Genomic DNA, 51,526 nt, shown 5'->3' with positions numbered 1-51,526 from the left:
GCTACCGCCCCATATACCGCAACCAAAAACCGCTGGAGCGAACTCAAAACTGGATAAAACTTGGGGGCAAGGTCAGGCGTTCCCGTGCCCAAGCGGTCAGCGCCCGAACCGAACACAACTCGCCGTCGAACAAAGGCAAGCACGCCGGCAACCTCGGTGCACCTGTTGGTCCGAAGTTCACGGCCAATGTTGCCAAGGTCGCCCCGACGGCGATGATTTTCGTTCCCTGCCGCGACGGCGTCAGCCACAATGTGAAGGAATATGCTTCGCCGGAAGATTTGGCCGCGGGGACAAACGTGCTGTTGCATGCACTTCTGAAGTTGGCGCAGTAGATGGTGGTTGACCCAGGCGCGCCTGTTTCAGGTGCGCTGGCGCAGTCATTGTTTGCCGATGATGGAATTTCCGGGAACGCTCCTCGCAGACACATCGGTTGCGAACTGCGGGTCGCTCGCATTGCTGTGAGTTGCCTGGAAGATCTCAGACTTTCTCCAGGCGAGTCGCCCGGCTTCCCCACTCAGCCCAGACCTCTGCCACCAATTATGCGTAGAACTAGGCCCCCAGGGGCGGCAGGTGCCCGTTAGGCTGTGACCCCTGGCAGCCGGGCGAGCAGCGCACTCAACGCCGGATTAGTGTTCAATTTGTTCCAGGCGCAAACGGTGCTCATTTTGTTCTGCTCCATTACAAAGGGCCGAACCACCATGTGGCTGGTGAGATATTGGCTGGGGGCCTGCGGGAAGATGGTCAGCCCCATTCCGGCGTTCACCAGTGCAAAGAGCGCCGAGGGGGTTGGAGCCTCCTGCGATATGCGGGGAGAGACGCCGAGCCTGTCGAATTCCGAGAACAGGATGCGGCGATAGACGCTCCACATGCTTTCCGATCCGATGACCATCTGTTCCCCCCGCAGGTCCGATGCAGAAATCGCTTCCTTCTGCGCCAGTCGGTGGTCGTCCGGCATGACTACCACCAATTGCTCTTCTCGGATCTGGTAGGTCGCGATGCCAGGCACCGAGAACGGGCCAAGCATGAAGCCCATGTCGATCGTGCGTTCGACGAGGGCGGCGCGCTGCTGCTCGGTGCCCATGTTCACGAGTTCGATGCGGATGTTGGGCCTGTCCATCCTGAACCGCTTCAATAGGGGCGCCAGGAAATCCTGGGCGATATAAGTCACATAGCCGATCTTGATCTGCCCCATTTGCCCCCGGGCCATCTCGCGCCCGACCTGCTCTGCGCGGGCGATCTGGTCGAGAGCCTTCCGCGCCTCCTTCAGGAAGGCATGGCCGATCTCGGTCAGCCGCACATTACGCGTATCGCGGTCGAGGAGCCGGGCATTGAGGTGCTCTTCAAGCTGCTTGATCGAGCGTGTCAGGGCGGGCTGCGCCATATTGAGGCGTAGCGCTGCAGCGGTGAAGCTCAACTCGTCGGCAACAGCAACGAAACAGCGTATCAACCTCACGCTCAGCATTTATGCCTCTGATGGCAATAATCCCGTCGGCGGTAGTATTGGCACGAGAATCGCGACGCGACTAGGCTTGGATTCGCTGCAATCAAGCAGAGGCGCCAGGAGGAGTGGCGATTGTTGCCCAAAGGGCCAGAGGCACTGTTGAGGGCAGATCGCCTCGCGCAATAATCACTGCCTAGGTGAATCGGGAGGAGAGTTGGATGAAAAGGTTCTCTTGCGCCCTCGCGGCGCTAAACGCTGCGGCTCTGATCGGCGCTTCCACGCTGGCGGCTATGGCCGAGGAACCGAAGCCGGAAAAGATCGTCGTCACCGCCTATGGCGGCATATGGGCCGAGTCCGTGGCGAAGAACTACGCCCCCTGTTTCGAAAAGAAGACGGGCGTCCGGGTCGAGATCCTCACCGGTGAATCCTCGGACTGGCTCAACAAGGTGAAGGCGAATCCGGGCAACTCGCCGATCGACGTGATCACGCTCAGCGAGCTCGATAGCCTGCGCGCCGCCAAGGAAGGCCTGCTCGAGCAACTGAGCGTAGAAAAGGTGCCGAACCTCGCCAGTATTCCGGACGCGTTCCACAAGCCGTGGGACGATTACGGCGTCTCCGGCAACTACGGCGCCATGGGCGTCATGTACAACAGCCAGAGCGTGGCGGAGCCGCAATCCTGGAAGCAACTCATCGACGATATCGCTGCCGGCAAATACGGCGAGAAGGTCGCTTGGCCGTCCGGAACATACACCTGGGGTCCGTCTCAGCTATGGTGGGTAGCACAGCAGTACGGCGGCGACATCGACGTGGCCTTCGAGAAGATGAAGGCGATAAAGCCGTATGTGGTGAAGTTCTGGACGACGCCCGTCGAGGCTCTGAACCTCTTCGCCACGGGCGAGGTCGACGTCCTCGTCTACTGGGATGGCCGCGCCTTCGCCTTCATCAACAAGGGCAACGACTGGGCGAAGTTCAGTGTGCCGGAGCCGGGCGGCGTGGTCAGCCTGGTCATGCAGTCGGTCGTGAAGGGCGCGAATCCGATCGCGTACGAATACATCGACTGCGTGCTGTCCGAGGAAGGGCAGGTCGGCAATTCGCAGACCATGCGCTATCCCGGCACCAACAGCACCGTCACCTATCCAGATGATCTGCGCGCCGAATTCACGCCGATGGAGAAGGTCAAAGTGCCTCCCTACAGCGAGATCATCGATCGCATCCCTGAGTGGATCGAGCGGTGGAACAAGGAAATGCAGTAGGCCGCATATCGGAGGGGGACGTGACAAGCTGGAAACCGGCCTGTCGAGGGTGTTCAAGGACGCAGGCACGTCCCCTTCTTACCGCAGCAACAGTGATTAGCTTGCGAGGCGAGGTTTCGATGCTCGGCGATTCGACGGACCGGCATCTGACGCTGGCGATGTGACCGACAATGACCACACAAGACATCCAAGCGCTTTCTCCGGCGGTGCCAACCTCGAAGGGCGTCCTGTCGCGCCTCTCGCCCCTTTACGGCCTGCTGCCGTTGGTCGCCTTCCTGCTCTTCTTCTTCGTCGGACCTCTGCTGCTTAACCTGGCGGAAAGCCTCGGAATGACCCAGGCCGGGATCGACTTCGCCCAATACAGAAGAATATTCGCTGACATCTATTATCTCAGGGTCATCGCCGAAACGATCATTCTCGGCGTGGCGGTCACGGTGATCTGCGCCATCATCGGCTACCCGCTGGCTTATGCGATTGCGCGCTCCAGCGGCCTGCAGAAAAGCCTTCTGATCTTTGCGATCGTCATCCCGCTCCTGGTCAATGTGGTTGTCCGCTCCTTCGGATGGATGGTACTGTTGAGCGGCAAGGGCGCGCTCAACTGGGTGCTGTCATCGTTTGGTCTTCCCACGCTCAGCCTCATGTATCACTGGGGCGGCGTGACCATCGCACTCGTTCACGTGATGCTGCCCTTTATGGTGTTGTCGCTGGCGAGCACGTTGGAGACGCTCGACCCGCGGCTCGAAGAAGCGGCCGCCGTCCTGGGCGCAAGCCGCTTCGCAACTTTCCGCCGCATAGTCCTGCCCCTCAGCCTGGAGGGGCTGATGACCGGTTCGATCCTCGTCTTCACGCTGTGCGTGGGAAGCTTCGTCACGGTCATGCTGCTCGGCAGTACCTCGACCATGGTCCTGCCGCTTCTGATCTACCAGCAACTCAACATCGCCTCCGACTGGCCGTTCGCTGCCGCGATGGGCATGGTGTTGCTGACCATAGTGATGAGCGTGCTTTGGCTGCAGGCGCGTTTGCGGCGCACGAAATGGAGGGCGTCATGAACAGTTTGCCGCTCTGGCACCGGCTCTTCGTCGCCGCGGTCGTCATCTTCCTAGCCGCACCCGTCCTGATCATCGTGGGGGTCGCCTTCACCTCAGCCGAATTCGTCACCTTTCCGCCGCGTGGGTTCTCGCTGCGCTGGTTCGAAAAGGTGCTGACGGATGCGCAGTTCATGGTCCCCCTCTGGAACAGCTTCCTGCTCGGGGTTGCGTCCACGGCTACCAGCATCGTCCTGGCAGTTCCTGCCGCCATCACCCTCGTCCGCAACCAGGTTCCGATGAAGGATGCGGTGCTTGCCTTCATGCTCTCGCCCCTCAGCCTGCCGACGATCATCCTGGCGACCTCGCTTCTGTTCTTCCTGGCACGTTTCGGACTGGGCACCTCTCCGGTGGGACTACTGATCGGCCACGTCATCATCACCGTTCCCTATGTGCTGCGTACGTTACTGGGCGTGTATGCCGGGATCGGGCCTGAGACGGAGGAAGCCGCGCGCACCCTCGGCGCTGGGCGCTGGCGAACCTTCTGGCACGTGACGCTGCCAATGATCCGGCCCGGCCTGCTCGCGGGAGGGATCCTCGCGTTCCTGCTGTCCTTCGACGAGGTCGCGGTGGCTCTTCTGCTTTCGACCACGGACACGACGACGCTGCCGGTCTCGCTGCTTAGCTACCTTGTCTACAACTACGACCCTGCGGTGGCTGCGATCTCGACCGTGCAGATCGTCATCGTCGTGGTCCTGCTCCTCATACTCGAGCGCTGCTTCGGCGTGAACCATCTGGTTCTGCCTTCAAAATGACGGAAGAACGCATGACTCAGACGGCCGATTTGCGCACGAGCCAGCCCTATCTGTCGCTGCGCAATCTCATCAAGACCTATGGCTCGTACACCGCCTTGCGGGACGTCAGCATCGACATCAAGCAGGGAGAGTTCGTCGCGCTGCTTGGACCCTCCGGCTGCGGCAAGACCACCATGCTGCGTGCGATCGCAGGCCTGGTCACGCCGAACTCGGGCGACGTCCTGCTGGCGGGCCGGTCGCTGGTCGGGGTTCCGGTCGAAAGGCGCGACCTGGGAATGGTCTTCCAGAGCTATGCTCTCTTCCTGCACATGACCGTTGCCGAGAATGTCGGCTTCGGTCTGCAGATGCGCAAGGCGCCGAAAACCGCCATCGCGGCGGAGGTCGACCAAGCTCTTTGCCTGGTGCGGATGGAAGGGCTGAAGGATCGATATCCTTCCCAACTGTCGGGTGGCCAGCAGCAGCGGATCGCGCTGGCGCGGGCTCTGGTGACCAAGCCCAAGGTCCTGCTCCTGGACGAGCCGCTCGCCGCGCTCGACGCGAAGCTGCGCGAAGCCATGCAGTTTGAACTGCGGCAACTGCAGCAGCAACTCGGCATCACGACGATCTTCGTCACCCACGATCAGCACGAAGCACTCGCCATGGCCGATCGCGTGGCGGTGATGAATTCGGGCCGGGTCGAGCAGTTCGACACGCCCCGCGTCATGTATGACGAGCCCGCCACGCCCTTCGTCGCCGAGTTCATCGGGCAGATGAATCGCTGGCCGGCAACGCTTGTCGACCGGCGCGGCGCGGACGCGCTCGTACGCTCCGACTCCGGCGACATCGTGGTGCGGAGCATCGACGGAAAGGTGGCGGTTGGCGGCGAAGTCGCCGTCATGGTGCGCCCGGAGAAGATGCAGATCAGCGCCGGCTCCGGCGCGAACGGATCGGCCAATGCGGTGCCCGGCCGCCTGAAGGGCGTGATGTTCAGCGGTGAGAAGACCTTCTGCTACGTCGAGACACCCCTGGGGCTGATGACCACGGTCATGCAGAACCGGACCACCGGCGCTGATGTCGGGCTGGCTTCGGGAGACGAGGTCGTCGTCACCTGGCGGGCCGAAGACACGATCGCCTTTCCGTCTGCGTGAGGTAGGCCATCATGAGAACCTAGCCCCCCGAAGACGGCTTCCGGCAAGGCACTTCCTCTCCGTTCCGAGTTTGGCGGCGGGCCCGCGTGGCCGCGCCCTGGGATCGCTTTGTCCGTAGTCCAGTCGACCGCCGCTGTGCCCCCCTTCGATGGCGAAGTCGCGGCTTTCACTTTGCTTTTATTCTATGGAGGAATTCTCGATGAACGGTATCGACCAGTCGAGGCAGGATTGTGTGATCGAGGCCGGTTGGGCGCTCGTTGAACGAAACGGCGAACAGACGTTGGAGCGCGATGTATCTATCGTGATCCGAGGCAATGAGATCGTCGACATCAGGCCGGGGCCCGTGCGCGGATGGGAAGTGCGCGTCGACGCGGGTGACTGCCTCGTCCTGCCCGGCTTCATTTCCGGACACACGCACACGGCCGTCAGCAGTCCGGCGCGCGGCCTCATCGAAGGTGGGCGCTTCATGGATCGTCCCGTTGAGATGGCCATGAACCTGGACGACGAACAGCTCGACGCGCTGAGCGCCTATAACATTGCCGAGATCCTCAAGTCCGGCTGCACCACGTTCGTCGAAATGAGTGCCTCGCTGCGTCATGCCGAGTCATTCGTTCGGGTTGCCAACGCTTGGGGCATTCGGGGCTATATCAGCATTATCGCCCCGAACATGGAGCGGCTCTACAAGCTCTGGTACCGCGACAACGACCAGATGCTCTTCGATTCAGTCCCCGAGACGCTGCAGGAGATCGAAGCGGCGCGGCAGTTCGGCTTGGCGCTGAACAAGGCTGACGGCGATCTGCTGCAGGGCCAGATGGCCATCCATGCGGCCGACACGCAGACTCCGGAGACCTTGAAGGCGGCGCAGCTTGCAGCCGAGGAACTCGGCAACGGCATCCATATTCATCTTGCGCAGCGTCTTCGCGAGGTGGAGGTTTGCGAACGTCTCTGGGGGATGCGGCCGGTCGCCTGGCTGGAAAGCCTGGGTTTTTTCGACCAGCCCGTCATTGCAGCCCATCTCTACAAGATGGACACGGTCCAGGATCCGCCGATTCTCAAGCGGCACGGAGTGAACTACGTCCATTGCGCCTGCATGGCGAGCCTGCTTCACCAGGGCGCGCAGCCCTATCCGGAGGCGTTGGCTGGCGGGTTGAACATATCGCTCGGCATTGACCAGATTTCGAACGACTATGTCGAGAACATCAAGCTGGCCACGCTCAACGGCCAGTTGAGGACGACCCTGCTCGAGCAGTACAGCGAGGCGAGGATGCAGCGTCCCCAGATCGCTGATGCCGTTCGCGCGGCTACGATTGGCGGCGCCAAAATGCTGCGCCGTGACGACCTCGGGCGGTTGGCGCCCGGCGCGAAGGCCGATCTCTGCGCCATCGACGTAACCAAGCCACTGAGCGGGCTTGGAGCCCTTCCTCCGGAACCCTTGCATCACCTGCTGTACAGCAGCGGGCGTAACGTTCGACACGTGATGACGAACGGGCGCTTCCAGGTGCTTGCCGGAAAACTGGTGGTGGCGGACGAGGATCGCGTCGTTGCCGAGGGCGGAGAGGTGAGCAAGGAGATCTGGAAGAGACTGGAGAGCGAGAACTGGTTTGAGTCCGCGCCGCCGCCCAACTCGCGAGGGTAGGGGACCAGGAACCAGCGGATCGCCTTGCGTTGGCGATCCAACGCAGCGAAGGTAAATACGGGCCGGGCAAAGTTAGACCAAGCCCGGCTCGCTCCTGGCGTCACCTGCACCGCATGGTTCCACAGTCCCGCCTCGAAGTACCGCATTGTACCACTATCTTTCGAGCAACCTTTGGCGGACCTAGTCTCTTCAGATTTTGCTGCCCGCTGGCGCGACCACGACCTCCAGCGTGGTCTCTGGCCGCGTCTGCTTTGAGGAAGCGGAAGAACTGATCTCAACGGCCGACATCAGGCGCAAAGCGGCGGGTTCGCTGCTTAGAAAATTACGTTCGGGGTAGTGGCTCAGGCGTGTCTTAACGGCCATGCGGATAGGCATCCCATGAGGTTAGGTGAGGTGCTTTCGAGTTGTGGCGGCCCCAGAAAGCACTGGGGACGGTCTCTAGCCATGGGAACGCTTGTTCGTCGTGCACTTATAGCGGGAACTGTTGACGGTTCGGGGGCGCTGCTAACCAGCCTGCTGCCGTGACGCCACAGTGAGGTGCAGGCAGTGATCGCACTCCTGCTATCCCGTGATTTCTACACTTTCGCCTCTTGCGGGCATTTGAGTGCAAAATTGTATCAGTCATCTGGTGGGTTTGACGTAGTAGGCACGAGCTCCCGGCGTGTAACTACAAGCTGCAATCAAGAAATCCGATTGCATGAAAAATCACCAACGGGAGGGAGTACATGGCTGGAGAATTTCGTATCAATCGTCGCTCGCTGCTCGCCGGTTCTGCCGCAGCAGCTGCGATGCTTTCCTTCGCCCCGGGTGCGTTGGCCCAGGGTAAGAAGTTGAAGATCGGTTTCGCTTTGTCGGGCGTCACGACCAACGCCATCTTTATCGACATGGCGCGTGATCTTGAGCGTCGCACCCAGGCAGCTGGCTACAGCTTACTGACCACCGACATTGCTGAAGGTCCACAGAAGATAGTTTCAGCGCTGGAAAATTTCATCAACGCTGGCGCAGACGTCATCATTTTCCAGAACTACGCTGAAGAAGCCACCGCTGACCTGATGCAGCAGGCTATCGATAGGGGCGTGATTATCGGTTCCTATGACACGGATTCCAAGATCGCGCAGTACTCGACCATGGCTTCCAACTATGAGTTGGGCAAGGTTATCGGCCAGGAGACTGGTAAGTGGGTTAGCGCGCACAAAGGCAGCAAGAACGTCGCAATGTGCACCTACTCCAAGCTGGACTTCCTCGTCGAACGTGCTCGCGGCATGGTCGATGGTTTGCGTGAAACCGCTCCGGATGCAGTTGTAGCAACTCAACTCGACGCTGGCTTCCCTCATGAAGGTGTGCCGGCAGGCGAAAACTTCCTGCAGGCTGTCCCGGATCTGCAGGCCGTAATGGGCATCAATGACGGTGGCACACTGGGCGTTTACCAGGCCTTCAAGGCTGCTGGCCTGAACAAGGATAAGGGTGGTCCGGTCATTTTCGGTTGTGACGCTAGCCTTGATGGCCTCAAGGCGGTGAAGGAAAACGATCTCTTCGTTGCCACCGTCGATCTCGACCTCGTCAATCAGGTCGGTCAGCTCTATGAGCGCTGCGTTGAAGCAGCGCTTAGCGGTACGCTCGATGAATCCAAGAAGCTCGTGATCTACCCGATCAAGCCCGTTTATGCCGATACGGTCGATACTTACCTCTAGTAAGTCCACCTAGTCGTAAACTTGGCCGAGTGTGCAGGAGGGGCATCCCTCCTGCAATTTATATAAGGGTGGACGGACTGGGGATGGATAAAGATTCAGTCCTGGAGCTGAAGAATATCACCAAGAGCTTCCCCGGTGTTCCGCGGGCTCTTGATGGGGTGTCTGTCAGCTTTGCGCGCGGCAAAGTGCACGCGCTCATGGGCGAAAATGGCGCTGGCAAGTCGACGCTGATTAAAACGCTGTCGGCAGCCCATATGCCAAACAGCGGTGAAATCTATCTCAATGGCAAGTTGATAGAGAATATGACGCCTCACATGGCCCTCAAGCTGGGCATTGGCGTCATCTACCAAGAATTCAATCTCGTTCCGGCGCTGAGCGTGGCCGAGAATGTGTTTCTGGGCGATATGCCCGGAAATATGGTCACCATCGATCGCGCCGAAGTCGAGCGGAAGACCGCTGAGATTTTCAAGGAGATCGAGGTCGATATCGACCCGCGCGCTTTGGTGCAGGATCTTACGATCGCTTACAAACAGCTCGTTGAGATCGCCAAGGCGCTTTCGCGTAAAGTGCAGATCCTTATTCTGGACGAACCGACCGCCGCACTGACCGCTAGCGAGGCAGAGAGCCTCTTCCGCATTATCGATCGCCTCAAGGTGCGTGGCGTGACCATCATTTATGTCTCGCACCGCTTTAGCGAAATTTTCCGCATCGCAGACAGCATTACTGTCATGCGCGATGGTCGTGTGGTGCAGGTGACGGACGCCAAGGACATTGACCGCAACGGCCTTATCCGGGCGATGGTAGGGCGTGACGTGAGTGATGCCTATCCGCGCCGCGATTTTCCCGTTGGCGATGTCGTGCTTGAGCTAAAGGGCGTTGGCGGCGGTATCGTCGAAAACGTCAACTTCGCCGTTCGAAAAGGCGAAATCGTCGGTCTCGGTGGCCTTGTTGGCGCGGGCCGTACGGAAGTCATGCGTATGGTCTTTGCGGCCGACAAGCGCGACACCGGCCATATTCTGCTCGATGGCGATGAGATCGCGCCGACCTCACCCAAGCACGCTGTAGCGCTTGGGATTGGTATGTTGCCCGAAGACCGTAAGCATCAAGGCCTGTTTCTTGAGCTGCCGATCAAGTGGAACATCACCATGGCGATCCTTAGAAAGCTGTCGGTCGCCACCGTTCTGAATAAGGCCAAGGAAAACACCTTGGTTTCAGATCTGATCAAGCGGATGGGGGTCAAAACCCCGACGCCGATGCAACTGCCGCGCAACCTTTCCGGCGGCAACCAGCAAAAGGTTGGCGTCTGCAAATGGCTCGCGGCCGGAAGCCGCGTGATGATCTTTGACGAGCCGACACGCGGCGTCGACGTGGGCGCCCGACGCGAAATTTACACCCAGATGAATGACCTGTGCCGCCAAGGCATAGCGATCGTCATGATCTCCTCAGACATGGAGGAATTGCTCGGAATGTCTGACCGGATCGTCGTGATGAGCGAAGGCGAGCAAACCCGCATCCTTGAGAAGGACGAGTTCTCTCAGGAAGCCGTGCTGTTCCACGCCTCGACCGCAAAATAAAAAGAGATTTGGCTCGCATGACAAAGCAACTGAACATCAGGGATCAAGCAGTCTGGATAATGCTCGTCGTTATCACGCTGATTTTCTCTTTTGCGGTCGAGAACTTCGCGACCTTCGGCAACTTCATTACCATTCTGCGTCAGGTCGCAATCATTGGCATTCTGGCCATGGGTATGAGCTTTGTGCTGATCGCCGGCGGCATCGACCTTTCGGTCGGCAGCACGCTAGCTCTAGTGGGGATGGTCACGGCTCTCGCAATGACCACATATCAACTGCCCATTGAGGTGGCATTCATCCTCGGTTTGATGATTGGTATCGCCATTGGCGCGGTCAACGGCATCATGGTGACAATAACCAATATGTCGCCGCTGATCATGACGCTTGGCATGAGCTACGTCGCGCGCGGCCTCGCCTATATGACCAATAACGGCTACCCGGTTTATGAACTACCACCTTCCATTAAGGTGATCGGCCAGGGGTACATTTTCGACACCATACCTGTGCCAGTTGTTATCACCGCGGTGATCATCATTCTGGGGACTTTTGTCTTTAACAAAACCCACCTCGGGCGCCAGATCTATGCTCTAGGTGGCAACAGCGAAGCAGCACGCCTCTCAGGCATTGCGATCAACCAGGTCCGAATCCTTGCCTATATGATCTCCGGTGGTCTGGCTGCAGTTGCAGGCATTGTGATGATGTCGCGTGTCAATTCCGGTCAGCCGCTCGCAGGCAATGGTCTGGAAATGGACGCTCTTATTGCCTGCGTCGTCGGTGGCATCAGTGTGCAAGGCGGGCAGGGCAAGGCCGTCGGCGTTATCGGTGGCATGTTCGTCATGGGCGTGCTTGCCAACGGGATGGCGATTGCCGGTCTCAGCGATTACCAGCAGATGGTGGTGAAAGGCGGGGTTCTTATCCTCGTCGTGGCCGTCGACTCTTACTCCCGCACGGGATCTCTGATGGGCTGGCTTCGTCAAGGGAAATAAATGCAGTCGCATGCAACTGAGACCCACTGGCTGTCTTCCTGGACGTGTTCGCCGATGAATGTCTGGCCCCCTGATGCTCCCATCCGGAGCATCATCGGGCAAACAGTTCGCGAGATTGTTCGCGTTACCGCTGCTGGTCAGCAAGTGATCTTGCGGTTCACCAATGAGTTTGGCTCTCATCCCATCCAACTGGACGCTGTGAACGTCGCTCGTGCTCTGGCGGCTGGGTGGATTGATACGCAGACGGCACAGAAGGCGACCTTTGGCGGCAAGGCGTTCGGCACGATTTCACCCGGCGCAGCGCTGTTCAGTGACCCCATCGATCTTCATGTCGATGCGTTGAGCCATTTGGCGGTGAGCTATTTCACTGAGCAGTATTTCGCGCTCGCGACACACCACTATGAGGCGCAGCAGACCTGCTACATCTCTGAGCCAGGCAATTTTGCCGACGCTGAGGTTATGCCCGTTCAGCAGACCACGACGAGCCACTATCTGCTTTCATCCGTCTATGTGCAGGCGCCGAAAACAACGGGCGCTGTCGTATGCTTTGGGGACTCGATCACTGACGGCCTGTGCTCGACGATCGACGCGGACAACCGATGGCCCGACATATTTGCCGAACGTCTGCGTGGCGCTGGGATCAAGCTCGCTGTGCTCAACCAAGGCATCGGCGGCAACCGCCTCTTGCATGATTGCCGTGGGGTGAAGGCGCTCGAGCGCTTCAATCGTGATGCGTTAACCCAGCATGGGGCCACCCATCTCGTTCTACTCGAAGGCATCAACGACATTCTCTGGCCCAATACGATTTTAGCGAGCGGGCGCGAGTTTGTTACGGCAGATGAGATTGTCGCCGCCTTGGGCCAGTTGGTGCTGCGCGCCAAAATGGCTGGGTTAAAGGTGATGATCGGGACGCTGCTGCCATTCGAAAACGCACTGCCAGACCTTCCCGGAATTGGCTTCTACACGCCTGCGAAGGAAGCGATCCGTCAGGCGGTGAATGACTTCATCCGTAACCTTAGCGGCGCTGATGCGGTGATGGATTTCGATGTGTTGATGCGTGATCCGGCTCAGCCGACGCGTCTGCTGCCTGAGTATGATAGCGGCGACCACATCCATCCAAATGACGCAGGTTATCGGGCGATGGCAAACGCCATCGACCTTGAATTTTTCGCGTAACAGTCTCACCGTCCCGGTGCCCCGCTGGGATGGTCTTTTTCTTTCGTACCGGTGCTTCGTGTGTTGTTGCAAGCTTACCGGACCCGGCACCGACACCGCCATCATTGGAAAATTCCACCGCCCATCGAGGTCAATGGCGGGGCGTTTGCCGCCGAGGTCACGATCACCGGCACAAGGGATGGCTGTTCCGGATCGCCGATGCAGTATTCGTGCAAGATGGGTGAGCTTGATGAGCCCATGCTGTTGTTCGAAGGGGAGGCTGGATCTCCGGTAAAAAACTTGGGCTCGCCCTGAATCACCTCACTGTCTAAAGCCTGCCCTCGCTCGAAGTCCCGGCCGTCGCCTCACTTTCGACTGACACGGATGGAGCGGACTCGTTCGTGGTCAACCGCCTACATGCGTGCCGGAGAAATTGGGTCGAAGTCGAGAGGACGTTCCTTGGCAAACGGTACCGGGGCTGGACGGTGTGCACTTGCTCAAACCAGGTAACGACCTGCCGTGAACTCAGGTGCCTGTCCCTTGAGGCTCCACGCCTCAGCGCTGCCGGGATGTCGGGACAGGTTTCGTTCAGGCTGGGATATGAAGGCGTCGCGGTCGCTCATGGGAGGCTCGTCCTTCCTCAGTCGTCTTAACCGCGGGGGGCTGCAAGCGGACCGGCAGCTTCGAACCCAGGATTGTCAGGAGCGGACCTTCAGAGAATGGCTGCGTCTAGTTCCAGGTGATCTCGGCGCCGCCTGGCACACCCCTCGCGGCCTGCTAGGCACTCTCCTTGTAGCCGTGCGAGGTGCCGATTAGAACGGCGCTGCGGATCGCCTCGCCTGGCTGCTGGATCGCCTGCCGCAAGCCCGTCAGCGACGCTGCGGCCGAAAGCTCGAGGTAGAGGCCATGGCGCGCGAGCCTCTGCTGGTCGGCCAGCGCCTGGTCCTGCGGGGCGGAAACCGCCATGCCCAGGCTCTCCGTGACTGCCACGTACGATTGGTAGGTGACCGTCGCGCCGCCGATGGAGACGAGCAGCGATTTTCCGGGAAAGTGCGAGCGAAGGTCCTGTCCCGCGAGGACCTCCTTCAGCCGAGGAAACGGTTCTACCGCGATCAGGCGTGGCAGGCTGGATCGCTTGCCTTCGGCGACTGCCTCGGCCAGGCCGCGATAGATGCCCCAGAGGAGATCGCCGCGTGCCGTCGGCACGAATATCGCGTCAACTTCGGCTGTCGCTTCATCCTCGGCCAGTTCGTAGCCAAGTGTCTTGTAGCCGTCGACGCCATAGGGGTCGCTCCCCACCGGCGGATCGAGGTAGTTGGTGGCCGACGCATAACCCTGCTCACGCACCTTGCGCCGCACGATCGCCCAGCGTTCCAGGCTGTTTTCCGTATAGATGATCTCTGCGCCGGCCATTTCGATAGCGCGCCGCCACGGCGGGCTGACGGCTGGCGTGGTAACGATGATGCAAGGCAGGCCCGCAGCGGCTGCGTACGCCGACAGCGAGGCACCGGCATTGCCGCTCGACGCGGCAATGACGCCGGGTCCGCCGCGATCCTTCGCCCGCGCCACGAACTGCGCGCTCATCCGGTCCTTGTGCGAGCCGGTGGGATTGGCGCTCTCGAGCTTGATCGAGAGCCGCTGGAGCCCAAGCTCATCGGCAAGGCCGGGCAGTTCGACGAGCGGCGTGTCGCCTTCACCCAGGCTTGGGAACGAGACGTAGGGCAGCTTGTGGGCAAAGCGCTGCATGCCGCGGCCGGTTCCGCCGCCAAACGCCGGCGGAACCGCGTCGTCATACACCGGCACGACGCTGGCGGGGTGCTTGTCAGCCGAACAATCCGGACATCCCTCCGGGTAGTCGGCCACGGGATGGAGCGCCCCGCACCGGATGCATCGGAAACCGGCCAGATGGTTGTTGATCGCTTGCATGGCTCATTCGGTGTTCTTGGAAAGGGAGATCGGGGTTCCGCGCAGGCGCATCACCGCCGGCATAAGCACGATCAGCAGGGCGGCGGCCACGAAGACGGCGCTGAGCGGGCTGAGCAGGAACGCAGCCAGTTGGCCATGTCCGATGATCAGGCCCTGCATCAGGCTCTCCTCGAACAGCCGGCCAAGCACGAAGGCGAGGAGCAGCGGCGCTACGTCGAAGCCGGTCTTGCGAAGACCGTAGCCGATCACGCCGAAGGCCAGCATGGCCGCCACATCGAACATGCTGTTGTTGAGGCTGTAGGCGCCGATCACGCAGAAGAAGAGGATCAGGATGGACATCACCGCGCGCGGCACGCGCAGGAGGGAGACGAACAGGCCGACAAGAGGTACGTTGAGCACGACGAGGATCGCATTGCCCACGAACATGCTCGCGATCACGCCCCAGAACATCTCGGGGTGGTCGACGATCAGCCGTGGACCGGGCGTCACGCCTGCCATGAGCAGCGCACCCATTATGACGCCGATCGTCGCGTTGGCTGGAATGCCCAGGCAGAGCAAGGGGACGAAGCTTGCCTGCGCCCCCGCGTTGTTCGCCGCCTCCGGACCGGCGACGCCCGCAACAGCGCCCTTGCCGAAGGCCTCGGGCGTTTTCGAGATCCGGCGCTCCAGCATATAGCTGGCGAAGCTCGCGATCATTCCGCCGCCGCCCGGCAGCAGCCCGAGGAAGAAGCCCAGTACGCTGCCGCGCACCACCGGAGCGGCGGATTCGCCGATCTCAGTCCGGTTCGGGAGCAACTCCTTGAGCCGTGTGGGGGACTGGACGGCCTTCGTGCCTTGGTCCCGGTCCTCGGCCATCAGCAGCACCTCGCTGATGCCGAACAGACCCATCGCCAGGATGGCGATGTTGAAGCCGTCGCGCAGCGGCGCGATGTCGAACACGAAGCGTTCGTCGCCCGAGACGAGATCGACACCGACGGTGGCGAGAAGCAGGCCGAGCCCGATCATGGCGACGGACTTGATGCGCGACCCCTCCCCCACGCCGAGCACGAGCGTGAAGCCGAGGATCAGCAAGGACGTCTTCTCGATCGGGCCGAAGGCGAGCGCGAACTCGGCCACGCCGGGCCCGATGATGGCGATGCCGACGGTGGCGACGATACCGGCGAAGAAACTGCCGAACGCGGCGATGGCGAGTGCCGCCCCGGCGCGTCCCCGCCGTGCCATCTGGTAGCCGTCGATGCAAGTGATGACGCTTGCCGCCTCACCCGGGATCTTCACCAGAATCGACGTGATCGAGCCGCCATACATCGCGCCGTAATAGATGCCGGAAAGCAGGATGATGGCGCTGGTCTTGTCGAGATAGACCGAGATCGGCAGCAGCAAGCTGATCGTGGCGGTCGGACCCAAGCCAGGCAGGACACCGACGGCGGTGCCGACGATGCAGCCCGCAAGCGCGACCAGCAGGTTCCAGGGCGTGGCCGCCTGTGCGAAACCCTGAGCGAGATCACCGAGAATGTCCATCAGCTACCCCAGATCGCTCCGCCCGGAAGCGGCACCATCAGCGTCCGCTCGAACAGGAGCCAGCTTCCCAACGCTACCGCCACGGCGATGAGGATCGAGCGCGGCAACGACATCCCTTCGAAGCGAAGGATCGCGGCGGCCACGATCGCCAGAGCCGGCAGCAGGCCGATGACGGAGGTCAGTGCAAGGATCGCGACGAAGCCGACACAATAGGCGAGTGGTGGCGACGCGAACCTCGCTCTCTCGCCGGTGTCCCGTGCAAGAATGGTCCACAGACAGGCGACCACAATCATGGCACATGCGATCACCGGCATGAGCCCGGACCCCGGCATGCCGAAGGACCAGATGCTGTAGTGAAGCAAGGAATAGATCATCGCGGCGGTGGCCGCGACGATCAGTGAGACGGCGCCTGCCACGCCGTTAGAGTCCCAGTTCCTTGATGGCCTGGCCGAGGTTTGTATAGGCCTCCTTGGCGCGTTCGGTGAACTCCTCGCTGTTCCAGTAGAGTTGCCCACCCTTCACCACCTTGAGGTAATCGGCGAACTCGGGCGCGGCCTGCAGTTCCTTCACCGCGTCGTTCCAGTAGGTGACGACTTCGGCGGGAAGGCCGGCCGGCCCGACTAGCCCGTAGGTCGCTTCCACGGCGATCGGCTGCCCCATTTCGCCAAACGTCGGTAGGTCAGGGAAGGCCGCGATCTTCTCGGTTCCGGTGGAGGCGAGAAGTCGCACCTGGCCGGCGTCGAGCTGCGGCCCGTAGTCCGACGACACGGAAGCCTCGATGTGGCCGCCGAGCAGTGCGGTCATGGCCTCGGAACCGCCCTTGAAGGGCACGAAGGTGGCCTGTGCCTTGGCCCGACGGAAGGCTGCTTCAGTCGCAAGGTGGGCGGCGCCGCGGACCGCGGCAGTGCCCCACCTGAACTTGCCGGGATTGTCGACCGCGAACTTCACGGCATCGTCCCAGGTCGCGAACGGACTGTCCGCCTTCACGTAGAAGGCGATCGGCACGAAGACGTGCGCCGCCACGTAGGTGAAGCTGGTCAGCGGGTCGTACGACACCTTCTGAAGATGCGGCGTCGTGCCAAACGGGCTGACCGAATAGAGGCCGAGCGTGGTCCCATCGGCTGTCGATTCCGCGACCTGGGCCGTGCCGATCGTGGCGCCGGCGCCGGGGCGGAAATCGACGGCAGTAGGGTCTCCTTTCTGGTTGCTGGCGAAGTCGGCGATCACCCGCCCGCTGAGGTCGCCGGCGCCGCCAGCAGCGAACGGAACGATAATAGTTGTCGGACGCGCGGGATAGGCTTGCGCATAGGAGAACCGCGGCAGGCCGAGGATGCCCGTGCCGGCGACACCGAAGCTCGAGAGCAGGAAACCGCGTCGATTCATGTCGTTCCCTCTGTTCCTATTATCGCAACAGTGTTTCGATTTTCTATTGTATTGACGACCCAAATCTGTTGTCAATGCCGCGTCGCCTTACGGCGCGAGCCAGAAACATTCGATGTGGGAACCGCACGCATGCTACAAACCGGCGCCGCTTTGGCCGCTCAGATCGCAACGCTCGCTGGAGAGAGGCTCGACCGAACCCGCCGCCAGATGGCGGCCGACGATCTCGACCTGCTCGTCGTCGCGAGCCCGGAGAACGTGCTCTATGCCACCGGCTACGAGAGCATGGGCGCGACGATCAACCGGCGCTACAGCTATGCCGCGCTCGTCACGCTGGACGACGTGATGCTGGTCGCTCCGGCGGCGGACTTTGCACCGGCCATCGATGCGGGCCTCGCGCCGGACAGGATTCACACGTTCGGAAAATTCTTCTTCAGCGGCGACACGCCGTCGTCGCACACCGAGACGCGGCACGGGTCCTTCGACGATGCGATCAAGGAGGCGCTGGGCCGAGTGAAGGCGAAAAGCGTGCTGGCGGAGCAGGCATATCTCACGAAGGGAGCGTTGGACGCCCTCGCGGCAAACTTCGGGCCGGTGGCTGACGTCACGCCCTGGATGCTCGCCTTGCGTTCTCGCAAGCTGCCGCTGGAGGTCGAACTCCTCCGCTACACGACCCTCATCACCGAGCGCGCCATCGAGGCCGGCATCGCCGCCGCGGCCGTGGGCGTCACCGACAAGGCGATAGCTTCCGTGGTCGCTTCGCACATGTCGCTCGGCGGCGGCCTGCCGCGCAACGTCACGGTCGTCGGCGGCCTACGCAGCGCGCTGGCAGACGCGATGAGCACGGAACGGCCCCTGGCGGCGGGCGACCTGCTGCGCTTCGATGTCGGATGCAGCTATTACGGCTACAAATCCGACATGGCCCGCACGGCCGTCATCGGCGAGCCCACCAAGCTTCAGGCGGAGCGCTACGCCGCGCTGCTCGAGGGGCTCGACGTCACGATCGACGCGATGAAGCCGGGCGTGCGCGCCCGCGACGTTTTCGACATCGGGGTCACGGCAGTTGAGGCAAAGGGATTCCGGCCATATCGCCGCCAGCACATCGGGCACGCCATCGGCATGGCAGTGTATGAGGCGCCCGTGATCATGCCGGAAAGCTCGGACATTCTTCAGGCGGGCAGCACATTCTGCCTGGAGACCCCGTATTACGAGCCGGGCTGGGGCGGCATGATGGTCGAGGACACGGGGCTCCTCGCCGACAACGGCTTCGAACTCTTTTCAACGATCGATCGGTCTCTGCGCGTCGTTCCCGCCTGAGACTCCTCGACAACCGGATCTGGTCTCATGGAACCACGCGCAAAGTCCACGGGAAGCAGCCAGTCCCTTCAAAGGGGGCTGGACATCCTGATGATCCTCGACAAGGCCGCTGCGCCGATGGGCGTCAGGGAGATCGCCCGGCAGCTCGACGCAAACGCCACGATCGTCCAGCGGCTCATCAACACGCTGGCGCAGAACCACTTCGTCGCGCAGGATCCGGACACGCGCCGCTATTCGATCGGGTACCGGGCTTTCGGTCTCGGCTGGAGCCTGACGAAGAAGGATCGCTTGATTTCGGTGGCCAAGCCCGAACTCGACATGCTGGCGTCGAAATACCTGCTCAACGGCTATCTCGGAGTGCAGCGCGGCTCGCGTGCGATCTACATCCTCTCGACCCAAAGCGAGGGACCGATCGTCATCCGCAGCGTGCCTGGAAGCGAGACCTATCTGCACAGCACCGCGCTCGGAAAGGTCCTGCTCGCCGGGCTTCCCGACGATGACGTCGAGAAACTGCTCACGGGAGAGCCGCTCGAGCAGGTGACACCCAGGACCTGCACCGACCCCGCCGTGTTGATCGAGCAGATCAGGGAGGTCCGGCGGCAGGGCCATGCGATGATTGCCGGCGAGAACATACCGGGCGTCGTGTCGGTCGGCGCTCCGATCCGTGACGCCTCGGGGCGGACGGTCGCCGCCCTGAGTACGGCATTTGCCGAATGGGCATCGCCAGAGTTCGACATTGCCAAGGTCGTCACCCTCGTCAAAGAGAGCGCGAAACGGATTTCGCAGATGCTTGGAAGCCAGAATGATTGATCTACCGAGGAAGCGTTCACGCGGCCGGGGTGCTGCGGCGGACTGAACTCGGGAATGTCGAGTTGGGATGGGCTCTCCTCTACACTCTACCGACAACATGACGCGAATTTCGGCAACACGCTTACCGGTGCCGAGGCCGACGTGAGGCCCAGGGCCTCCGCTCGTCCGCAATCGGAAGCCGACAGAGCTACCGCCACGAGTCGACTTCTTCAACGCCATCGGCCCCCTTTGGACATTCGGCGCTACGCTGAAGAATGGCGCGATCACAAACTCCAGCGTGGCGGCCGGGAATGTCTGCTTCCATGGAAAGGCAAAGCTACCTTCTACGGCCGACATCAGGCGCGGAGCGGCCATTCGAGACATGTGGAAATGGGTCGGCTTCAGGTCAGCTACCGTTACCGTGACTCTAACCCCCAGGATGCGTGTGAAGTCAGTCGAGGTGAAAAGAACTGACGGCTCGAGGGTTACCAACAACTGGTGGCCAGCACATTGAGCCATGAGTTCATGCTCGTGCGTCGTCTGCTGTGCGATTGCTGCACAGCACGCTTGTTGATCTGCCCGTCGAGTGCGAGGCGCTCCGCAAAGCTATACAATCTAGAGTTGTTATCTCACTGCATTGATGCTATCATAAAGCGTCCACAAATGTGTGGCGAGCGCTCACCAGCGCCGCTTGGGACAACTTCGTAGGTGAAGGCTCCCCAACTGAAGCGAGCCGACACTGCGCGGACAACCGGCCAAGATCTTGCTTCCAGCCGAGTTGCGGCTGCTACTGGCGTTTGTCGCCCGCGGCCGCCGGCCAATGCGAAACCGCGCGATCGTGCTGTTGAGCAGCCGCGCCGGCTTACGCGCTAGCGAGATCGCGGCGCTGGACTGGAGCATGGTTGTGACGGCGCGGCGCGCCATCGCCGACCTGCTCGAACTGCCGGGCTGGGCGGCAAAGCGGGGAAGCGGTCGACGCCTACCGATCCATCCGGAGCTGCGTGCCGCGCTCGCGCAACTCGCGGCCGCCAAGCGTATGGGTCCGGTGATCGTGTCCGAGCGCGGCAACCGGATGAGCGCCAAAGTCATCGTCAACCTGTTCGCCCGCTGGTACCGCGGCTGTGGGCTCGACGGGTGCTCGTCGCACTCGGGACGGCGGACCTTCATCACGCGCGCGGCGCGCCTGGTGCACAAGGCCGGCGGCTCGTTGCGCGACGTTCAGCAACTGGCGGGCCATCGCTCACTGCGAACCACCCAAGGGTACATCGAGGGAGATGCGGAGGCGCAGCGGCGGCTTGTTCGTTTGTTGTAGAACAAAACATGAACAATAGAATGGAGAAGCCCACATGGCGCGCAAGCAACCATCACAACCTCCCGATCAGGCGGACGCGAGCCCGGGCATGGCCGGCGACGAACTTCGCTGCAAGATTCGCGACCTCAACGACCAGCTTCGCATTCATCATCGCGGCGGCGTTGTCGTCATCACCCCTGGCATCGCCGCGCTTGGGCCGTCGACGCTCAGCAGGATTGCCACGGCCGTCGCCACGTTCACTGCCTTCAACGCGGACAACGACCCCTATGGCGAGCACGACTGCGCCGTCATGACGGTCGAGAACGTGCGCATCATCTGGAAGATCGACTACTACGATCTTCAACGGCAGTTTCACTCACCCGATCCGTCCAACCCAGAAGTCACCCGTCGCGTGCTGATTATCATGCGCGCCGACGAGTAATGAAAGGTTCGCTGATGGTCACGACGGTCGACGAGGCTGCTGGCTTTGCTGCTCGGCTGCTGTCGCTCGTCGAGGCGGCGAGCGGTCATGGCTTGGTCCTGGACGAGCCATCGTCCGACGCGGAGGCTGACGAAGACCTCAGGCGCGCCATCGATGCGCACGACACCGCTGCCCTCTATGCGGTGCTGGTGGCCGGCTTCAGCTATCAGGGCATCACCGATGCTACTGCTCAGCGCTTTATGGAGGAGCATGGCACCGCCGACTGGCCCGCCATCGCCAGATCTTTGGAGCAGGGCAGGGATCTTTGCCCGAAGCTTCAGGGTTTCGAGACCTTCGTCGGCTGCCGCTATCAGAAGGCGCGCAAAACCTGCGGCAACCCCGCGGCACTTCCCGCCTGTCCCGTCGCCGCCCTGCCGCTTCGCAAAGGGATATTGAATGAGCAGGCTTTTTCGCTGTACCTGCTCATTCGCGATCGCTGCGGCGGCGACCTTGTCGCCTTCATCGATCAGGTGCTGGCGGTGAGCGAATGCGAGCCAGACCCGACCACCATAAGCCGCGAAGCGCTGATTGCGCTGCTTGTTGCCGTTCGCGGTGTTTCGCGAAAGCTCGCCAGCATGATGCTCGCCTGGATCATGGCTGCCACCAGTGACGACCGTCGTCACTGGCGGGCCGTCGCGGCGTCGATGGTGGCGGTCGACAGCCTCGTGCACAATCACCTGCATCGGACAGGAATCCTGTCGGCCTATGGGGCAGCGCATGCATACGGAACGCGGTGCTTCGGGCTGAGCGGCTGCGAGTTGGTGATCCGCGACCTCGCCGCGCGCGTCAGCGCGATCGAAGGATCCATCGTCTCGCCGCGCCGGCTCGAGCATGCCGTTTGGCGCTTCTGCGCATCGCGTGAACTCGCCCGATGCAACGGGCGGCGCATCAACGATGATGGGGCGTGCCAGTTGACTGACTGCCCACTGTGGGACGGCTGTGGACATGTACCGCTGCATCCGCCTCGACCACAGGAGGCCTCCCACGATGACACCGGAAATCCAGCCATTTAAGCAGGGCCAGCTCGATGGGCTCTGCGGCCTCTACGCCATCATCAACGCCATTCGGGTCGCTCTGGGCGAGGAGGAAAGGCGCTACCGCCGCTCCGACTGGGAGGAGTTGTTCTACGAACTGCTGTGCACGGTCGATGACGAGATCGGCGCGGTGCGGGGCGTCGGCTGCGGGCTTACAACGAAGTCGTTCCACAAGGCAGCGCACGCTGCTGTCGAATACATGCGCGACACGCATGGGGTGGCGATTTCGATTGGCAGGCTGATCCCGCCGCATACCAAACCGACCCTGCGACAGGTGATGCGGGCGATCGAAGCGGCAACGGCCGGCCAAGCCGTTGTCGCGTGCCTGTCCGGCAAGCTCAATCATTGGACCGTCTGCCGCCGCGCCACCGCAAAGTCGCTGATCCTGTTTGACAGCAGCTCGTACTTGCGGCTTGCGCGGTCGCACTGTCGGATGGCCGACGAGCCGAAACTTGCCAATGGCCCGCAGTACATCATCCACAGTTCGCGGTTGTGGTTGGTTGCACGGCTGGCAGGCTCGATGACTTCACAGGGCTAGCGACTTTGGTTCGCCGAAGTTTTCGTAAAGACCGCTGGTAGAGGGGAGGACACCGGGTTCCAACCTTCTCCGTGCGCCGGCGAAACCGGCAGGTGTCAGCAGATGCAAGTTCTGCACTTCGAAGACCAAGCCAGTCACGATGGCCCCGAGTCATGCGTCGGCATCCGCAAGGGTGTCGGCGAAGCGTTGACAGGGGAAAGGGCGGGCAGAGCATTGAGCCGCGTAAAGTTGAACATCCGGGGTGCCGACGCCGTGGAGAAAGGCGGAAGGCAACACAGCATGGCGCGTCATGGCGAGCACCATGTTGGCCCCGCGCGGTCTGAGACCTCTTGCACGTCCGGAAGGCACCTGCGCGGGAACCGGGAGGTCCCTTGGACGACCACCGCCTTGGTTGGGGCGGCGGTCCGCATCGGAAAGGGCGCACCCGCAACCCGATGATGAACGTTCAGGGGAAGTCGGACCAGCCCATAGTACCTGCGAAGTTGCTGAACAACGCAGCATCTGCTGCCGCGGAGGCAATGGAGGGAAGGGGCGGGGCCAAGGGGAATGCGCACCAGAGCGGCACGCGCCAGACACAGAGCTGGGAAAGCGTGTCACCCGCACTGGAGCGCATACGTGACGCCGCAAGGCGGGATAAACGAGTCCGGTTCACGGCCCTCCTGCACCATGTCAGTGTCGATCTTCTGCGTTTTTCGGCCCTTCAGTTGAAGAAGGCTGCGGCGCCGGGCGTCGATGGCGTGACATGGGCCGTCTACGAGGCAGACTTGGAGAACAATCTCCATGACCTGCATCAGCGCGTGCAAAGGGGTGGCTACCGAGCGAAGCCGTCGCGGCGGCAGTTCATCCCCAAGCCCGACGGCCGCAAGCGGCCGCTGGGCATCACCGCGTTGGAAGACAAGATCGTCCAGCGTGCGGTGGGGGAGGTGCTGAGCGCCATATACGAGACGGACTTCCTCGGCTTCTCTTACGGGTTCAGGCCTGGACGCAGCCAGCACGATGCGCTGGACGCGCTCGCGGCCGGGATCACGGAGAAGAAGGTGCGCTGGATCGTGGATGCCGACATCCGGTCGTTCTTCGACAGTATGAGCCACGAGTGGCTGATGCGGTTCTTGGAGCACCGGGTGGCGGACAGGCGTCTCCTGCGCCTGATTGGCAAGTGGCTCAAGGCCGGCGTGCTCGAAGACGGTCGCCTGCTCGCGACTGAGCAAGGCACGCCTCAGGGGGCGGTGATCTCGCCGCTCCTGGCCAACATCTACCTGCACTATGTCTATGACCTCTGGGTCCATCAGTGGCGGAGGCGGAACGCCCACGGCGACATGATCGTGGTGCGCTATGCCGACGACACGGTGGTGGGCTTCATGTTCGAGCGCGATGCGCGCCAGTTCCTGGCCGACCTCGCGCTCAGGCTGGAGCAGTTCGGGCTGCAACTGCATCCCGACAAGACCCGGACGATCGCGTTCGGGCGCTTTGTCCTCAAGTGGTGCCGCGACCAGGGTCGCCGGCCAGAGACCTTTAACTTCTTGGGCTTCACGCACATCTGCGGGGTGAACAGGAGGGGGAAGTTTATCCTGCGTCGGCACACCATGCGGGAGCGGCTTGGGGCCAAGCTGCGAGAGGTCAGGGACGCGCTCAGGCGGATGATGCACATGGCGATCCATGAGCAAGGAGCCTATTTGAAGCGGGTCGTGAACGGCTGGCTCAACTACTTTGCCGTTCCCACCAACAACCGGGCCGTCAACTCATTCTACAGGCACGTCGCCTGGTACTGGTTCCGCACGCTGAGGCGAAGAAGCCAAACGCGCACGCTGAACTGGGCCGGGATGAAGCGGCTGACAGATCGTTGGCTCCCACCCGCTCGCCTCCGGCATCCGCTCCCAGACGTGCGGTTCCGCGTCAATACCCAAGGCAGGAGCCCGGTGCGGTAGTGCCGCACGCCGGGATCTGTGCGGGGGGCGACGGGCAACCGTCGTCCCTACCGCGACAGGCCAAGTGCGCTTTGCGCCGGGTGGTTGTCAATCACCAGTTTTAGCCACACGACATTCCGCGAGAGCCGGTCGAGGCGACGCCTGTCGCGCGCAGGGCTGGGCTGAATCCCTTCAAGGGGTCCGCCAACGGCGCTGAAGGCGCGCCATGACCCATTCCAGTCGTTCTTGCCACACCCGGCGAACGACAGCTCCGCCCATGTCAGCCATGGAGGCCATCGTCGTCTCGCCGGACCCTGGTTTGCTTCTCGGCTCCGGTAGTGAATCGGCCGGCGCGCCCGTTGCCCTACGCCGGCCAGGCGCTGTTCTCTGCATCACCTCCGCAATCTGAACTGAAAGCTCGACCCGAGTCGGCATGCTCAATTATGCGCTTTTGGGCATTTCCGTGGGGGGCGAGCGGAGTTCGATGGACAAATCCCAAGCTCAGGAATTCGTCAGCGGGATATCCCTCTTGTCACTGATATGGATCAAGGCCGAATGTAGATTTGATGCGATAGTGTCGCGCTGGCGGGGGCGTCCAGGACTGGCAGGTTTCACCTGCTACTGGAGATTCATCATGACAACGCAATCATCGAATTTCACACGCATCGGCGTCTTCGCGCTAGGCGTGCTCGCGGCATTTGCAGGCAGCGGCATTGCTGCACCATGGAGCGGGTACTCGGACCCGCAAGACGGACAGGCGGTCGTCATCCAGGTACAAAATCAAGGGCAGGGAGGTCCTTACAGGGTCTATCGCGGCGGTGGCATCAACGGCACATATGGACTGAGACCACCACATTCAGCCCAGGCCCGACGCGATGCAGCCAGCAGGGCCATGCCGCGCCGCCTGTGCTGGATGGGTGGACATGACGATGGTACCGGACGCGGCATGTACATGCCTTGCTGACCAAACGGCCTACTTGCTGACCATACGCCCCGGCCTCTTTTCTGCCGTAGCGAGCGGTGTCTCGCACCAAACCCGCGCGGCAGGCCGCTTCCCTGGGGCGGCCCGGCGCTGGTTCGAATATTCCTGGCTGCTGCATTCGAGAACGGCCGCAGACACCCTGCGGCAGGGTCAGGAATGCTGTCGGCGATACCGTTTGACCGGGCTTCGAAGTGCAAGGAACCATCCGAAACGTGAGCCGATAAGCGCCTGAACCGGTGCTCCGTACGGGGCTCAATCGCCTTGGGACCATGCTTGCGTGAGAGGGAGATGCGCCAGGAAAGGAGCACGTCATGATCTCCATCTCCCTTACACCCACGCGGCGCGAGGTGCTCGCCGCGGCCGCCGGTGCCGGAGCCGCCAGTCTGATGGCCGGGGCGGGATGTTCCGCAACTGCAGAGAATTCGATCCAACCGTTCACCGTCAGCTTCCCAGAAGAGGCCCTCATCGATCTTCGCCGCCGCGTTGCCGCCACCCGCTGGCCTGAGCGGGAAACCGTGAAGGACACGTCGCAAGGCGTCCAGCTTGCCACGATGCAGCAGCTGGCGCGCTATTGGGGCACCGATTACGACTGGCGCAAGGCCGAGGCGAAACTGAACGCGCTGCCGCAGTTCATCACCGAGATCGACGGGCTACCCATTCATTTCATCCACGTTCGCTCGAACCATCACAATGCGCTGCCGCTCATCGTCACGCATGGGTGGCCTGGCTCGGTGATCGAGCAGTTGAAGATCGTCGATCCACTTACCAATCCGACCGCACATGGCGCAGCCGCGTCGGACGCGTTCGATCTGGTCATTCCGTCGATGCCTGGCTACGGGTTTTCAGGAAAGCCGACCACCACTGGCTGGGGGCCCGAGCGCATCGGTCGAGCTTGGGCGGAATTGATGAAGCGCCTCGGCTACACCCGCTACGTCGCCCAGGGTGGCGACTGGGGGGCTTTTGTCGTCGACCAGATGGGCTTGCAGGCGCCCGCGGGGTTGCTCGCCATCCATACTAACATGCCGGCCACGGTCCCAGCTGACGTCGACAAGGCTCTCCAAACCGGCGGCCCGATGCCATCGGGTCTGTCGGCTGACGAACAGCGCGCCTATGAACAACTGGTCAGAACTTTCAAGCAAGTTGACTATGCCAGGTACATGGCAGCGCGTCCGCAAACCTTATACGGCATTGCGGACTCACCCGTGGGCCTCGCCGCCTGGCTTCTCGACCACAACGATGCTGACGGCCAGCCGGCGGCCGCGGTCGCCGCGGCTCTGAACCGGACCACGAGCGCCACGGGCGAACTGACGCGCGATGAGATCCTCGATAACATCACGCTTTACTGGCTGACAAATACGGGTGTCTCTGCCTCCCGTCTCTATTGGGAATACAAGGGCGGCTTCTTTAACGCTAAAGGTATCACCATCCCGGTGGCCGTGAGCGTCTTTCCTGGCGAGCAATATGAGGCGCCGCGAAGCTGGACGGAGCGGGCATATCCCGGACTCCTCTACTACAACCAGGTCGACAAAGGCGGACACTTCGCGGCCTGGGAGCAGCCGCAGCTGTTCACGGAGGAGATCCGGACGGCCTTCCGCCCGCTGCACTGAGCGATCCGCTCAACCGCCGGGCTTCCGCACGGGCGCAGCACCTCGTTAGCAGAAGGGGTTTCTCGATGGACCTAAACAACCTCCTTCTCGCCGTGACGCTCGCTGCCGCGATCAGCGCTCCGATTGCGAGCCACGCGGCCGAGACCGAGGCTCCGCAGCCGCCGCCGCCCACCTGGCTTCGAGTGCCGTTCCTGCACGGACTGTTCGGCAACCCCGGTGACAGCCAGTCGGAACTGACTTCCCTCGATCGGGCCAACGCGTGGATCAACTCGCCGCCCCTGACCGCATCTGATCTGCGCGGCAAGGTCGTGCTGGTCGATTTCTGGACCCTGACCTGCGTCAACTGGCGCCGGACGCTCCCATACGTCCGGGCCTGGGCCGACAAGTATAGGGACAAGGGGCTGGTGGTCATCGGCGTGCATTCGCCGGAATTCGAGTTCGAGAAGAAACCCGACAATGTGCGGACGGCCGTTAAGGAGATGCGCATCGACTATCCGGTCGCCGTCGACAGCGACCAGCTTGTATGGAACGGGTTCGACAACGAGGCCTGGCCGGCGCTCTACTTCATCGATGCCGAAGGCCGTCTGCGGCACAGCTACCTCGGTGAGGGCGCGTACGAGCAATCCGAAATGGTCATGCAGGCGTTGCTGAAGGAGGCCGGGGCCGATGGCTTCGACCGGGCTCCGGTGATGGTGGACCCCAAAGGCCCGGAAGTAGCCGCCGACTGGCGCGACCTGATGTCCCCGGAGAACTACGTCGGATACGAGAAGGCCGAGAATTTTGCCTCAGCCGGCGGAACGATGATGGACAAGGCGGCCATCTACGACCTGCCTTCACACCTGCGGCTGAACGAATGGGGCCTGTCCGGCGACTGGACGGTGAGGAAGGACGCCGGTCGCCTGAACAAGCCTGACGGGAAGATCGCCTACCGCTTCCACGCACGCGATCTCAATCTCGTCATGGGCCCGGCAGCACCGGGAGCCGCCGTTCGATTTCGCGTGCTGATCGACGGGAAGCCACCGGGGCCGGCGCACGGAACAGACGTCGACGAACAGGGCATCGGCACTGCAGGCGAGCAGCGCCTTTACCAGCTGATCCGTCAGCCGTCGCCCATCGCCGACCGCGACTTCGAAATCGAGTTTCTCGACCCAGGCGTAGAAGTGTTCGCCTTCACGTTGGCTGATCCCACGCGTCCGCAGAGGCTGAAAGGACCGCAATGGACACGACGCAGACTACCGAAGCGATCGATCGCCCCCGGCGCCGCTTCTTCGGTCATGCTGCAGCGACTATCGCGGCCGTACAGCTCGGGAGAATGACATCCGCCGATGCCCAAGTAGCCCCTGTGCAGCCCGCTCCGCCGGCCATGCCCGGTTCCGGCGCATCCTTCGGGCCGCTGAAGCAGGTCGACGCCGGCGTGCTCAATGTCGGTTATGCCGAGTCCGGTCCAGCCGATGGTCCGCCCGTCATCCTCCTGCACGGCTGGCCTTACGACATCCACAGTTTCGTCGACGTCGCCCCGCTGCTGGCGTCAGCCGGCTTTCGCGTGATCGTCCCCTATCTGCGCGGCTACGGCACGACGCGCTTCCTGTCGGACGACGTGATGCGCAATGGCCAGCAAGCGGCGCTCGCCGTCGACCTCCTTGCGCTGATGGGAGCAATTAATATCGAAAAGGCAACGCTCGCCGGCTTCGATTGGGGCGCGCGAGCGGCCAACATTTTCGCGGCGTTGTGGCCGGAGCGCTGCAAAGCGATGGTCTCGGTGAGCGGCTATCTCATCGGCAGCCAGGAGGCCGGCAAGATGCCACTGCCTCCGAAGGTCGAGTATCAGTGGTGGTACCAGTATTACTTCGCCACCGACCGCGGCCGTGCGGGCTATGCAAACTATACGCGGGATTTCGCGCGCCTCATCTGGCAACTGGCCTCGCCGAAGTGGAATTTTGACGATGCCACGTTCGATCGCAGCGCGGCGGCGTTCGACAATCCCGACCATGTCGACATCGTGATCCATAACTATCGCTGGCGGCTGGGCTTGGCCGAGGGCTCGCCGCGATATGACGAATTGGAAAGGCGGCTCGCTGCTTTCCCGGACATCTCGGTGCCCACCATCACGCTGGAAGGCGACGCCAACGGCGCGCCCCATCCAGATCCAGGCACCTACGCCAAGAAGTTCACCGGAAAATACGAGCATCGGCAGCTCACGGGCGGCATCGGCCACAACCTGCCGCAGGAAGCGCCTCAGGCCTTCGCCGAGGCCGTCATCAATGCTGCCAGGATGGGTTGACCGACATTCCAGCCACTTAGGCCGGATCAAGGAGAGCGCCATGGCTTTCACCGTGAAAATCAATGGACAGACCAAAAGCGTCGATGTCGACGGTGACACGCCGCTGCTGTGGGTCCTGCGCGACGTGCTGGGGCTTACCGGCACGAAATTCGGCTGTGGCATGGCGCTCTGCGGCGCCTGCACGGTTCACATCGACGGCGTCGCCACGCGCTCCTGCGTGACCCCGATCGAGGCGGTCGGCAGTTCGGACGTGACGACGATCGAGGGGATAGGCGGCACGCCCGTCGGCGCCCGCATCCAGCAGGCGTGGCTTGATGCCCAGGTGCCGCAATGCGGCTACTGCCAGTCCGGCCAGATTATGTCGGCGGCCGCACTTCTGGCGGGCAACCCGCATCCCACCGACGCGGACGTCGACGAGGCGATGTCCGGAAACATCTGCCGCTGCGGGACCTACGGCCGCATCCGCAAGGCGATCAGGCAAATCTCGTAGCTGAAGGCACCAGGAGGCTGACCATGTTCTTCCGTCGAAAGGCGTCGTTCAAAGCGGCCGATACGGACCAGTCACGTTCGACAGGCGCCGGCATCTCCCGGCGCGACAGTCTCACGCTTGCCGCTCTGGGATTTGCCGCTCCACTGCTGCCGACCGCCGCGCGCGCAGCAAACAACAGGGAAAGTAGGCCCATGCGCACCATCGAAGTCGGGCAGGAAAACTCGAAGCCGATCGAGATCTATTATCAGGACCACGGCTCGGGTGCGCCGGTCGTGCTCATCCATGGCTGGCCCTTGAATGGCGACGCATGGGAGAAAGAGACCCCGGCTCTTCTTTCCGCCGGCCATCGCGTGATCGCCTATGACCGCCGCGGTTTCGGCCGGTCGAGCAAGACGGGCGTCGGCTACAACTACGACACCTTCGCGGCCGATCTGGACACCTTGCTGCGCACCTTGAATCTTACCGACGTCTCGCTGGTCGGCCACTCGATGGGCACTGGCGAGATCACGCGATACATCGGCAAATATGGCACTGAGCGGCTCCGCAAGGTCGTGCTGATCGGCACGCTCGGCCCCTACCTGCTCAAGACAGCCGACAATCCGGACGGCGTCGACGGGAGCGTCTTCGACGGGATCCGCGCCGGCATCAGGGCGGATCGCCCCGCCGCGATGACGGATTTCCTGAAGAACTTCTACAGTGTCGGCGGAGAAGACGGAAAACGGGTAAGCGATCGCGTGATCGCGGCCAACTGGAACGTTGCGGTCGGCGCGTCGCCGATCGGCACCTTGGCCTGCGTCGATGCCTGGCTCGAGGACTTCCGCAACGACATCGCCCGCAACAATATCCCGACCATGATCATACACGGCGACGACGACCGCATCCTGCCGGTGGCGGCGACCGCCAGGCGTCAAGCCGAGATGATCAAGGACGTAAGGTACATCGAGATTGCAGGGGGGTCGCACGGCATGCCGTGGACCCGCGCGGAGGAGATCAACACGGAACTGGTGCGCTTCCTTGCTTAGGACCAAGCGGCCGCGTTCGGCGATCAATCATGGAGGATGGCAATGGCCCTCGCTCACTTCAATTCGCGCTCCGTCAATCCGGAAGCAGCCGGATTGATGTCCGGGATATCACGGCGCCGATTTCTTCAGGTCGGAGCGGCCGCCGGCGGGGGCCTGTTGCTCGGTCTCAGTTTGGCATTGGTCCAAGATGAAGCAGAAGCGGCTGGCGTGGAGGCGTTCGCACCCAACGCCTTCATTCGCATTGGCACTGACGGATCAATCGTCCTCACCATGCCCTATGTCGAGATGGGGCAGGGCACCTACACGGCCATCCCCATGCTAATTGCGGAGGAACTCGAGGTCGCGCTCGATCAAATCCGGCTGGAGCACGCGCCTCCCAACGCCAAGCTCTATGGCAATCCCTTGCTCGGCGGGGAGCAGGCGACCGGCAATTCGAACGCGGTGCGTGCGTCGTGGCAGCCGCTGCGAGAGGCGGGCGCGACCGCCAGGACCATGTTGATTGCCGCGGCCGCAAAGCGCTGGAGCGTCGATCCTGCTTCGTGCCGCGCGCAGAACGCCGAGGTGCTTCACGTGCCAAGCGGAAGGTGGGCCACCTATGGCGAATTGGCCGCCGACGCCGCGGGCGTGCCTGTACCCGACCATGTCGAGCTCAAGCGGCCCGAGGCGTTCACGCTGATCGGCACGCCGGCCAGGCGCCTGGACCTTTCTGGAAAGGTGAACGGCACCGCGGTGTACGGGATCGATGCCCGGCCGCCGGGCGTAAAAATCGCGACGCTGGCGCAATCACCGGTGTTCGGCGGCAGAGTGAAGAGCGTGGACGATGCGGCCGCCAGGGCCGTCAACGGCGTGCGCCAGATCGTGCGGCTGGACGATGCCGTCGCCGTGGTTGGGGATCACATGGGGGCGGCGAAGAAGGGGCTCGAGGCCCTGAAGATCGAATGGGACGACGGCCCGCATGCCTCGCTCGGCATGGACGGGATCGTCGCTCCGCTCGAACAGGCGACGCTTCATCCAGGTCCGGTGGCGCAGAATATCGGCGACGTGGACGCAGCTTTGGCCGGCGCGTCCACGAAGGTCGAGGCGACCTATCAGCTTCCTTTCCTGGCGCACGCCGCGATGGAGCCGATGAACTGCACGGTGCATGTGCGCCGGGACGGCTGCGAAATCTGGGTCGGCAGCCAGGCCCTGGCGCGGGTCCAGGCGGCCGCGGCGAACACCGCCGGCCTGCCGCTCGACAGCGTCGTGGTCCACAATCATCTCATCGGCGGTGGCTTCGGAAGGCGCCTCGAGGTCGACGGCGTCATTCGCGCCGTCCAGATGGCAAGCCAGGTGGACGGTCCGGTCAAGGTTGTCTGGACGCGCGAGGAAGACATCCAGCACGACATGTACCGGCCCTATTGGTACGACCGGCTCTCGGCGGGCCTCGATGCGAATGGCCGGCCGGTCGCCTGGAACCATCGCTTCGCCGGATCCTCGGTCATCGCCAGATATCTTCCTCCGGGCTTCAAGGACGGTCTCGATCCGGACACCACCGAGGGCGCGATCGATCTGGTCTATGCCCTCCCCAATCTCCGGGTGGAATATGTGCAGGTGGAGCCTCCCGGCATCCCCACGGCCTTCTGGCGCAGCGTCGGGCCGTCGCACAACGTCTTCGTCACCGAAAGCTTCATGGATGAACTGGCGGCCGCCGCCAAGCAGGATCCGGTCGCCTACCGCCTGGCCCTTCTCGAAGAAAATCCGCGCGCCAAGGCGGTGCTCGCTCTCGCCGCCGAGAAGGCCGGCTGGGGACAGGAACTGCCGCCACGGATCGGCCGAGGCGTTTCCCTGCAGCACGTCTTCGCGACTTATGCGGCCCAGGTTGCCGAGGTGGAGGTAGCGAAGGACGGCGCCGTGCGCGTCCGGCGCGTCGTCTGCGCCGTCGATTGCGGGACCGTCGTCAATCCCGATATCGTCCGCGCCCAGATGGAGAGCGCCGTCATCTTCGGCATCACCGCTGCGCTCCACGGCGAGATCACGCTGAAAGACGGCCGTGTCCAGCAGAGCAACTTGGACAGCTACCCCATCCTGAGGATGAACGAGGCGCCAGAAATCGAGGTGCACATCGTGCAGGATTCCGAGCCGCCGGGCGGCATGGGTGAGGTCGGCACCTCGGCCATTACGCCAGCAGTAGCGAACGCGATCTTCGCCGCGACAGGCCAGCGTCTACGGAAAATGCCGGTCGACACGGCCGCGCTGAAACAGCCGGGCTGACAACGCAATACTCATGTCGCTTGAAGTCTAGTTCGACCCTCACCTGACCAGCGGGTCAGTACTCCCAGGGGCCCGGCACCCAACGAAAGACATCGCCGTCGACCGCCACATGGCAGACGGACGGAAACGACAGGTGAGTGGCCACCAGCGACTCGCGGTTCGCCGCCAGCTCCCGCAAAAGACGGACTCGGACGCGGGCCGCCTCCTCGGGGTCGTGTTCGAAGCCGTTGTACCAGTCGGGGTGCTCGAACCCGACCTGGAACACGGCGTCGCCGGCGAACGTCAGCCGGTCGCCGCCGGACGCCAGGCGGACCACGCTGTGCCCGGGGGTGTGGCCGCCGGTGCGATGGACGAGCACTCCCGGGGTCACCTCGTAGTCCGTCTCGAAAGGCCGCATCTGGCTGTCGTACTCGTTCAAGAACCGCTTGGCCGCCCGCCGAAGCGCATCCGGGAATCCCGGCGGCATGGAGACGCGAGAGAAATCAGGGTTCTCCCAGAACTTGGCCTCGGCGGCCGCCAGGTGGATCCGCAGATCCGGACGCAGCCGGTCCCTCACCCCGTTGATGAGCAGCCCGCCAATATGGTCCATGTGCAGATGGGTCAGCACCACGTCGGTCACGGATGCGAGATCGATGCCCGCCGCCTCCAGTCGCTGGACCGTGCGCCCCGCCCGCGGCAAGTTCAAGTCCGGGTCCGCGCCGAGCCCAGCGTCAATGAGTATGGTCCGGCTGCCGCTGCGCACCACGACGACGTTCAGCGCCCACTCGAGCACGTCCGGCGGCAGGAACATGTCCTCCAGCCAGGCCGCCCGCGCGGCCGGGTCGGCGTTGTGGCCCAACATCGCTCCTGGCAGCGATAGCACCCCATCGCTGACCACCAGCACGTCAATCTCGCCGACCCGCAGCGCGTAGCGCGACGGGACCAACTCGTCGGATCCTGGTCTACCGGGGTATGAAGTGTCCAAGCTCATGTTTGCCTCCTGCTGACCGCCGTACCCACGGAGGTATCGGCCCCTCTGCCGCCGGCCACCGTGGGCTGGCACGCCTGGTCGGCGTTGCGAGTAGGGAAAGCGGGGGAAGGTGACTGGCCTGCTGCGCGATCGGCGAGCGGCTAAGCGGCTGCCGCATCGCCAAGAACGCTGGATGAAGTGACAAATCCCGCCGCCTCATGGAGCTTCCATCCTGACGAGAGACTTCCGGGCGAGGAAGGCTATCACATTAGAGGTCGAGACCTGTTGTGCATCACAGCAAATTGACGGGCAGCTCAGGGTCATTTTCGAACGAGACGCACCCCGGCCTTTCGCCGGGAAGCAGAAAGTTCGCTGCCGGCCCATTTCGATTGCTCAGTTATCGGCGTCGTATCGGCCGCTTCGCGCGCCTATCTGTTCCTGACCCAGGGTCACAAGAGGCGATCGGCCCGACCGCCACCCCGAGGGTGGAGATGCACGATGTTGAAGATCTTGATCGGCATCGTCGGGGTGCTGGCAGCGGCCTCGGCGGCGGCTCAGGTGCAACCATTCCCAGCGACGTTCCAAACACACGAAATCGAGACCAACGGTGCGACAATCCACGTACGCGTCGGCGGCGCAGGTCCAGCGGTCGTGCTTTTGCACGGCTATGGCGAAACTGGCGACATGTGGGCGCCGATGGCCGAAGATCTGGCGCGTGATCATACGGTGATTGTGCCCGATCTTCGCGGACTTGGGCTGTCGTCCAAACCAGCCACCGGATACGACAAGAAGACCCAGGCCGGCGACGTGGAGGGAGTGCTGGATGCCCTCAAGATCGATCGCGCCGACCTTGTCACGCACGATATTGGCAACATGGTCGGCTACGCCTTTGCCGTTCAGCATCCCAAGCGAGTAAACCGCTTTGTCCTGATCGATGCGCCGCTGCCTGGCATCGGCCCTTGGGACGAGGTGCTGAAGAACCCACTGCTCTGGCATTTCCGCTTCGGCGGCCCGGACATGGAGCGTCTGGTCGCCGGTCGCGAGCGCATTTATCTCGATCGCTTCTGGAATGAGTTCTCCGCGACGCCCAGCCGCTTCACCGAGGCCTCGCGCGAGCACTATGCCAAACTCTATGCCCTGCCAGGCGCCATGCATGCCGGCTTCGCACAGTTCGCGGCATTCGATCAGGACGCCCGGGACAACAAGGCCTTCATCGCCGCCAACGGGAATCTCGACATGCCGGTGCTCGCGATAGGGGGAGAGAAGTCATTCGGCCCGATGATGGCGACGGTGATGCGGTTTGCCGCCAGCAATGTCACTGAGGGTGTGATCCCGGACTCCGGCCACTGGATCATGGAGGAGAATCCGCAGGCCACGCTTGCCCTAGTGCGTTCTTTTCTCGACGCGAAGTGACCTCGCGAACAGGCCATTGGCTTTGAAGCAGTCTTGTCTAGGCAGCCCGCCTCAGAGGCGGACTGCCAGCACGGGCGCGAGATAATTGCGACAATCATCCTGACGTTCAGGATGCCTTCTTTCTGTCTGCCTCGGCGCGAGCAACAATGGCGTCGTAAACAGCCAGTTCGGCTTGATCGATCGATGCGACGGCATAGTCGACCGCCAGCGAAGCCTCCATTTCCAAGGCCTTGGCGTGGTTTTCGGCGTGCTTGACGTCCCTCTCGTGCTTTCGTTCGGCAATCCCAGCCTTGAGTGCCGCCTTGTCCGCGTTGATCTTCGCCTGCACCGCCTTCCATTTTTCGGCGAGGGTGCTGCCGACAGCATGCATGTCCTGATTCACTTTCGCTATCGACGCCTCCACAGTGGCGCGAGATTCCTCCCTTCGAGCGATAATTTTGTCGTGGGCTTCCTTTTGCGCAGCGGCAATGTGGTCTTCGGCTTGTTTCGCATGGGCAGACATCTCGGCCAGACTTTCGGATAGCATTTTGGCCATGGTCGTTCTCCTTGGTAGGAAATCGCCCTGCCTGTCTGAAGGCAGACGGGACTGCCCGTTGAGCAAGCGCGAAATCATCTCCACTGGAAATGACATGAATCAACCACCGGGATGATTTTCTGTGCGAGAGTTTCGACGGCGGGCGCATTGCCGCGCCGACTGTCCTGGATGGGCGGACATGACGATGGCACTGGACGCGGCATGTACATGCCTTGCTGACCAAACGGCCTGACCATACACCGCGATCTCTTTCTGTCGTAGGGAGCGGTGTCTCGCACCAAACCCGCGCCGAAAGCCGCTTCCCTGGATCGGCGCGGTGCTAAGTCGAATATGCGTGGCTGCTGCATTTGAAAACAGCCGCATAGTGCGGGCAGGTGTCACGAGACAGCAGCGCCGGTCCTGCCGGCCGGCTCCGTGGCAAGGGATCACATGCCATGGCATACATTACCACCAAAGACGGCACCCGGATCTTCTACAAGGATTGGGGTCCTAGAGACGCTCAGCCGATCATGTTCCACCATGGCTGGCCCTTGAGTGCTGATGACTGGGATAACCAGTTGATGTTTTTCCTGGCGGAAGGATTTCGCGTGATCGCCCACGACCGCCGGGGCCATGGGCGGTCGGACCAAACCGACGGCGGCAACGAGATGGACACCTATGCAGCCGATGTCGCCGAGCTGGTCACGGCGCTCGACCTGAAGAGCGCGATCCATATCGGTCACTCGACCGGTGGCGGCGAGGTCGCCCGTTATGTGGCGCGCGCCGAACCCGGACGCGTGGCCAAGGCCGTGTTGATCGACGCGGTACCTCCGGTGATGGTCAAGAAGGATTCCAATCCGGGCGGAACGCCGATCGAGGTATTCGACGGGTTCCGCACCGCGCTTGCCGCCAACCGCGCCCAATTTTATCTCGATGTTCCGAGCGGCCCGTTCTACGGCTTCAACCGGCCAGGCGCGAAGGTGTCGGAGGGTCTGATCCGCAACTGGTGGCGGCAGGCCATGATGGGGAGCGTCAAGGCCGGGTATGAGTGCATCAAGGCCTTCTCCGAGACCGACTTCACCGAGGATCTGAAGGCGATCGACGTGCCGGTGCTGGTGATCCACAGCGAGGACGACCAGATCGTGCCCTATGCCGACGCAGGCCCACTGACGGTCAAGCTCCTGAAGAACGGCTCGCTCAAGACCTACAAGGACCTACCGCACGGCTTGTGCCAGACCCATCCGGAGATCGTGAATCCGGAGATACTTGTCTTCATTAGTGGGAGCAAGTGAACGCGGCCAGCAGGCCGCCATCGCCTGCGCCTGCTTGACTTGTGCATTGTGCGGGCCCGGGGAAGCTGCCGGACCCGCACAAGTGAAGGCGCGCATTGGCTGGCCCCTGCCTCCGGACAAAAGGCACGAGCTGATGCGAGCACACTGAATTTGTGCGGCGGATCGGCCGGGAAGTTTCCATGGTCAGGCAACGACTGCTTCTCTCAAAAGGCCGAACCTCTCTTCTCCGGCGGGCGTTGATTGCCTCCGCTCTTTTCGCTGCCGCTGAAGCACTCGCCGCATGCTCCGAACAACCACGCTTGCTCGCTGACTATCTAGCGGCAATCTGCTCGTCTTCCTCACGCTCGCCGTCAGCCGAAGAGGACCCGTTTCTTCAACAAAACGCCGGCGCCATGGAGAAGATGATGACCGGCATGAGTGTCCAGCCGTCCGGCGATATCGATCGCGACTTCGTGGAAATGATGGTGCCTCACCATCAGGGCGCGATCGAGATGGCACAGGCTGAATTGCGCTACGGCCACAATGAGCGGCTCAAGCGCATGGCACAGGAAATCATCGTTACGCAGCAGCAAGAGATCGCTGCGATGCGGCTGGCGTTGGACGAAACGTTGCCCCCAGCCACGCCATCGCCGGACGATCTTTCTGGCACTGGGCCAGCCAATTAGGAGACGCCAGCCTCGAACTTTCCCCGTCACTGGACAGGAGCTGAAACATGAAGCGCTTTTCGATGACGGCTCTGGTGCTGAGCTCAGCAACGCTTCTGACAGCGGGCTGGGCTATGGCCGGTCAGGCGCCGGGTGCGGCCGCCGACCCCGACATCCCGATCAGCCATCACGACCGCGTCTATGCCGCTGAGCAGTTCTCCAACACGGTTTCAGTGACGGATCCTGCCGACAACAAGCTGCTTGGCGTCATCAGGCTGGGAGAACCTGCGCCGGCGAATTTCAGCCCCTTATACAAGGGCCAGCTCCTGGTGCATGGCATGGGCTTCTCGCCCGATCATCGTACCATTGCCGTCGTTGCGATCGGGTCGAACGCCGTTACCTTCGTCGACACCGCGACCAACGCCGTCAAGCACGTCACCTATGTCGGCCGGGCGCCGCACGAGGCCTTTTTCACCCCCGACGGCAAAGAGGTTTGGGTGACCGTTCGCGGGGAGAACTATGTCAGCGTTTTGGATGGAACAACTTTTGAAGAAAAGACGCGGATAACCGTTCCCAACGGACCTGGGATGACGATCTTCTCGCCCGACGGAAAATACGGCTACGTTTGCTCCTCGTTCAATCCCGAAACCGTGGCCATCACCGTTGCCGACCACAAGATCGTCGGCCACATCAAACAGGAGAGTCCGTTCTGTCCGAACATCGCGGCCACTCCTGATGGCAAGCAGGTTTGGTTTACGCTGAAGGATACGGGAAAGACCCAGGTCTTCGACGCATTGCCCCCGTTCTCGTTGCTCAAGACGCTCGACACCGGTCCGATCTCCAACCACGTCAACTTCGGGCGCAATGCGCATGGCCTGTTCGCCTATGTCACGGTTGGCGGGCTCAACGAGGTGCAGGTATTCCGTACCGATAATTTCAGCAAAGTGGCCACGATTCCTGTCGGCAAGCTTCCGCATGGCATCTGGCCGTCCGGCGACGGAACGCGGGTCTATGTCGGTCTGGAGAACGAGGACAAGCTGGCGGCGATCGATACGACCAGCAACACGGTGATCGCGAACGTTCCGATCGGTCAGGCGGCACAGGCTGTCGTCTACGTTCCGAACGCAGTACCGGAGGGTGGGGGAACCGAAGGTTTGCAGCCGCTCGGGGTCGCCGGTCAGTCCGCCCATTTCACCATGAGGTCTGCCTCCGATTATTCCGCGCGTGCCGCTAAAGCCCCGACCAGCGTGGCACTGTTCGATCAGGGACTGGTCCAAGTGCTGGAGGCCGCAGTTACCGGCCTCGAAGCCAAGCATCCCTATGTTCTGGCATTGGCGGAGCACGTCGATGGCAAAGGCAAGCTCGAGCCGCTGAGCAGCTTCATGACCAATCCCGCCGGCTCAGCGATCGTGAATGCGATTGGTCCGATCCGCCAGTTGGTTCTCAGCGAAGCAGAGGCGCCACACCGCTACCTCGTCATTGTATCCGGCTCGGCGACGGAGTCTGGCCAGCCCGTACAAATTCAAGCGGAGTGAACATTGTTCATTCGGTCGTCGGATAGGCACGGCGCATTTCTTCTGCAGGGCAAAGCGCTGTTCCTTGGCGCCGTGACCTCGTTATTGGGAGCGCAGGCAAGGGCAACGGACGGATTGATCTCGGTATGCAGCCGACAGAAACTATGAAGCGGCTTGAAGCCGAGGTCAGGGCGAAGGGCCTGACGGTCTTTGCGCATATCGATCACACGGCAGGCGCCGCCGAGGCAGGGCTTCAGTTGCGGCCGACCGATCTCATCATCTTTGGAAATGCCAAAGGCGGCACGCCCTTGATGCAGTCGGTTCAGACGATCGGAATAGACCTACCGCTGAAGGCGCTGGTCTGGCAGGACGCCTCCGAAAACACCTGGCTTTCGTACAACGATCCGGCCTGGTTCGCCAAACGGCATGGGGCGGATCACGAAGTCCAAGCCACGATCGAGGCCCTGAGCGCCGCCCCGATTGCACTGGCAAAGAAGGCGACCACCTCGCCATAAAACGGCGGTGGCGGGCTGTGTCGGCAGCCCTCGCTCATCATTGGAACGTCCGCTTCTTGCGACTTCCCTCCGAAACCCGAAGGGCTGCTTCCGGCCCGTTTTAGCCGTCCGACAGCTCTGCGCCGCATATGGGCCGTAGATGTCAGTATTGCCGGTGCCCGGAAGCAAACATCTTCGCAGTACATGAGGGGCAACTGCGCCGACCCCTGTCAATCGGCCCTTTAATTGCGAGTAGCTGTCAATCCGTTTTGTTCTGTCTGCCATCGCCGGGGTCATGGTCCTTTCCGAGGTCTATGCCTCATGATGATGTTCGGGTCGGGTGCCTCAACGTGCGCAACGACATTCGATGTCGACGTCAGCCGATTGAACGAGGTCACCTCAACCGCCGTCCCGGCGGGGACAACAGGCCGCTCGGCGGCCCGAGATGGTCTCAGATGACGAAGCGGATTACGCGGCCTTCTCCTTCCCCCATTCGAAGCTGGTGCCATCGACCCATATGCAGTGCAGCAGGACCGCAATCTTGCGTGCGACCGCCACTTTCGCCTTCTTCATCCCGATACGTTTCGACAGACGCGTGCCCCAGGCTTTCAGCGTCGACCATTTCTTTGTCCGGTGCATGAGCACGCTGGCCGCCTCGTAGAGATAGGTTCGCAAGAGGCGATCGCCCCAGCGCGAGACGCGGCCGTTGATGTCCGTTTCGCCGGATTGTTTTCGTCGTGGCGTCAAACCGAGATAGGCGCCGACCGTGGCGGCGGAACGGAAGCGCGAGGGGGCATCGATTGTATGACGGAATGTCAATGCCGTCACCACACCGATGCCGGGAACCGTCATCAGCCGGCGGGTGGTCTCATCCTCATGAGCAAGAGACCGTATCTGTCGGTCGAACTTCTCCTGTTCACGGCAGACCTGTTCGTGGATTGTCAGCAGCGCCTCGATCACGGGCAGGAGGTGATGACCGTCCGCGACCAGTTCCCTCACCTTGCGTCGAAACTGCGAACACACCGAGCGGCCGAACTGCAGCCCGTATTCTTTCAGCATCGACCGGACCTGATTTTCGAGATCGCGGCGGATAGCGACCAGGCGCGACCGCGCCACCAGCAGCGAGCGAGTCGCCTGGCTCTCGGTGCTCTTGACCTTGACCTCGCGATACCAGCCGACGCGGACCAGCTCAGCTAACCCACGGGCATCGTTGTCGTCGCTCTTGTTCATGCGCACCGACAGCACAGCCTTCGCATGGCGGGCATCGATGCAGACGACCGGCAGCCCAACCCGTTTGAGTTCATGCCAAAGCCAGCTGGACATGGCACCCGTCTCGAAGCCGATCCGTTCGGCATGGGGTGCTCGCTTGCGAAGCAACTGGGTCAAAGCGCCTGGATCGGATTTTGCCCTTCCCTGGAATAGGACTTTGCCAGCATCGTCGACAACGCAGACGCTGGTCTCCCTCTGCGACACATCCAACCCGACATATTGCTTCATGCTGATCTCCTCTCTCCAAACCTTCTTCGGCCGTGGCCGTCGATGATGCCTTCGCAGGAGGAGCGATGACAGCAATTACGTCATCGTGCGCAAAACTGACCCCTGATCGGCGTCCAATTTTTGCACGCCGATTCACACCAGAAAGCATTGGAGGATCACTTGGGCACTGGCCGGACGATTATCGTCGGCGGCACGCACAACGGCAAGCGGATCATCTCGGAACCGCTGTCCGTTACAGAAGCGATCTTGCGCTTTCAATGGATGCGGGATCGCGGCTATTCCATTCTCACCATGACCGACAGCACCACTGGCCACGACTACGACGTGGACCAATTCTCGCCACCACCATCCTGGGAGAAGCACTAGACCGTAACAGCGCGAATGCGCCGGCTCATTGCGATGCCTGCCGCTCCTAGCCAGTGGCGGGTTATTAGTCGCCTCAAAACAGTAGGCGGTCAGAGGAGGCGGTATGCCCTATGATCTTGTTGTCGGCAGCCATTTTGCGGGCGCTGCTGGCGAGGGCGTTCACCGAGCCCTGGCCCCAACCACAAGGAGGACATTATGTCTTCCACCTATCTCACCTCCAACGACATGAAGATGATCGAGCGACTGCTCGCCGAGGCTCCGAAAGACGAGACTTACGCCAGTTCCGAGGTCGAGACAGCTCAGGTGCGCCTACTCATCCACGCCTTTGAAAGCGGGATCTCGACCGAGGCCGAATTGCGAGGCCGTTTGGTCTCGGACAATTTGACCCGCGGCGGGACGCGCACTGAGGTACAGCGGCGAATAGACAACGACACGAACGGCACACGCCGCCGCGCCAGGGAGATGAAGGAGAGGCATCAGCTAGTGTGATTAACTTCTGCTAGCTCCTTGCTGACCGCAGCGAAAAGCGCGGTTCAAGTCGGAAACTTCCGGTTCGGCTAGTTCCGCCCTCTCGCCTTGCCTTTTCTTTCCTACGGAAACTTCTAACTGACCAACGGCAGCCGCCGCCTAACCGGCCTGTGTTTCTCGAACAGCTTAGCTTGTCGACGGACGCAGATGGAAAGCTCTACGGGGGAGGTGAAATCGGTGTCATCGCCGAAGGACGCGATGGCGTACCTACTGACTGCCTGGCCGGGCAAACGCGGGCTGAAGCATCGTGAGGCCCTGCAGGTGCAGGCCTGCCATGACGCTATAGCTGGAGAGAAATCGGCAACCTCCGCACGGAAGAGTTTTGTTGCCGCGGCAAAGGAGGCGGGCGTTCTTTTATCGACGTAGCGCCGCGGCAGATAGTTCACCGAGGCGCGTGGTCAGCCCCGTCCTCTTCGACCTCAGCTGAATCAGAACCCTGCGAACGCTCGCCGCCTGTTTTACCGCAAGCTTCTCAGCCTTCTTAGCTGCCTTGATGCGCTCTTGATCTTTCCGTTCATGGGTATAGTTCGGTGGCCTTGGCATGGCTGCTCCTTCTCACAGGGAAACCGCTAAGGTAACTCATTACAACGATGCCTACGGCGCACCGGCCCACCCTGCCGTCATCTGTAAACGCCAGAAAGCCCCCTTCATCGCGGACGTTTGTCATGAACGCTACCGAACGGCTTGCCTCTACTCAGCTCGTTCCCAATATCGGCCGCAGCTTAGATGAAGCACGAAACCCCATTGCCTGAAGCTCGCCGCCTGGCAGCATAAGGCGAAACTCCATATCGAGACGGTCTGCACCCTCCCGGGCGGGCAAGTGCCATATAGCAACTTCCAAATCCTTTAACCCCCTTCGGGTAACACTGATTCGGATTAGTGCGCGGGGTGTCGTTCGAACCAGACGGCCTTCTCGATCCGGTTCATTCCAGGTCAGAATAGAAGTCGCAAATCAGATGGGCGACTTTTGCCGCCTCAAAATCCGTCATGTGCGCCGCATTCTCGACCGCTGCCGTCCCCAAATCATCCTGATCGACTGCCAGCAGATCGAGGATGCGGGCGAACTTAAACCTAAGCTCGGTATAGCCCTCGAATTCGTCAATGGTGACCTCAAGGATGCACTCCGTTGCGGCGATCAGGCGAGTCTGGATAGGGTCGGCCGAGGCCGCAAGGGCCCGTAGCGCGGCAAAGAATTGGGCGCGCGCATTGGCATGTGTTTCGTCCATGGAGGGTGCTTTCTTCGCCGCCCTTCACTCCTCGACGTGAGGCGTGAGGCGCGACATACGAGTACAGGGGAGTGCGAGCCTTAAAAGTCGAGGCGGGCCGGGTATCCTCGGCACTTGCCTGGAGTGCTCGTTGGCAGGTGTGCGTAGCGAGATTCCCGTCGGAGGTGCGGTCAAACTACGCGCCAGAAGTGGCGGGGCGGTCGCGCATCAAGCGCGGTCAAACGTGAACGATGTGAGTAAGGTTGTAACGAAATTGCTCGCCTTTTCTTTCACGAGCACCTCCGTCCATAACAGGTGTTGTTAGGTCGTCCTGGTGCCTTTTGGGGAGGAGGGAAGGCGTCGCCGCCGCACGGTCCTGCACTTCTTTTGCAAGGCGTGCTTCACGAAGCCGCAGCGTCCTTTCCTGGCTGGACCGAGCGAGGGAGTCCAACTCATTGACGGAGTTGTTACGAGCGAAAAATTGCGATTGAGCATGGCTGAAGGCAATCTCCGCCTGCTGGCGAGATTTGCTGCACGTTTGAGACAAGGTCTTTTCCGGATGGGAGGCCGCCAGGTACCGCGGCAATAAAAAAGGCCAGGCAATCTGCCTGACCTTGATCGGTATCATACTCTCGACAGTGCCAGTACATCCGTGGTCAACGGAAAGCAGATACTGGATGACTTAAGCGGCCTGGAGATTGCAGGCAGACATTTTGCCCGATTTATTGTCGCGCTCCAGTTCGAAGCCGATCTTCTGGCCTTCGACGAGTTCGCGCATACCTGCGCGCTCGACAGCCGAGATGTGGACGAACGCATCGGCGCCGCCATTGTCAGGCTGGATGAAGCCAAAGCCCTTGGTGGAATTAAACCATTTAACTGTGCCAGTGGTCATGATGAACCCTTCCATAGCAATACGGGAAACCACAACGCCGAAGCGCTGCAGATGGTGATAGCGATTTTTGAAAGAAAAGGTTCGTTCAGGGCGCGGTGCCAAACGCGTCGTAACCAAAGCTCAGCAAGCAAATATCGATTGCGGACATTTAGGATAGTCCTGTCGAGCTGTCAACTTCTAGATTTCGGAAAACAGCGGCCTCGCCATATGGTTGTGCCCGGCAGCCGACCTAAGCCCCCGCTGCGGCTGGTCACTCTACGTCGCGCCGCTCGTAGCTGCGCAGGGACGCCCAGCCTAATTTCGAGGCATGCGAGCAAGCCGGCCTGCGATTCATGTCGTGTTCCCTTGCTGGTGGTCAGTGCTGGCGGTCGGGCGATCCGCTGCGGGTCCAGCCCCGCTTGCGGATGTTTTGGAAGCGGCGGATAGGTGCTGTGCGGCCAGGAACATCAAAGTCGACGCGGCGGTGCGCCGGTTCCAGCCCGCAGCCTCGGCCATGCCCAGCAGGCTTTCCAGCAGCGGCCGCAAGGCGTCGCGACATTCCGTTTCGTAAGCAAGCAATTCGCTCTTTGAATGTGTCGGCGCCGGAACCGATCCGATGTCGGGCATCGTATTCATGTTAGTCTCCGAGGATTGGCAGGACGATGCCCGCCCCGGGGAGGGCGGGCATCGATCGACGCCTCAGAAGTCCATGCCGGCCCCAGCGGGCATGGCAGGCGCGGCTTCCTTCTTCGGCTTCTCCGCGACCATCGCCTCGGTGGTCACCAGCAGGCCGGCAACCGAAGCAGCATCCTGCAGCGCCGTGCGCACGACCTTCGCCGGGTCGATCACGCCCTGGGCATAGAGATCGCCGAATTCGCCGGTCTGGGCGTTCCAGCCCCAGGCATAGTCCGACTTCTCGCGCAGCTTGCCGACGACGATCGAGCCTTCCGCGCCGGCGTTCTCGGCGATCTGCCTGGCTGGCGCCTCGATGGCGCGGCGCACGATGTCGATGCCGTACTTCTGGTCGGCATTGTCGGTCGGCACATTGTCCAGCGCCTTCGCCGCTCGCAGCAGGGCAACGCCGCCGCCGGGCAGAATGCCTTCCTCGACCGCCGCACGGGTGGCATGCAGCGCGTCGTCGACCCGGTCCTTCTTCTCCTTGACCTCGACCTCGGTCGCGCCGCCGACGCGGATCACCGCAACGCCGCCCGCGAGCTTCGCCAGGCGTTCCTGCAGCTTCTCGCGGTCATAGTCGGAGGTGGTCTCCTCGATCTGGGCCTTGATCTGGCTGACGCGGCCCTGGATCTCCTCCTTCCGCCCGGCACCGTCGACAATGGTCGTGTTCTCCTTCTCGATCACCACCTTCTTGGCGCGGCCGAGCATCTGCAGCGTCACGTTCTCGAGCTTGATGCCGAGATCCTCGGAGATGGCGGTGCCGCCGGTGAGGATGGCGATGTCCTCGAGCATCGCCTTGCGACGGTCACCAAAGCCCGGCGCCTTGACGGCCGCAACCTTGAGGCCGCCGCGCAGTTTGTTGACGACGAGCGTCGCCAGCGCCTCGCCCTCCACGTCCTCGGCGATGATCAGCAGCGGCTTGCCAGACTGGACGACGGCTTCGAGCACGGGAAGCATCGCCTGGAGATTGCCGAGCTTCTTCTCATGGATGAGCACATAAGGCTCTTCCAGTTCGACCCGCATCTTGTCCTGATTGGTGATGAAGTAGGGCGAGAGATAGCCGCGGTCGAACTGCATGCCCTCGACCACTTCGAGTTCCGTCTCGGCGGTCTTGGCTTCCTCGACGGTGATGACGCCTTCATTGCCGACCTTCTGCATCGCTTCGGCGAGGAAGCGGCCGATGTCGGCATCGCCATTGGCCGAGATGGTACCCACCTGGGCGATCTCATCATTGTGGGTGATCTTGCGGGCATTGGCCTTCAGTTCGGCCACCACGGCGTCCACCGCCTTGTCGATGCCGCGCTTCAGATCCATCGGGTTCATGCCGGAGGCGACGGCTTTGGCGCCCTCGCGGACGATCGCTTGGGCGAGAACGGTCGCGGTCGTGGTGCCGTCCCCGGCTAGATCATTGGTCTTGGACGCCACCTCGCGGACCATCTGGGCGCCCATATTCTCGAACTTGTCCTCGAGTTCGATCTCCTTGGCGACGGTGACGCCGTCCTTGGTGATGCGCGGGGCGCCGAACGACTTATCGATGACGACGTTGCGGCCCTTCGGGCCGAGGGTCACCTTCACCGCGTTGGCGAGGATGTCGACGCCGCGCAGCATGCGCTCACGCGCTTCGGAATGGAATTTGACTTCCTTGGCAGCCATTGGATCACTCCTTCAATAGGCAGTTTCGTTGACTGGTTTGGTGGGTCGAAGAAGCCGTCAGGCGGCCTTCTTCAGGGTGGCGGTCTGCTCGACGACGCCCATCACGTCGCTCTCCTTCATGATGAGCAGGTCCTCGCCATTCAGTTTGATCTCCGTGCCGGACCATTTGCCAAACAGGATTCGGTCACCGACCTTGACGTCGAGCTCGACCAGCTTGCCGCTCTCGTCGCGCGCGCCCGGACCGACAGCGATGACCTCGCCCTCTTGCGGCTTTTCCTTGGCTGTGTCGGGGATGATGATGCCGCCTGCGGTCTTCTCCTCGGCTTCGATGCGGCGGACCAGGATTCGGTCGTGCAATGGACGGAACGCCATATTGTTCTCCTTCAGGACAAACAGGTTTTGAGGTTCCTCCGTCCGATCCGGGCAGGACCGGAACGGGGCTCGCGCAACCCTTTCCGGCATTGCGCGTTTTCGAGCTAATTTTGCCTTCTTCTACTTTCAAGAGGCGTCGCAAAATTTTTTGGCACTCGCGCCTATCGAGTGCTAGCGCCCTGATAACATGTAGCTAATTCGCTGAAAGGGAGCGCTCTAGCGCTTGAATTTTCCAAGCGGTCGAACAAAATTATTCGGGCCCTCGCCAATGGCGAAGCTGGTTTGACCGAAACCGCACAAGGAGTTTTTGGACTACGGAGGATCCAATGGATCGACAGAAGCCCTCGCCGATCATCCCTTCTCTTGTTCCCGAAACATCTGACCTGGGGCTTGACCGGCTCTTGTCGCCGGCAAGGCATTTCAAGCATCCGAATGAAGTCTTGAACGACCAGACGCTCGACCTTTCGGAAAAGCGGGCGATCCTGTCGTCCTGGGCTTCTGACGCGTGTGCCGTTGAAGCCGTTCCGGCGCTGCGCCAGCCGCCGGGCGCCAAGCTGCCGGTTTCCTTCGATCAGATCATGGAGGCGCTTTGCAGGCTCGATGACGCGGGTCGACCAGCGCCAGCAGCCAGCGACCGACCCGTACCTGACCGGCTGGATGCATGACGCGGCATTCGAAGAAGGACATGGCGACTGTCGTCAGCAAGGAATTCCGCCTGCAGATGCAAGGCTATGGCTTGACCACGGCCGAAATCCACTACCACCTGCCTGATCACCCAAGCCTCCTGCAGCTCTATGTCTGGCAGGAGTATGATCTGGCCCCGCACTTTCCCGAACTGAAAGGCTTTCTCGATTACTGGGCGCGCGAGTTGGAGGGCGCACTTCACTCGGTCCGCGTCGCCCACAAGACGCTGATCAGGCCATCGGAGTGGCGCACCGTCGACGGCGTCATCGCGATTCAATGAAGCAAGTGGAGGTCGCTCTCCAACCCGAGATCACCAAGGAGATGCATCTCGCCTGGGTTGCCGGAGCCGAACTGGCAATTCACCGCCCTAGTCCCTCTTGAATACAGTGGGCCGCAAACTAGATCGATATTGCTGGCTGCCCAATGGGGGCCGGCATCTTAACTCCAAGAGGCGTCAGGGCTGCACAGCCGCGTCCTTGGCGCCTGCTTGTACCCATGTTGCTCAATGGAGGATGTGGCTATGAGAACCACTTTCGACTTCACTCCCCTGTTCCGGTCGAGCGTCGGCTTCGACCGCGTCTTCGACATGCTGGAGAATGCGAGCCGTGTCAGCACGATTGATAGCTGGCCTCCCTATGACATCACCAAGGCTGGTGAGGACGAGTACCGCATCAGCTTGGCGGTAGCCGGCTTCTCCGAAAGCGAGGTGTCGGTAACGCACGAGCCTAATATTCTCGTGATTGCGGGGCAGAAGGCCGACGACGAACAAGGTGAGTACCTGCACCGCGGCATTGCTGGCCGTGGCTTCCAGCGCCGCTTCGAGCTGGCCGACTTCGTCAAGGTGGTTGGCGCCAATCTCGTCAACGGCATGCTGACCATCGATCTGAAGCGCGAAATCCCTGAAGAGATGAAGCCACGCCGCATTCAGATCGCGAGCGGAAGCCCGTCACCAATGATCGAAGCCACAAAGGCCAAGGGCGAGCAGAAGGCGGCCTAAGACTACCCAATCGCAGAACTCTGCCCGAGCCGGGCATTGCACCCGGCTCGGTTGCGGAGCTTCGCCGGAACGAATGAGAGGAGATGATTATGAGCGTACGTGATCTGATCCCGTGGGGCCGAGGCAACGGCAATCAGGTCCCAAGCCTGTTCCGTGATCCGGACCGGGATCCATTCCTGTCCCTTCACCGTGAGGTCAACCGGCTCTTCGATGACGTGTTCCGCGGCTTCGATAGCCGGCTGCCGGCATTGGGCTCTTCCTTCGGGGCACGCTGGCCGAACATCGAGGTCTCTGACACCGAGAAGGAGTTGGGCGTTTCCGCCGAGATTCCGGGCATGGACGAAAAGGATATCGAAGTGCTGCTGGAGGATGGGGTGCTAACGCTCAGGGGCGAGAAGCACTCCGAAACAGAGGATAAGGACCGGCAGTTCTCAGAGCGCTTCTACGGTCGGTTCGAGCGCCGGATTCCGCTCGGTTACGAGATAGAGGAAGGCAAGGTTAACGCCTCCTTCAAGAACGGCGTCCTCACCGTCACCCTGCCCAAGACCGAGAAGGCGCAGCGGAATGCCAAGCGCATCGCCATCAATGGTTCGAGCTGACGCACCAGAATGCAGGCAGTCGCCAAGGCGGCTGCCTGCATTCAGCTAATTGCCAAAACCGGCCGTGTGTCACTGAACTCGCGGTTTGAGAGGAACAAATGAACCCGAAGACATTCGAAAAGCCAGTCTACCTGAAGCAGGGCAAGTACCTGGTGCGGGAGATCACGACCGTCGACGAAGCGATAGATTTCCTGGAGGAGTGGCCGGAGGAGAAACGAGATCTCATTCACGAAACTGCTTACAGGACCTGCCTCATGGCCCATGATGGCCAAAAGCCGTTGGGGGTGGCTCGCGACGCCATCCGAGCCTTCGGCAAGAAGAAGGGTATCCTCGAGAAAGCCCCTGAAGTCAGGCCCATCAACCAGGTCTCGGGCGGCAGAGTCCCTGCATAACGGCTATCAGCGGAGAGGCTGCCGCGAGGCCTCTTCGCTCCATATCCACTTGGAGGTATCAGTCAGAGTCACGCGTTCGACTGCCCCCTTTTAGACCACGTCTGCTGTGGCCCGTGGCTGACGATGCGTCCGGAAGCTCAGTTCTCCTGGCGGCGGTAGGCCCGAGGTGGAACGCCAGGCTTAGCAGGTCACCCCAGGAAGAGTTACCCTCTGCGATCTTGGCGGCACGGCGTGCGGCTGCCTCCTTCTTGCCGAGCGGGGGCTCGCGGGGAGGGGGTGTCGTCTCCACCCAGCCGAAGCGGGCTCTTGAGGGCGAAACTGGCTGGAGATCGGCCCAGTGGGAGGGGATCCGCGGTAGGCGAGCGTTGCTTCAATGAGTGGCATGGTGAATGGACTGCAAAGAGGCACAGTCGGTCGCTCGTCGCTGTGCTCGCTACGCCATCCAAGAGCTTCGCCGCACGCGCCGCCCCTGTGGCCGCCTGCTTCGGGCCGAACGTGGCTGCTGCGGCGGCATTGAAGGACTGGCTGCGGCGTTAGGATCGGCTGACGGTGCCGCTACGACCAGTGGCTCTGCCCGCAGCCCAAATTCTGCCTCGAGATCGGCCCAGTGCGAGGGCGGCCAGCGGTCGGCGCCGATCAGCCAGGCGGCGGCGCGGGCATAGACGCGGCAGTCGAGGGCTTCGTTGCGTTCTCTGAGCTTCTGCCATTCCAGCCGCGAGAAGCCGCGCCTGGTGCGCACCGTCACCAGCTGCTCGCCGACAAACTGCTTGCACCACTCGCTGTCGATCCAGGTGGGAAGATGGATGGTGCCGGCCGGGTAGCGTGCTCCGGCTTCCCGTTCCTCCTCGCTGGGCCGCGGCAGGCGCAGGAAGCGATAGGTCTCGGCCTTGAAGGTGGAGCCGGCCACCGTCCAGAGTTTGGCGCCGCGGCGGAGGCGCTTGCCGCGGGCGGTGGCGTCGACATAGGTCGGGCCGGTGACGGGGCTGGCCCGGTTGAAGCTTTCGACGCCCTTGATCGGCGCGACATGGGACGAACCGGAGCGCCTCGCCCAGGCATAGACGGCCGGCGCCTCAAAGCCGGTGTCGATCGCCAGCCGCAGGATGCGCATCGCCTTGCCCGAGGCGCTTTGCCAGGTGCGTGACAACAGCGCGTCGAGCCCGGCCCAGCAGGCCTCGTCGCCCGGTCCGCCATCGAGCACGACATGATCGACGAGCCAGCTTTCCAGCCCGTGGCCCCAGGCCCAGACATCGACCTCGATGCGGTCCTTCTGCACATCGGCGCCGGCGGTGAGGAACAGCCCGCCAGCCGGCACGGATCCGGCCGGCCAGGCCTCGCGGCGGTCATGCAGGCGCTGCCA

General features: G+C 62.0%; 51 protein-coding genes and 1 pseudogene. 37 read left to right on the top strand and 15 right to left on the bottom strand.

Translation table 11 applies throughout. From position 1 onward, the window contains the following. Positions 1–332 (top strand): annotated as a pseudogene (locus tag HUI96_RS27755) (M20/M25/M40 family metallo-hydrolase); the annotation flags it as partial. A gap of 245 nt (positions 333–577) precedes the next feature. Here HUI96_RS27755 and HUI96_RS27750 read toward each other — a convergent pair. Continuing rightward, positions 578–1,462 carry a LysR substrate-binding domain-containing protein gene (locus tag HUI96_RS27750; protein ID WP_188257943.1) on the bottom strand — a complete coding sequence of 295 codons (885 nt, stop codon included), beginning with the start codon at positions 1,460–1,462 and terminating at the stop codon, positions 578–580. A 197-nt stretch (positions 1,463–1,659) separates the two neighbouring features. Between HUI96_RS27750 and HUI96_RS27745 the strand changes: the two genes are divergently transcribed. The 9 genes from HUI96_RS27745 (at position 1,660) to HUI96_RS27705 (ending at position 12,721) form a co-directional block, all read left to right on the top strand. Further along, positions 1,660–2,694 (top strand): extracellular solute-binding protein, encoded by a 1,035-nt coding sequence (locus HUI96_RS27745; protein ID WP_188257942.1) that lies wholly within the window; start codon positions 1,660–1,662, stop codon positions 2,692–2,694. Between the two features lie 170 nt (positions 2,695–2,864). Continuing rightward, positions 2,865–3,743, top strand: a complete 879-nt coding sequence (locus tag HUI96_RS27740; protein WP_188257941.1) for an ABC transporter permease — start codon at positions 2,865–2,867, stop codon at positions 3,741–3,743. Next, positions 3,740–4,534, top strand: a complete 795-nt coding sequence (locus HUI96_RS27735) for an ABC transporter permease (protein WP_188257940.1) — start codon at positions 3,740–3,742, stop codon at positions 4,532–4,534. Before HUI96_RS27740 ends, HUI96_RS27735 begins: the two co-directional genes overlap by 4 nt. Positions 4,535–4,545: 11 nt before the next feature. Beyond that, positions 4,546–5,661 (top strand): ABC transporter ATP-binding protein, encoded by a 1,116-nt coding sequence (locus HUI96_RS27730; RefSeq protein ID WP_188257939.1) that lies wholly within the window; start codon positions 4,546–4,548, stop codon positions 5,659–5,661. A gap of 199 nt (positions 5,662–5,860) precedes the next feature. Next, positions 5,861–7,297, top strand: a complete 1,437-nt coding sequence (locus HUI96_RS27725; protein WP_188257938.1) for an amidohydrolase family protein — start codon at positions 5,861–5,863, stop codon at positions 7,295–7,297. Between the two features lie 725 nt (positions 7,298–8,022). After that, positions 8,023–8,988, top strand: a complete 966-nt coding sequence (locus tag HUI96_RS27720; protein ID WP_188257937.1) for a sugar ABC transporter substrate-binding protein — start codon at positions 8,023–8,025, stop codon at positions 8,986–8,988. Between the two features lie 83 nt (positions 8,989–9,071). After that, positions 9,072–10,562: a sugar ABC transporter ATP-binding protein gene (locus HUI96_RS27715; protein ID WP_188257936.1), complete on the top strand. Its 1,491-nt coding sequence runs from the start codon at positions 9,072–9,074 to the stop codon at positions 10,560–10,562. Positions 10,563–10,579: 17 nt separating this feature from the next. Beyond that, the gene (locus HUI96_RS27710; RefSeq protein ID WP_188257935.1) at positions 10,580–11,545 is read left to right on the top strand and encodes an ABC transporter permease; all 966 of its coding nucleotides are present in this window, start codon (positions 10,580–10,582) and stop codon (positions 11,543–11,545) included. Positions 11,546–11,599: 54 nt separating this feature from the next. After that, on the top strand, positions 11,600–12,721 hold the full coding sequence (locus HUI96_RS27705; protein ID WP_188257934.1) for an SGNH/GDSL hydrolase family protein: 1,122 nt from the start codon (positions 11,600–11,602) through the stop codon (positions 12,719–12,721). 756 nt (positions 12,722–13,477) lie between these two features. Here the strand turns inward: HUI96_RS27705 and HUI96_RS27700 are convergent. From HUI96_RS27700 to HUI96_RS27685, 4 genes are read right to left on the bottom strand one after another with little or no spacing between them, the layout of a single operon-like run. Further along, on the bottom strand, positions 13,478–14,626 hold the full coding sequence (locus HUI96_RS27700) for a threonine synthase (protein WP_188257933.1): 1,149 nt from the start codon (positions 14,624–14,626) through the stop codon (positions 13,478–13,480). A 3-nt stretch (positions 14,627–14,629) separates the two neighbouring features. Further along, positions 14,630–16,144: a tripartite tricarboxylate transporter permease gene (locus HUI96_RS27695; RefSeq protein ID WP_188257932.1), complete on the bottom strand. Its 1,515-nt coding sequence runs from the start codon at positions 16,142–16,144 to the stop codon at positions 14,630–14,632. Next, on the bottom strand, positions 16,144–16,560 hold the full coding sequence (locus HUI96_RS27690) for a tripartite tricarboxylate transporter TctB family protein (RefSeq protein WP_188257931.1): 417 nt from the start codon (positions 16,558–16,560) through the stop codon (positions 16,144–16,146). The genes HUI96_RS27695 and HUI96_RS27690 overlap by 1 nt, the downstream gene beginning before the upstream one ends. Positions 16,561–16,564: 4 nt before the next feature. Continuing rightward, entirely contained in the window at positions 16,565–17,527 is a 963-nt protein-coding gene (locus HUI96_RS27685) for a tripartite tricarboxylate transporter substrate binding protein (protein WP_188257930.1), read from the bottom strand. 129 nt (positions 17,528–17,656) lie between these two features. Here HUI96_RS27685 and HUI96_RS27680 point away from each other — a divergent pair, with 129 nt between their 5' ends. From HUI96_RS27680 to HUI96_RS27615, 14 genes are all read left to right on the top strand, one after another. Then, positions 17,657–18,841 carry a M24 family metallopeptidase gene (locus HUI96_RS27680; RefSeq protein ID WP_188257929.1) on the top strand — a complete coding sequence of 395 codons (1,185 nt, stop codon included), beginning with the start codon at positions 17,657–17,659 and terminating at the stop codon, positions 18,839–18,841. A 27-nt stretch (positions 18,842–18,868) separates the two neighbouring features. Then, a complete protein-coding gene (locus tag HUI96_RS27675; RefSeq protein WP_188257928.1) occupies positions 18,869–19,651 on the top strand; it encodes an IclR family transcriptional regulator in 783 nt (260 codons plus the stop codon). 742 nt (positions 19,652–20,393) lie between these two features. Next, a complete protein-coding gene (locus tag HUI96_RS27670) occupies positions 20,394–20,942 on the top strand; it encodes a tyrosine-type recombinase/integrase (RefSeq protein ID WP_273033229.1) in 549 nt (182 codons plus the stop codon). 34 nt (positions 20,943–20,976) lie between these two features. Beyond that, on the top strand, positions 20,977–21,363 hold the full coding sequence (locus HUI96_RS27665; RefSeq protein WP_237684427.1) for a DUF3768 domain-containing protein: 387 nt from the start codon (positions 20,977–20,979) through the stop codon (positions 21,361–21,363). Further along, on the top strand, positions 21,363–22,415 hold the full coding sequence (locus tag HUI96_RS27660) for a hypothetical protein (protein WP_210320352.1): 1,053 nt from the start codon (positions 21,363–21,365) through the stop codon (positions 22,413–22,415). Before HUI96_RS27665 ends, HUI96_RS27660 begins: the two co-directional genes overlap by 1 nt. Beyond that, positions 22,390–22,974, top strand: coding sequence for a hypothetical protein (locus tag HUI96_RS27655; protein ID WP_188257926.1), 585 nt, complete (start codon positions 22,390–22,392; stop codon positions 22,972–22,974). Before HUI96_RS27660 ends, HUI96_RS27655 begins: the two co-directional genes overlap by 26 nt. Positions 22,975–23,345: 371 nt before the next feature. Next, the gene (ltrA, locus tag HUI96_RS27650; protein WP_425299315.1) at positions 23,346–24,899 is read left to right on the top strand and encodes a group II intron reverse transcriptase/maturase; all 1,554 of its coding nucleotides are present in this window, start codon (positions 23,346–23,348) and stop codon (positions 24,897–24,899) included. Between the two features lie 412 nt (positions 24,900–25,311). After that, on the top strand, positions 25,312–25,842 hold the full coding sequence (locus HUI96_RS27645; RefSeq protein WP_188257925.1) for a hypothetical protein: 531 nt from the start codon (positions 25,312–25,314) through the stop codon (positions 25,840–25,842). Between the two features lie 329 nt (positions 25,843–26,171). After that, positions 26,172–27,467, top strand: a complete 1,296-nt coding sequence (locus HUI96_RS27640) for an epoxide hydrolase family protein (RefSeq protein WP_188257924.1) — start codon at positions 26,172–26,174, stop codon at positions 27,465–27,467. 65 nt (positions 27,468–27,532) lie between these two features. Further along, positions 27,533–28,783 carry a redoxin domain-containing protein gene (locus HUI96_RS27635; protein WP_188257923.1) on the top strand — a complete coding sequence of 417 codons (1,251 nt, stop codon included), beginning with the start codon at positions 27,533–27,535 and terminating at the stop codon, positions 28,781–28,783. Next, the gene (locus HUI96_RS27630) at positions 28,684–29,748 is read left to right on the top strand and encodes an alpha/beta fold hydrolase (RefSeq protein WP_188257922.1); all 1,065 of its coding nucleotides are present in this window, start codon (positions 28,684–28,686) and stop codon (positions 29,746–29,748) included. Before HUI96_RS27635 ends, HUI96_RS27630 begins: the two co-directional genes overlap by 100 nt. Positions 29,749–29,788: 40 nt before the next feature. Continuing rightward, positions 29,789–30,238: a (2Fe-2S)-binding protein gene (locus tag HUI96_RS27625; RefSeq protein WP_188257921.1), complete on the top strand. Its 450-nt coding sequence runs from the start codon at positions 29,789–29,791 to the stop codon at positions 30,236–30,238. 23 nt (positions 30,239–30,261) lie between these two features. Continuing rightward, entirely contained in the window at positions 30,262–31,260 is a 999-nt protein-coding gene (locus HUI96_RS27620) for an alpha/beta fold hydrolase (protein WP_210320351.1), read from the top strand. A gap of 96 nt (positions 31,261–31,356) precedes the next feature. After that, complete coding sequence (locus HUI96_RS27615) at positions 31,357–33,510, top strand: molybdopterin cofactor-binding domain-containing protein (RefSeq protein WP_425299316.1); 2,154 nt, start codon at positions 31,357–31,359, stop codon at positions 33,508–33,510. 55 nt (positions 33,511–33,565) lie between these two features. Here HUI96_RS27615 and HUI96_RS27610 read toward each other — a convergent pair whose 3' ends face one another. Next, positions 33,566–34,480, bottom strand: a complete 915-nt coding sequence (locus tag HUI96_RS27610) for an MBL fold metallo-hydrolase (RefSeq protein WP_188257919.1) — start codon at positions 34,478–34,480, stop codon at positions 33,566–33,568. A gap of 477 nt (positions 34,481–34,957) precedes the next feature. On the opposite strand from HUI96_RS27610, the gene HUI96_RS27605 reads away from it, so the two are divergent. Next, positions 34,958–35,872, top strand: a complete 915-nt coding sequence (locus HUI96_RS27605) for an alpha/beta fold hydrolase (protein ID WP_188257918.1) — start codon at positions 34,958–34,960, stop codon at positions 35,870–35,872. Positions 35,873–35,978: 106 nt separating this feature from the next. Here HUI96_RS27605 and HUI96_RS27600 read toward each other — a convergent pair whose 3' ends face one another. Next, positions 35,979–36,407: a hypothetical protein gene (locus tag HUI96_RS27600; RefSeq protein ID WP_188257917.1), complete on the bottom strand. Its 429-nt coding sequence runs from the start codon at positions 36,405–36,407 to the stop codon at positions 35,979–35,981. Between the two features lie 434 nt (positions 36,408–36,841). Between HUI96_RS27600 and HUI96_RS27595 the strand changes: the two genes are divergently transcribed. The 4 genes from HUI96_RS27595 (at position 36,842) to HUI96_RS27580 (ending at position 40,351) form a co-directional block, all read left to right on the top strand. Continuing rightward, positions 36,842–37,678: an alpha/beta fold hydrolase gene (locus HUI96_RS27595; protein ID WP_188257916.1), complete on the top strand. Its 837-nt coding sequence runs from the start codon at positions 36,842–36,844 to the stop codon at positions 37,676–37,678. 179 nt (positions 37,679–37,857) lie between these two features. Next, complete coding sequence (locus tag HUI96_RS27590; protein WP_188257915.1) at positions 37,858–38,343, top strand: DUF305 domain-containing protein; 486 nt, start codon at positions 37,858–37,860, stop codon at positions 38,341–38,343. Between the two features lie 47 nt (positions 38,344–38,390). Further along, positions 38,391–39,857, top strand: coding sequence for a YncE family protein (locus tag HUI96_RS27585; protein ID WP_188257914.1), 1,467 nt, complete (start codon positions 38,391–38,393; stop codon positions 39,855–39,857). Between the two features lie 143 nt (positions 39,858–40,000). After that, positions 40,001–40,351 (top strand): DUF302 domain-containing protein, encoded by a 351-nt coding sequence (locus HUI96_RS27580; protein ID WP_188257913.1) that lies wholly within the window; start codon positions 40,001–40,003, stop codon positions 40,349–40,351. 447 nt (positions 40,352–40,798) lie between these two features. Here the strand turns inward: HUI96_RS27580 and HUI96_RS27575 are convergent, their stop codons facing one another. Further along, positions 40,799–41,827, bottom strand: a complete 1,029-nt coding sequence (locus HUI96_RS27575) for an IS110 family transposase (protein ID WP_188257912.1) — start codon at positions 41,825–41,827, stop codon at positions 40,799–40,801. A 159-nt stretch (positions 41,828–41,986) separates the two neighbouring features. On the opposite strand from HUI96_RS27575, the gene HUI96_RS27570 reads away from it, so the two are divergent. The 3 genes from HUI96_RS27570 to HUI96_RS27560 all read left to right on the top strand — a co-directional run bounded on the left by HUI96_RS27570 (position 41,987) and on the right by HUI96_RS27560 (position 43,087). Continuing rightward, on the top strand, positions 41,987–42,193 hold the full coding sequence (locus tag HUI96_RS27570) for a hypothetical protein (protein WP_188257911.1): 207 nt from the start codon (positions 41,987–41,989) through the stop codon (positions 42,191–42,193). Between the two features lie 195 nt (positions 42,194–42,388). Further along, positions 42,389–42,682, top strand: coding sequence for a hypothetical protein (locus tag HUI96_RS27565; protein WP_188257910.1), 294 nt, complete (start codon positions 42,389–42,391; stop codon positions 42,680–42,682). A gap of 186 nt (positions 42,683–42,868) precedes the next feature. Next, a complete protein-coding gene (locus HUI96_RS27560; protein WP_188257909.1) occupies positions 42,869–43,087 on the top strand; it encodes a DUF982 domain-containing protein in 219 nt (72 codons plus the stop codon). A gap of 557 nt (positions 43,088–43,644) precedes the next feature. On the opposite strand, the gene HUI96_RS27555 is transcribed toward HUI96_RS27560, so the two are convergent. From HUI96_RS27555 to groES, 6 genes are all read right to left on the bottom strand, one after another. Beyond that, positions 43,645–43,947, bottom strand: coding sequence for a hypothetical protein (locus tag HUI96_RS27555; RefSeq protein WP_188257908.1), 303 nt, complete (start codon positions 43,945–43,947; stop codon positions 43,645–43,647). Positions 43,948–44,164: 217 nt separating this feature from the next. Then, positions 44,165–44,554 carry a hypothetical protein gene (locus tag HUI96_RS30395; protein ID WP_425299314.1) on the bottom strand — a complete coding sequence of 130 codons (390 nt, stop codon included), beginning with the start codon at positions 44,552–44,554 and terminating at the stop codon, positions 44,165–44,167. Between the two features lie 54 nt (positions 44,555–44,608). After that, complete coding sequence (locus HUI96_RS27545; protein WP_003504088.1) at positions 44,609–44,818, bottom strand: cold-shock protein; 210 nt, start codon at positions 44,816–44,818, stop codon at positions 44,609–44,611. A 330-nt stretch (positions 44,819–45,148) separates the two neighbouring features. After that, the gene (locus tag HUI96_RS27540; RefSeq protein ID WP_188257907.1) at positions 45,149–45,433 is read right to left on the bottom strand and encodes a hypothetical protein; all 285 of its coding nucleotides are present in this window, start codon (positions 45,431–45,433) and stop codon (positions 45,149–45,151) included. 63 nt (positions 45,434–45,496) lie between these two features. Then, a complete protein-coding gene (gene groL, locus HUI96_RS27535; RefSeq protein WP_188257906.1) occupies positions 45,497–47,125 on the bottom strand; it encodes a chaperonin GroEL in 1,629 nt (542 codons plus the stop codon). Positions 47,126–47,182: 57 nt separating this feature from the next. Next, positions 47,183–47,497, bottom strand: coding sequence for a co-chaperone GroES (gene groES, locus HUI96_RS27530; RefSeq protein WP_188257905.1), 315 nt, complete (start codon positions 47,495–47,497; stop codon positions 47,183–47,185). Between the two features lie 326 nt (positions 47,498–47,823). Between groES and HUI96_RS27525 the strand changes: the two genes are divergently transcribed. From HUI96_RS27525 to HUI96_RS27505, 5 genes are all read left to right on the top strand, one after another. Beyond that, complete coding sequence (locus tag HUI96_RS27525) at positions 47,824–48,162, top strand: hypothetical protein (protein ID WP_188257904.1); 339 nt, start codon at positions 47,824–47,826, stop codon at positions 48,160–48,162. A 20-nt stretch (positions 48,163–48,182) separates the two neighbouring features. Further along, positions 48,183–48,461, top strand: coding sequence for an usg protein (locus HUI96_RS27520; RefSeq protein WP_188257945.1), 279 nt, complete (start codon positions 48,183–48,185; stop codon positions 48,459–48,461). Positions 48,462–48,701: 240 nt separating this feature from the next. Continuing rightward, positions 48,702–49,178, top strand: a complete 477-nt coding sequence (locus tag HUI96_RS27515; protein WP_188257903.1) for an Hsp20 family protein — start codon at positions 48,702–48,704, stop codon at positions 49,176–49,178. An 89-nt stretch (positions 49,179–49,267) separates the two neighbouring features. Beyond that, entirely contained in the window at positions 49,268–49,777 is a 510-nt protein-coding gene (locus HUI96_RS27510; protein ID WP_188257902.1) for an Hsp20/alpha crystallin family protein, read from the top strand. 98 nt (positions 49,778–49,875) lie between these two features. Continuing rightward, positions 49,876–50,169, top strand: a complete 294-nt coding sequence (locus HUI96_RS27505) for a DUF982 domain-containing protein (RefSeq protein WP_188257901.1) — start codon at positions 49,876–49,878, stop codon at positions 50,167–50,169. 433 nt (positions 50,170–50,602) lie between these two features. On the opposite strand, the gene HUI96_RS27500 is transcribed toward HUI96_RS27505, so the two are convergent. Then, positions 50,603–51,526, bottom strand: a 924-nt coding sequence (locus HUI96_RS27500) for a terminase gpA endonuclease subunit (protein WP_188257900.1), incomplete at its 5' end; no start/stop codon positions are given.

The organism is Pseudaminobacter soli (ex Zhang et al. 2022) (genome assembly GCF_014595955.1).
GTDB lineage: Bacteria > Pseudomonadota > Alphaproteobacteria > Rhizobiales > Rhizobiaceae > Kumtagia > Kumtagia pseudosoli.
This window is presented reverse-complemented; position numbering and strand designations above follow the sequence as displayed.

Coding starts and splice junctions, on each gene's coding strand:
- HUI96_RS27750 (WP_188257943.1), bottom strand. CDS start 1,462: ATGCTGAGCGTGAGGTTGATACGCTGTTTCGTTGCTGTTGCCGACGAG.
- HUI96_RS27745 (WP_188257942.1), top strand. CDS start 1,660: ATGAAAAGGTTCTCTTGCGCCCTCGCGGCGCTAAACGCTGCGGCTCTG.
- HUI96_RS27740 (WP_188257941.1), top strand. CDS start 2,865: ATGACCACACAAGACATCCAAGCGCTTTCTCCGGCGGTGCCAACCTCG.
- HUI96_RS27735 (WP_188257940.1), top strand. CDS start 3,740: ATGAACAGTTTGCCGCTCTGGCACCGGCTCTTCGTCGCCGCGGTCGTC.
- HUI96_RS27730 (WP_188257939.1), top strand. CDS start 4,546: ATGACTCAGACGGCCGATTTGCGCACGAGCCAGCCCTATCTGTCGCTG.
- HUI96_RS27725 (WP_188257938.1), top strand. CDS start 5,861: ATGAACGGTATCGACCAGTCGAGGCAGGATTGTGTGATCGAGGCCGGT.
- HUI96_RS27720 (WP_188257937.1), top strand. CDS start 8,023: ATGGCTGGAGAATTTCGTATCAATCGTCGCTCGCTGCTCGCCGGTTCT.
- HUI96_RS27715 (WP_188257936.1), top strand. CDS start 9,072: ATGGATAAAGATTCAGTCCTGGAGCTGAAGAATATCACCAAGAGCTTC.
- HUI96_RS27710 (WP_188257935.1), top strand. CDS start 10,580: ATGACAAAGCAACTGAACATCAGGGATCAAGCAGTCTGGATAATGCTC.
- HUI96_RS27705 (WP_188257934.1), top strand. CDS start 11,600: ATGAATGTCTGGCCCCCTGATGCTCCCATCCGGAGCATCATCGGGCAA.
- HUI96_RS27700 (WP_188257933.1), bottom strand. CDS start 14,626: ATGCAAGCGATCAACAACCATCTGGCCGGTTTCCGATGCATCCGGTGC.
- HUI96_RS27695 (WP_188257932.1), bottom strand. CDS start 16,144: ATGGACATTCTCGGTGATCTCGCTCAGGGTTTCGCACAGGCGGCCACG.
- HUI96_RS27685 (WP_188257930.1), bottom strand. CDS start 17,527: ATGAATCGACGCGGTTTCCTGCTCTCGAGCTTCGGTGTCGCCGGCACG.
- HUI96_RS27680 (WP_188257929.1), top strand. CDS start 17,657: ATGCTACAAACCGGCGCCGCTTTGGCCGCTCAGATCGCAACGCTCGCT.
- HUI96_RS27675 (WP_188257928.1), top strand. CDS start 18,869: ATGGAACCACGCGCAAAGTCCACGGGAAGCAGCCAGTCCCTTCAAAGG.
- HUI96_RS27665 (WP_237684427.1), top strand. CDS start 20,977: ATGGCGCGCAAGCAACCATCACAACCTCCCGATCAGGCGGACGCGAGC.
- HUI96_RS27660 (WP_210320352.1), top strand. CDS start 21,363: ATGAAAGGTTCGCTGATGGTCACGACGGTCGACGAGGCTGCTGGCTTT.
- HUI96_RS27655 (WP_188257926.1), top strand. CDS start 22,390: ATGACACCGGAAATCCAGCCATTTAAGCAGGGCCAGCTCGATGGGCTC.
- HUI96_RS27645 (WP_188257925.1), top strand. CDS start 25,312: ATGCTCAATTATGCGCTTTTGGGCATTTCCGTGGGGGGCGAGCGGAGT.
- HUI96_RS27640 (WP_188257924.1), top strand. CDS start 26,172: ATGATCTCCATCTCCCTTACACCCACGCGGCGCGAGGTGCTCGCCGCG.
- HUI96_RS27635 (WP_188257923.1), top strand. CDS start 27,533: ATGGACCTAAACAACCTCCTTCTCGCCGTGACGCTCGCTGCCGCGATC.
- HUI96_RS27630 (WP_188257922.1), top strand. CDS start 28,684: ATGGACACGACGCAGACTACCGAAGCGATCGATCGCCCCCGGCGCCGC.
- HUI96_RS27625 (WP_188257921.1), top strand. CDS start 29,789: ATGGCTTTCACCGTGAAAATCAATGGACAGACCAAAAGCGTCGATGTC.
- HUI96_RS27620 (WP_210320351.1), top strand. CDS start 30,262: ATGTTCTTCCGTCGAAAGGCGTCGTTCAAAGCGGCCGATACGGACCAG.
- HUI96_RS27615 (WP_425299316.1), top strand. CDS start 31,357: ATGTCCGGGATATCACGGCGCCGATTTCTTCAGGTCGGAGCGGCCGCC.
- HUI96_RS27610 (WP_188257919.1), bottom strand. CDS start 34,480: ATGAGCTTGGACACTTCATACCCCGGTAGACCAGGATCCGACGAGTTG.
- HUI96_RS27605 (WP_188257918.1), top strand. CDS start 34,958: ATGTTGAAGATCTTGATCGGCATCGTCGGGGTGCTGGCAGCGGCCTCG.
- HUI96_RS27600 (WP_188257917.1), bottom strand. CDS start 36,407: ATGGCCAAAATGCTATCCGAAAGTCTGGCCGAGATGTCTGCCCATGCG.
- HUI96_RS27595 (WP_188257916.1), top strand. CDS start 36,842: ATGGCATACATTACCACCAAAGACGGCACCCGGATCTTCTACAAGGAT.
- HUI96_RS27590 (WP_188257915.1), top strand. CDS start 37,858: ATGGTCAGGCAACGACTGCTTCTCTCAAAAGGCCGAACCTCTCTTCTC.
- HUI96_RS27585 (WP_188257914.1), top strand. CDS start 38,391: ATGAAGCGCTTTTCGATGACGGCTCTGGTGCTGAGCTCAGCAACGCTT.
- HUI96_RS27580 (WP_188257913.1), top strand. CDS start 40,001: ATGAAGCGGCTTGAAGCCGAGGTCAGGGCGAAGGGCCTGACGGTCTTT.
- HUI96_RS27575 (WP_188257912.1), bottom strand. CDS start 41,827: ATGAAGCAATATGTCGGGTTGGATGTGTCGCAGAGGGAGACCAGCGTC.
- HUI96_RS27565 (WP_188257910.1), top strand. CDS start 42,389: ATGTCTTCCACCTATCTCACCTCCAACGACATGAAGATGATCGAGCGA.
- HUI96_RS27560 (WP_188257909.1), top strand. CDS start 42,869: ATGGAAAGCTCTACGGGGGAGGTGAAATCGGTGTCATCGCCGAAGGAC.
- HUI96_RS27555 (WP_188257908.1), bottom strand. CDS start 43,947: ATGGACGAAACACATGCCAATGCGCGCGCCCAATTCTTTGCCGCGCTA.
- HUI96_RS30395 (WP_425299314.1), bottom strand. CDS start 44,554: ATGATACCGATCAAGGTCAGGCAGATTGCCTGGCCTTTTTTATTGCCG.
- HUI96_RS27545 (WP_003504088.1), bottom strand. CDS start 44,818: ATGACCACTGGCACAGTTAAATGGTTTAATTCCACCAAGGGCTTTGGC.
- HUI96_RS27540 (WP_188257907.1), bottom strand. CDS start 45,433: ATGAATACGATGCCCGACATCGGATCGGTTCCGGCGCCGACACATTCA.
- groL (WP_188257906.1), bottom strand. CDS start 47,125: ATGGCTGCCAAGGAAGTCAAATTCCATTCCGAAGCGCGTGAGCGCATG.
- groES (WP_188257905.1), bottom strand. CDS start 47,497: ATGGCGTTCCGTCCATTGCACGACCGAATCCTGGTCCGCCGCATCGAA.
- HUI96_RS27525 (WP_188257904.1), top strand. CDS start 47,824: ATGGATCGACAGAAGCCCTCGCCGATCATCCCTTCTCTTGTTCCCGAA.
- HUI96_RS27520 (WP_188257945.1), top strand. CDS start 48,183: ATGGCGACTGTCGTCAGCAAGGAATTCCGCCTGCAGATGCAAGGCTAT.
- HUI96_RS27515 (WP_188257903.1), top strand. CDS start 48,702: ATGAGAACCACTTTCGACTTCACTCCCCTGTTCCGGTCGAGCGTCGGC.
- HUI96_RS27510 (WP_188257902.1), top strand. CDS start 49,268: ATGAGCGTACGTGATCTGATCCCGTGGGGCCGAGGCAACGGCAATCAG.
- HUI96_RS27505 (WP_188257901.1), top strand. CDS start 49,876: ATGAACCCGAAGACATTCGAAAAGCCAGTCTACCTGAAGCAGGGCAAG.